The sequence below is a fragment of the Aeromonas sp. 159 genome, from assembly GCF_963862045.1.
GTDB lineage: Bacteria > Pseudomonadota > Gammaproteobacteria > Enterobacterales > Aeromonadaceae > Aeromonas > Aeromonas veronii.
In genome coordinates, this window is sequence record NZ_CAWLMI010000033.1 from 1 (window position 1) to 56,694 (window position 56,694).

Consider the following 56,694-nt stretch of genomic DNA (forward strand, 5'->3'; position numbering starts at 1 on the left):
GCTTCCGCCAGCGGCTTGCCCTGCTCGCAGGTCATGATGCGGGCCAGCTCGTCGCTGTGGGCTGTGATGGCGGCAAACCAGGCGTAGAGCTTGTTGCTGCGCTCCTTGGCGGTCAGCGCAGCCCAGGCGGGTTGCGCCGCGTGGGCGGCTGCGATGGCGCGGCGGGTATCCTCGGCATCCATGTCGGGCACCTGGGTAATGACGGCACCGCTGGCGGGGTTGGTGACCTCGAAGGTGCGGCCGCTGGCGGCCTCGCACCACTGTCCATCTATATAGGCGCGGGATGTGATCAAGCTGGAGTGGGATGTTGTTCCTGACATGAGAAGCCTCGAGTGTGGGTCAGAGCAGCTGGTTGCCGGAGTGAGCCGACCCTTCCTGCGCCGCTGCCGTATAAAATAATAAGCACAGGAAGACCATAATTTGAGCTGAAATGTTTTTCAAGTGTTAAATATATTTGAATTGCTGGGGGGCGCCATGCTAGAAAATGGGCTGTGTAGCGCGCTTTCTCCGGTTCGCTTGCAGGCTGTAAGTGGGCAGACGACCGGGAGATGGTAAATCAGGTGTGCAAAATAATGAACGGTTGTGCTGTGTAACATAGTGAACGGCAAGGGAAAGCTGGTCGGCTATTTTAACCAGCAGGGTAAACAGGCAGCGCCTGATCCGATGCGATCACGCGCAAGCAGGAGAGGCTGATGATGCAAGGATGCAGACATGGCGCAGCAGGGGGCCTTTCATGAGCGGGCCACAGAGCCGGGAGAGCGTGGCTCGACCGTTGAGTGTGGCTGACGCCGGGGCGCGCACCATGGGGGAACGGCTGGCGGCGGTGCGCCATCAGCTGGGGCTCTCCCAGCGGCGGGCGGCCGAGTTGAGCGGCCTGACTCATGGCGCCATCTGCATGATCGAGCAGGACAAGGTGAGCCCCTCGGTCGCCTCCCTGCAAAAGCTGCTCACCATCTACGGCCTGCCGCTGTCGCGCTTTTTCGCCGAGGAGGAGAGCCGCACTCCGGAAGTGGTGATCAAGGCTGATCAGCTGATCGAGCTGGGCAGTCAGGGGGTCTCCCTCAAGCTGGTGCACAACGGCAACAACCGCCGTCAGCTCGGCTTTATGCTGGAGACCTATCCCCCCGGCACCGACACCGGCGGTCAGGTGACCCATCAGGGGGAGGAGGTCGGCACCGTGCTGGAGGGGTCGGTGATCCTGACGGTGGCGGGCCAGAGTTATCAGCTGGAGGCGGGCGACAGCTATGTGATCGACACCGGCGAGCCCCACAGCTTCAGCAATCCGTCGGGGGAGACCTGTCGCATCGTCAGCGCCCACACCCCGGCGAGCTTTTAATCTAGGCAGTAGTTTGGCAACCGAACCGGTAAGGAAACAGGGATCATGACCGAACATGTAAACAGTTACTACGCAGCCAGCGCCAATAAACACGCACCCTATCCGACATTGACCGAGCAGCTGGAGTGCGATGTCTGTGTCATCGGGGCGGGTTATACCGGCCTCTCCAGCGCGCTGCATCTGGTAGAAAAGGGTTACAAGGTGGTGGTGCTGGAGGCCGCACGAGTCGGCTTTGGCGCCAGCGGCCGCAACGGTGGACAGATCGTCAACTCCTACAGCCGCGACATCGACACCATAGAAGCGAACTGCCCGCCGGATCAGGCCAGGCTGCTCGGTTCCATGTTGTTTGAGGGGGGCCAGATCATCCGCGAGCGGATCAAGCGCTACAACATCCAGTGCGATCTGCAGGAGGGGGGCGTCTTTGCCGCCGAGACCGAGAAGCAGCTGCACGAGCTCAAATCCCAATACGCCCGCTGGCAGAAGTGGGGCAACGACCAGCTGGAGCTGCTCGATGTCAAGGGGGTGCGCGAGGTGGTCGCGAGCGATCGCTACGTCGGCGCCCTGCTCGACAAGAGCGGCGGCCATATCCACCCCCTCAATCTGGCGTTGGGGGAGGCGGAAGCCATCCGCATCCAGGGGGGGCAGATCTTCGAACAATCCGCCGTCACCAGCATCACCCCGGGGCAGCCAGCCTTGGTCAAGACCGCCAAGGGGTCGGTGAAGGCGCGCTTTGTGGTGGTGGCCGGCAACGCATACCTCGGCAATCTGGTGCCGGAACTGGCCAGCAAAAGCATGCCTTGCGGCACCCAGGTGATCGCCACCGAAGTGCTGGGAGAGGAGCGGGCCCGTTCACTCCTGCCGCAAAACTACTGTCTGGAGGATTGCAACTACCTGCTCGACTACTACCGTACCTCCGGCGATCACCGGCTGCTCTATGGCGGTGGCGTGGTCTATGGCGCGCGGGATCCTGCGGACATCGAGCGGCTGATCATCCCCAAGATGCTCAAGACCTTCCCGCAACTGGCGGGGGTCAAGGTGGAGTACACCTGGACCGGTAACTTCCTGCTCACCCTGTCGCGGCTGCCGCAGTTTGGTCGCATCGGCCCCAACATCTACTACATGCAGGGCTACAGCGGCCACGGCGTCACCTGTACCCATCTGGCGGGCAAGCTGCTCTCCGAGGTGCTGAGCGGTCAGGCGGAGCGCTTCGATGCCTTTGCCAAACTGCCGCACTACCCCTTCCCGGGTGGCCGCCTGTTCCGCATCCCCTTCACCGCTGCGGGCGCCGCCTGGTACACCCTGCGCGACCGCTTGGGTGTATAAGAGCTGCCCAGCTAGAAATGTGGGCTGGTGGGTGCCGCTTAGATAACGCTGACGCCAGCACCAATACCAGAAACAACAAGGCCACCGCGAGGGTGGCCTTGTTTATCAAGCTGCAGAGCGTTGTTTAGCTGTAGAAGGCTTCAACGGTGCCCTTGAGTTTGATCAGGATGGGCTGACCACGGCGATCCAGCGCTTTGGGGGAGGGGATCTTCACCCAACCTTCGCTGATGCAGTACTCCTCGACATCGGTGCGCTCTTTGCCGTTCAGGCGAATACCGATCGGGTGCTCGAAGCAGGCGGCCACATAGTGAGGGCTGCGTGGATTGCAGGAGAGGTGATCCGGCAGAGCCGGTTTGGTGCTGGTATCGCTCATCGATATAACCCGAAATGAATAAAAAGTGGGTCATTGTAGAGAATGCTGTCATGGCATTCAAGGCGGCCCCAATACCGGCCAAGGCGGGCGGCCATCTATGTTGGCGACCCGCTTATCCCCGTTGCCAATCCATCACCAGCTCGGGACGGCCGCTATGCTTGCACAACTGCTGCTCACCCTCTTTGAAACCGTTGCGGGAGTAGAAGCGCCGGGCCTGCTCATTTTCGGCGTAGACCGTCAACTCGAGTCGATCATATTGGGCTTTGAGGTGTTCGAGCAGTTGGCGACCCAACCCGTGTGATTGGTGATCAGGGGAAATAAACAGCGCGGCAACAGACCCCTGATACCAGGAGATAAAGCCCAGTAGCTGTCCATCCTCCTCATAGACCCAGCTCTGGCTGGCGGGCAGATAGATGTCCCGCATCGCTGCCCGTTGCTCATGCCAAAAGGCGGCGGGAATAAAGTCGTGGGCTTGTACCGATGCCTGATACCAGAGCTCGACGGCGGCATCCAGATCGGTGGCGGATAATGGACGGATCATAGTGGCCTTAATAACAAAGAGTGGAAGTAACGCAGGCTCGATATAAGCGCAGCGTAATCGGGCATTCGCGGTAGCGAGAGTTCTGTGCCACTCCCGGTCGCCACCTTGGCCAAAATGGCAAGGCTGTGATTTATGCAATCCCTGTTACCGTATAGTGTCGCTCGACATTGACGGTTATTTCCCCCCAACGGGAGGATTTGACTCTGGCTTGGTGTGCTTGAAAAGCCGCATCATCAACAAACTCTTCATAGACATCGAATCGGCAGGGATTGACAGGATCTTGAGTCACCTTAAAGATCAGGCAGCCGGTTTCAGCGTGGGTTAAACAGATATGGGCATCAAGCTCGCTCTTGACTATCGCAAGCTCGGAGAGAGGCACAATAATAAATCCCTGTAAAATCACTTTGCCCATATTTTATCCCTGAGTTGTGGATATTTATAATAATTGAAAATTGGCTTTCGGCATGTTAACGAGATAATATACCTCACAATATTTTTATTAAATGCAAAGATTGCCTGAGTCGTAAATACTATATAAATATGTAACTAATGTTTATTGGTTATATGTTTAATTATCATGGATTTAAACGATTCGGCACAAATGAATTAATTTCATGGTTCTAAAATGAATACTTTAATTCGGTTTTACATGTGGAAAACATCTCATTTTAGCTCAGACTTAATATCCATCCATGCTTTTTCAAGCACCTTTTGTGATTGTTCTTCAAGTGCAATACGATAGACATTTAAATCTTTAGTTGTACCGTCTTTTTTTACTGATTCAGAATACACATCTTTAATTAAAGATTTTATTATCTTAGAGTATTCTTTATTGGGGTCAAGCATTAGATGTATCTTTGTTCTGACAGAAATTAATTGGGAGTGATATTGATAAAACGATTCATTGTTTTGAAAATCATCATCCAAATGTTTCCTAACGGCAATCATTGCTGCTATGCTAATAAGATCAGATATGTTTTGTCGTAACTCATTTATCCATGCCTGCCTTAATTCTGCTTTTTTTGCTAGGTTTTGAGCCTGCTGATTTTGTCGGCTTATTCGGCCGACTAAGATAGAAGTAAAAATACTACCAATACCAATTAAACCGGTAATGATAATCATTGGCCAATCAGGAGAAATAGATAATAATATTTCGTGGTCACCACTTGATAATATTATTTTTTCTGCGTCCATTACTTTCCTCATAAGCTAAAGATAGGAGCTTACATTAAGTTATCACTAATAAGTTGTATGTATTTCTAGTTTTCATTTGAGGTCGCTCATATTTTCTATTCGAAACGCTACCGCCCCCAAGTTACAGTTCCCGGTGTGCTGCTTTTAACCCATGTTCTGCGGATAACTCCCTTCTGACAGCGAATGCTCATGGTGTGGCTCCGGAAGCAGCTTTGTGCCGTGCCACCATGATACCGATTGAAGCCGGTGGTGGAAGGGCTGAGGGGCGATAATCAGTGCCGGATCAATAAATTAAAACAACTTGGGTGGCAAAAACCACAAGGCCCCCGAGGTCGGGGGCCTTGTGATAGGGCCATTACGGGCGAGGTTGAGCAGGGCAATGCCGATTAGGGCAGATCCAGGGTAAAGCGGGCGCCGCCGAGGGGGGATTCATCGACCCGGATCTGGCCGCCATAGCTGTGGACGATTTCGGTCACCACTGCCAGACCTATGCCCTGACCGGGTGAACTGTCTGCCCGCACGCCGCGCTGGAAGATCTGCTCCGATTTGGCCGGATCGATTCCCGGGCCATCATCTTCCACTTCGATACGCAGCCGCTCGAGATGGCGGCGCACCGTCACCTTCACTTCACTGATGGCAAATTTGCAGGCATTGTCGAGCAGGTTACCCATCAGCTCCATCAGGTCGCCCTGTTCGCCGTGGAAGAGGGCGTCATCGTCGAACTTGAAGTGGGTTTGCAGCTTTTTGTGGCGATAGACCTTGGTCAGGCTGGCCAGCAGTTTTTCAATCAGCGGTACCGGCTCGGTGCCCTTGCTGGCAAGGCGCTGGCGGCCGGTCACGGCCCGTCTGAGCTGATACTGGATCATCTGATCCATGGTGAGGATCTGCTCGTTGATGTTGTCGTGGATCTCCCGCCCCAGCTTCACTTCGCGGGTGGTGATCTGGATCAGCGCCAGCCGGGTTTTCAGGCTGTGAGCGAGATCGTTGAGGGCGTGCTGGTAGCGCTGGGTCTGCTGGCGTTCGTTCTCCAGCAGCTGGTTGATGGAGTCGGTCAGCGGGGCCAGCTCTCGCTCAAAATCGCTTGAGAGGTCATCGCGCTTGCCGGCCCGGATATCGTCGATCTGACGGGCGATGGTGCGCAGGGAGCTGAGGCTCCAGAAGGTGGTGAGCAGCAGCAGCCCGGCCAGCAGCATATAGGCGAGCAGTGCCTGTTTGGCGGTCTGGTAGAGGTAGGTGCGGGACTCTTCGTGGTAGCGTTTGGCCGAGTCGATCATCACCACGTAGTAGGCGGTGGTGCCGCTGCCGGGATTGCGGATAAACCGCAGGCTGTAGACGAAGTAGCTCTCGCCGTTCTTGATGGTGTGCTTCTTGAAGAAGTAGTCGAGATCCATCCCCCCCAGATACTTCATCAGATCGCCGCAGATGGTCTGTTTGGCCTTGATCACCTCCGGCATATGGAGGCTCGACCAGACCAGATCGCCATCGGCGCGGCAGATCAGGGTATCGAGGTTGCGATCCCCCGCACCACGGGATATCCGCCCCAGCTCGACGTTCGACCCCTTGTCATCCGGCTCGGTGGAGGAAAACAACTTGGCCAGGTTCTCCTGCATCCGGGCACTGGCCTTCTGGGTCTGCTCCTCGACGTGGCCGAGGTAGAGGGCGTAGACGGCAAACCCCATGATCAGCGCGATGACCAGCAGCGAGCTGAGCAGCAGTTTGATGTGCAGTGAGCTGCGGATCATCTTGATAGGGCGCGGCAGATGAAACTGCATCAGTTACAGGAGAGGTTGAAGATATAACCCTGACGCCGGATGGTGGAGATGGGTTGAATCGTCCCTTCCGGATCCAGCTTCTTGCGCAGGCGGCTCACCATCACTTCGATGGTGTTGGGGTCCCCTTCGCCATCGCCGTAGAGCTGGTCGAGCAGTTGCTGCTTGGAGACTACCTGACGGGCGTTGCGCATCAGGTACTCCAGAATGAGGTATTCAAAGCTGGTGAGCACCGCCACTTCACCGGCGATGGTCAGCTCCTTGCGGGAGAGATCCAGCTCGTAATCACCGGCTTTCACCCTGGGCGAGATAAAACCGGCGCTGCGGCGCACCAGCGCATTGAGTCGGGCCAGCAGCTCATCTTTCTGGAACGGTTTGACCAGATAGTCATCAGCACCCGCTTCCAGTCCTTCGACCTTGTCCTGCCAGTTGCCACGGGCGGTCAGCACAATGATGGGGAAGGGGATCTGCCGTTCGCGCAGTTGCCGGATCAGTTGCAGGCCGTCCATATCGGGCAGACCGAGGTCGATGATGGCCACATCAATGGGATAGTCGGCGGCGTAGTGCAGTGCAATCCCGGCCTGGTCGGTGCTGTAGACCTGATTGTCGGCTTCGGTCAGCAGAGAGGAGAGGTGGTGATTGAGCAGCTTGTCGTCTTCGACCAACAGAATTTTCATGATGTGAGCGGTCATAGGGATCCAGGCTGTCAATTAGAAAGTGTATGTCGCTTCGAGTCAATTCGAATCCTAATGCATCCCGGCTGTATCGGGACTGAATCAGCAGGACTTCAGAGTTCGCGCCAACTGGTCGTTTAACCATGGTCCGGGTTGTCGATGGCATGCTGGTCGGCAGTCATGTTGCGAAAGGTTTGATGTGATGAGAGAGATGGCCGGGAGGCTGCTGGCGCGACTGCAACAGCGTGAGCGCAGCGACCTCCTCTATATTGTCTGGCTCTGCTGGGGGGCAGCCTTGCTGCTCTACGTGCTGGGGTCGCCCTGTTTTCTGTGGCCAGTGGCGCCGATGCCGCTGGTTCTGCTTGTGTGGTTGGTGGAGAGAGTACGGATGTTTGGAAGAAACAAAGGTGGTGCGGCTACTGCGTCGGCGGGGGCCACCGTGATTGCAGCCGGTGCTTGCTTCAAGGGCGAGTTGCAGGTGGAGGGGGATCTGGAGGTGCGAGGTCAGGTCAATGGCACCATCCAGCTCATCGGTGGTGTGCTGCGCATCATGCAGGGCGGTAGCGTTGAGGGGGAGGTGAGTGCGCCCCACGTGATCATCAATGGTCTGCTGGAAGGCACCTGTACCTCCGCCGAGGTGGAGATCCTGGAGAGCGGCAAGATGCAGGGGATCTTCAAGGGGGGCAGTCTCTCCATCTGCAAGGGCGGCAACTTTGTTGGCCAGTCCCAGCCCACCGTGGCCGGCAAGGCCGATCCTGTGTTGCAAGCCTTGTCTGAAAACAGTGCGTCCGGGAGCAAGCAGCCGGAGAGCAAGAGCAATGTGAAAAAGCTGCCGCACGAGCCGAAAGGCAAGCCGACCGAGGAGCTGGCCAAGCAGGCGTGATGTCGTTTGCCAGCGGTGCAGATGACGGTTGTTCAGGAAAACAGAGAGGGGGCCACGATGGCCCCCTCTGCATTTCCCCGTTACCCGTTAGCTGCGGCGCGGCGGCAGCATATTGGTGAGGGTGTTGTCTTTGAGAATATGGTGGTGATAGAGGGCCGCCACCGTGTGCAGGCCGATCAGGGCGTAACCGATATTGCCCAGCGTCTCGTGCACCTCCTTGATCAGCCCCTTGAGATCCGGACTGGGGGAGAGCAGGGCAGGCAGCTCAAGCCCGAAGAAGGGGATGGGCTTGCCCGCGGCGCTCAGCAGCAGCCAGCCAAACAGCGGGGTCAGAATAAGAAAACCGTAGAGGGCGAGGTGGGCCAGTTTTGCCAGCTTGTGCATGAGCGGGGAGAGCTCGGGCACGATACGGGGCGTCGGGCTCATCCAGCGCAGTGCCAGTCTGACAAACACCAGGGCGAAGATGAGCAGCCCCAGCATAAAGTGCCACTCCTTCATCAGATCCCGACCCGGGTCCCCTTTGGGGAAAATATCGCGAAATTCGATCAGGGCGTAGACGGCGATCATGGCCCACAGGGTCAGCCAGTGCAGCCCGATATTCAGGGTGCCATAACGTTGTTCACTGTTCATCAGCATAGGTTTGTTCCTTCGAAGTGCTGTCACATCCGTGTGGCATCCCCGCACTCAAACGTGTCGGGGCCAGGCCAGATCCTTTGGTGGCAACAGCAGAGCTACCATGCTTGCCATACATCGATAGCCTGCCGCTGGCATCAGTCAGAGAGGAGATGCCCTCTGCTGTCTGCATGGTATCACTGGCAACCGGGTGGATAGTCTGATCAATGCCACACAATTTACAGGCTCATTAAGCCCCTTGTGACGTGAAGAAGGCGTGAAATAGCATCAGTGATGTCAGCCCGCCAAGGTTCAGGCGGGCTCGATGGCCAGCACCACGCAATCCGGCTCGCTGATGCGAAAACGGACGTTGCAGTCAAACAGCCGCACCCCGTACTCCTTCTCATCGGGCTTGCCCTTCTTGTAGGCGGGGCGCGGATCTTGTGCCAGCACTTCGCTCACCAGCTGGCGCAGCTCGGGGTGGGCCTTGAGCCAGGGTTGCAACTGCTGCTCGGCCTCGGCACTGAAGCTCACCGCCAGCGGCGGGGTGGGGGCGTCGGGGGCAAAACCACCACGGGCATCCGGCAGGCTGTCGGCATAGGGAATGTAGGGTTTGATATCGACGATGGGGGTGCCATCGAGCAGATCCACCGCCCCCAGCTCCAGCCACAGCTTGCCCCGCTCACGGCCGATCCCGTGCAGCTCGACCACCGAGAGACCTAGCGGATTGGGGCGGAAGGTGGAGCGAGTGGCAAAGACGCCGACCCGCTCGTTGCCGCCAAGGCGCGGCGGGCGCACCGTCGGGTGCCAGCCCTGCGCCATGGTCTGATGAAACACGAAGCTGAGCCACAGATGGGAGAACTGCTCGATGCCGCGCAGCACATCCGGCTGATCGTAAGGGGGGAGCAGCTCGAGGCGGGCGCGGGCCGATTTGACCAGACCGGGCTGGCGGGGGATGGCGAACTTCTCCTTGTAGGGAGAGCGGATGATCCCGAGGGTGTCGATTTCGAACTTCATGGCGGATCCTGACTGAAAACCCCGGCAATTTAGCACAGGCAGCCCCAAAACGCAGGCTTGGCCTCGATACGCCCTTTTCTGCGGCGCTGCCGTGATCCCTGTCCCATCCCGGCCTGTCGGGGGCTGTGCCCGCGCGCCAAGTTGCGTAGGGTGGAGGCAACTGGCGTGTCAGGATGAAATGTGTGCACTCGCGCCGAAGGGGGAGGGAGAGGGATGAAACTGCTGATTATCGGTGGCACCGGCTTTTTGGGGCGCCACCTCACCGCGCTGGCGCTGGATTGGGGCCATGAAGTGACGCTGTTCAACCGTGGCCTGCACCAGCATCCGGACTGGCGCGATCTGGTGCAGCTCACCGGCGACAGGGACAAGAGCCTGATCGCCCTGCAAGGGGCCAGTTTGCAGTGGGATCTCGTCATCGATACCTGCTGCTATCGCCCTGAGCAGGCGGCGAGCCTCTCGGCAGCTTTGCTCGGGCGCTGCGCGCGGCTGATCTTTATCTCCACCATCAGCGTCTATCGCGATTTCTCAATGCCCGGGATGGATGAGTCGGCGCCGCTGCATGCTATCCCCGAAGGTGAAATGCCCACTGACTATGGCCCCCTTAAGGTGTTGTGCGAGCAGGAGTATCGCGCCCGCTGGGGCGAGCGGCTTTGCATCCTGCGCCCGGGCGTACTGTGTGGCCCCCATGATCCTACCGGGCGCATGGCCTGGTGGATTAAGCGGGTGCAGCAGGGCGGGCCCTGGTTGTTGCCGGGCAGTGGTGAGGATCGCTTGCAGTATCTCGATGTGCGCGACTGTGTCGAGTTTGTGTTGCGCGCGGCCGAGCAGCAGTTGGGGGGCACATTCAACTTGCTCAAATCCGGTATTACCCTGAGTGACTGGCTGGAGCGGCTGAGCGCCCGGTTGCAGCCCGCCCGCCCCATCCAGCCCGAGTGGCTGCCCTGGTCCACCCTGATGGCAGCCGGAATCGAGCCCTGGCAGAGCTATCCCACCCTGCTGCCCTGCGCGCAGGCGGAGTTTGCCGGTTACGGCTCTATAAGCGCCGAGGCGGCCATCGTCCACGGGTTGAACTTCCGGCCGCTGGAAGAGACCGCCGCCGACCTTGCCCATTGGCTGGCCATCGAGCCTGCCGCCGGGGTGGCGGAACATGCCATGACTCAGGCCGAGGAGACTTCGCTGCGGCAGCAGTTGCTGGAACCCAGTCTGCAATAGGAGAGGTGCATCGAGCCGCTGCTACCGAGCGTGGCGCGGCAGGTGTGAATACAACGAGAGAGGGCATCCCGCGGGATGCCCTCTCTGTCTATCCATGCCTGATGGTTGCCGAATACAGGCTGACGCGATTCCCCATCACATCGCTGTCGCTCACCGAGTTAGCGAATGGCGGCCCCCGCGGCTACCAGCAGCTCTTTCAAAATGGTGCGATGGCAGCGGGACTCCTGCTCGCAGTAGCAACCGACCGAGAGGTTGGTGGTGTGGGAGAGGGCGGCCAGCAACGCCAGATCATGCCTGGCGGCAGGTTGCGCCATCTCGGCCTTGTACTGTTTGCCAAACGCTGCCCACTGGGCGGGCGTCTCGGCTGCCTGCCCCAACTTCATGGTCTCGCTGCTGGGGGCCAGGTTGGGGAACCAGACATCGTACCAATGCTGGCTGGCAAATTCGCTCTTGGGTATGCCGCGGGGCGGGCGGCGCACCGTGCCGATCCGCAGCCCCTCATCGGGCAGGCGCGGGCTGCCAAGGCGAACGATAGCGAGGGCCATGACAGTGAGTTACTTCTCTTCGGCCACTTTCAGCGCCTGCCCGTAGCAGATCACCTGTTTCAGGCAGCCCGGGGTGTCGCTGAACTCGGCACACTTGTCGATGGTGACGCCGTTGCCACCCATGTCGGCTGCGCGGCGGCGGGCCAGGGTGCGCGCTTCACCGGCGTTGGGTACCGGCTGGTTGGCATCGGCCTGGCAGGATTCACCCTCGATGGTGCCGAGGTAGAGGTAGTTGAGGTCAGCCAGCTCATCTTGTTCATAGATGCGCACGCTACCGGGTTTGAAGTATTCGTCGAAGTTCTCTTTATCCAGATTGCTGTTGAAGGCGTAGTTGGCACAGCCGGAGGCAATCAGGGGCATCATCAGGATCAGGCGTTTCATCGTCTCGTATCTTGTGTCGGTGATGAGGACAGTAGAAATGCGCAGGCGCTCCATGTCGGCATCTTGTTGAATAATGAGGGGGACATTATAGGGGCCAGCCGCCTGCGGCGACCAGCCCCGTTTTGCGCCCGGTTGTCAGGGTGTGACCCCCATCAGCCTGATATCAAACCGGAGCCAGTCGCTGATAGAGGCTGCGGTAGTAATCATCCGCCAGCAGCTCGTTGTGAGGGGCGCAGAGGCGGATCTGTCCCTCTTCCATCAGGGCAATCCGGTCCATCTGCTCCATCCCCAGCAGACGGTGGGAGATGAGCAGCAAGGTGCGATCAGCCCCGAGCCGGAACAGCAGATCCATGATCTCCCGCTCGGTCTGGCTGTCGAGCCCTTCGGTCGGTTCGTCCAGCAGCCAGAGCGGCGCATCGTGCAGCAGGGCGCGGGCGATGCCGATACGGCGACGCTCACCACCTGAGAGGGGGCGGCCGCCGTCACCGAGCCAGGCGTCAAGGCCCGCCTCATCTTCCAGCAGATTGGCCAGTCCGACCTGAGTCAGTACCGCAATCAGCTGCTCGTCAGTGGCGGTCGGGGCGGCCAGTTTGAGGTTGCCCCGCAAGGTATCGGCAAACAGATGCACCCGCTGGCTCACCACCGAGATGGAGGCGCGCAGCGCCCCTTCGCTGTAGTCGGTGAGCGGCTTGCCACCCAGCAGGATCTTGCCAGCCTGCGGGCTCCACTCACGGGTCAGCAGCCCCATCAGGGTCGATTTGCCGCAGCCGGTCTGGCCCAGCAGCGCCAGCTTCTCACCGGCGTGCAGCTGCAGGGTGCAGCCACGCAGCACCGGCTGGGGGTTGCCGGGGTAGCCAAAATAGAGGTCATTGATCTGCAGCGCGCCAGCGGTGGCGTGGGTCTGTTCGTCGCCCCACACGGGGGCTTTTGCCTCTTGCAGGATCTCGTTCAGGCGGCGTGCCGAGGTGAGGCTGGTGGAGAGGTGCTGGAAAGCACCCGCCAGTGGCATCAGTGCCTCGAAGCTTGCCAGGGTGGCAAAGACCATCAGTGCGGTAATGGGGTCGGGCGCAGCGCCCGCTACTCCATGACCGGCCAGCCAGAGCATCAGGGTCAGGGTCCAGCCGCTCAGCAGTTGCGCCGAGAAGTTGGCCAGCCCGCTTACCTTGGCCATGCGGGCCTGCGCGGCGAGCAGCGCCTGCTCGGCTTGTTGCAGCTCAACCAGCGCCTTGGGGGCGGCGGCAAACATCTGCAGTTCGGCCTGACCATCCAGATAGTCCACCATCCGGGTACGCAGGGTCGATTTTTCGGCAATCAGCGCCTGACCGGGGCGACGGCCGAGGAAGTAGAACACCAGCGGCAGGGCGATCATGCCAAACAGCAGAATGGCACCCAGGGTGAGGGCGAGGCGACTGTCGAAAAACGACAGGAAGAAGACCAGTCCGGCGGTGCTGAGCAGGGCCGCGCCTATGGGGGTGATCAGCCGCAGATAGACGTGGTCCATCGCATCGATGTCGGCCACCAGCCGGTTGAGCAGATCCGCCTGACGGAAACCGGCCAGAGTACCGGTGGAGAGCGGCGAGAGTTTCTGCCAGAACCAGACCCGTAGTCGGGTCAGTACCCTGAAGGTGGCGTCGTGGCTCACTACCCGCTCACCCCAGCGACCGGCTGTGCGGACGATGGAGAAGAAGCGCACCCCGCCCGCGGGGGTCATGTAGTTAAAGGCATGGGTCGTCGCAACGGTCATCCCCGCCACGGCGGCGGCGGAGAGGAACCAGCCGGAGAGGGAGAGCAGCCCCATGCCGGCGGCTAGGGTCACCAGCGCCAGCAGCAAACCAATGGTGAGGCTGAGCCAGTGTTGGCGATAGAGGCGCAGAAACGGCAACAGATCACTCATCGAGAGAACCTCCGGAACGTTGGGAGAGCAGGCGGGCAAAAAGCCCCTGCCCAGAACTAAGTTGCTGGAAGCTGCCTTGCTCCACCAGCTGGCCGCGGGCCAGCACCATTATCTTGTCCATCTTGGTAAGCTGGTCGAGGCGGTGGGTGATCATCAGCAGGGTCTGGCCAGCCATCGCCTGCTCAAGGGTGCTCATGATGGCGCGTTCGGAGTGGCGATCCAGACTGGCGGTCGGTTCATCGAGCACCATCAGCTGGGTTGATTTGAGCAGGGTGCGCGCCAGGGCGAGGCGCTGGGCCTGACCGACCGAGAGGCCGCCAGCCTGATCGCCGACCGGATAGTCGAGCCCCTTTTCCATGGCAAATTCCCACGCCTGCGCCTGTTTCAGGGCATCTTCCAGCTCGGCATCGCTGGCCGTTGGCTTGGCCAGCAGCAGGTTGTCGCGCAAGGAGGCGTGGAACAGCTGCGGGTTTTGCGAGAGCCAGCCCAGTTGCAGGCGCCATTGGCTCATGTCAAGGGTGGCAAGCTCCTGCCCGTTGACCTTGAGCTCGCCACGATAGGGAGCAAAGCCGAGCAGGGCGTTGACCAGCGAGCTCTTGCCTGCGCCGCTGACGCCGATGAGGGCGGTGCGCGAACCGGCTTCCAGGGTGAAGTCGATGGGGCCGACCAGCACCTTGCCTTCGGCGCTCAGCACTTCAAGGGCTTTGGCTTCTACCTTGACCGGGCTGTCGGCATGGAACGGCGCTGTGCCTGCGGCCGGCTCGCTCACCTCGGCTTCGAGGAATTCAAGCAGCTGCTCGGCAGCGCCGATAGCCTGCGCCTTGGCGTGGTAGTGGGCACCCAGTTCTCGCAGCGGGGCGTAGAACTCGGGAGCGAGAAACAGCACGAACAGGCCGGTAAAGAGGGTGACCTTGACCCCATAGCTACCAAAGTTCAGATGGTCGATATAAGAGAAGCCGAAGTAGACTGCGACCAGCGCTACCGAGATGGCGGCGAAGAACTCCAGCACGGCGGTGCTCAAAAACGCCAGGCGCAGCACCTCCATGGTGCGTTCGCGAAAATCTTCCGAGGCGTCGCGAATGGCGTCACCTTCTGCCTGGGTACGCATAAAGAGTTGCAGGGTACGCAGCCCCTTCAGGCGATCGAGGAAGTGGCCGGAGAGACGGGCCAGCGCCTGAAAATTGCGGCGGTTGGCATCGGCGGCGCCCACACCCACCAGGATCATAAAGATGGGGATGAGGGGGGCAGTGCCCAGCAGGATCAGACCAGCCGCCCAGTTGACCGGGAACACGGCCACCAGAATGACCACCGGAATAAAGACGGCGATGGCCATCTGCGGCAGATAGCGGGAGAAGAAATCCTGCATGTTTTCAATCTGTTCCAGCAACAGGCTGGCCCAGCTACCGGCCGGACGGCGCTGGATATAGGCAGGGCCGAGGCGACTCAAGCGAGTGAGCACCAGCTGGCGGATGGTCTGGCGCACCGCGCTGCCCGCCTTGAAACTGGCCACTTCGCGGCCATAGGCCAGCGCCGCCTTGCCAAGCGTCACCAGCAGCAGGGTAATAAAGAGCGTGATGGATTGCTCAGGCGTTGAGCCTTCGATGATAAAGCCGTGCAACAGGGTCGCCAGCAGCCAGGCTTGCGCCACCATCAGAATGCCCTGGCCAAGGCCAAAAGCGATGGATATCGTGATCCAGCGGCGACCGTGACTCGATTGCTTGCGCAACCAGCCATAGAGACGTTTTTGCGTTTTTTTATCCATTACCACCATCCTCGCGTCGAGTGGCGCAAGACTATCCTTGCCGTTTGGCCTTGGCAACCTTGTAAATTATCTGTGTTGAAAATGTTTGATGGAAAAAGCAACCGTCTGTTCAATCCTTGTCCGAACAGATTGATTTATTGAAAAAAGTGGCAAAGGCGCCATTGCGCTCGGCGGCAAAATGCATATAGTAGGAGCCCTGACGCGGGTGTAGTTCAATGGTAGAACGGTAGCTTCCCAAGCTGCATACGTGGGTTCGATTCCCATCACCCGCTCCAAATTTCAGATGCCAGCGGGCATCGTATAATGGCTATTACCTCAGCCTTCCAAGCTGATGATGCGGGTTCGATTCCCGCTGCCCGCTCCAGCTTCAAAACAAAAAGCCCACTCCTGCGAGTGGGCTTTTTGTTTTTCATCTGTCTTGTGCGCCGTTCGACGTCACGCTCACGGTTTCTCAGCTTTTAAGGCAAATTGCAGAGACAGAAAAGGCGCCCGAGGCGCCTTTTCAGATCAACAGCGTAGCGGGAGCTTATTCCTGTTCCAGCTCACCACAGAAACGGTAGCCTTCGCCGTGGATGGTGGCGATGATCTCCGGAGTATCGTTAACGCTTTCGAAGTGTTTGCGAATGCGACGGATGGTCACATCGACGGTACGGTCGTGTGGCTTGAGCTCACGGCCGGTCATCTTCTTCAGCAGCTCGGCACGGGTCTGGATCTGGCCCGGGTTTTCGCAGAAGTGCAGCATGGCGCGGAACTCGGAGCGCGGCAGCTTGAACATGTCGCCAGTCGGGCTGACCAGTGCGCGGCTGTTGATATCCAGCGCCCAGCCGTTGAAGAGGTAGCGCTCAACCAGCTTCTTCTCTTCGCCACCGGCAGCCACGTTCATGGTGCGGCTCAGCAGGTTGCGGGCACGGATAGTCAGCTCGCGCGGGTTGAACGGCTTGGTGATGTAATCATCGGCGCCGATCTCCAGACCCAGGATCTTGTCCACTTCGTTGTCACGACCGGTCAGGAACATCAGGGCGATGTTGTCGTTCTCACGCAGCTCACGGGCCAGCAGCAGGCCGTTCTTGCCCGGCAGGTTGATGTCCATGATCACCAGATTGATGGTGTGGGAAGTGAGGGCCTGGTGCATTTCGTCGCCGTTGTTGGCTTCGAGCACGATGTAGCCTTCGGCTTCAAAAATGCTTTTCAGGGTATTGCGTGTGACCAGCTCGTCTTCGACGATCAGAATGTGTGGTGTTTGCATGAGTATTCCCAGATTCTTATCAGTTAATTATCTTAAATTTAACACTCTTTGGCGTTTCAAACCGATTTCCTGACTGATCCTGAAAATTTATTACGTCATCCTGGGTATGAGAGTCAGGTCGGAATATCGCGAATTAGGCATCAGTACCGGCAAGTATCCCTGTGCCACTTATAGGTTCCCGACAAGTCTGGTCGAGCAGAGCCTGGAAAGGTCGTCCATTACGAAAGTGGCCGCATTTTATCAGTTAACAGGAGCATAACAACACTCTTTGCCATCAGATAGCAACTTTTTAACTCTGATTTGATATAGGTCAAACCCTGGTACAGCTGCATCATACTTGGCCTGAACCGGGTTTTCGCCCCTACAAAATGTAATGGAATGTAACATGTGATTGACATGAATTTGTGGGAAAACTACAAGAAAATCTGCTTTATCGCGCCATTTGAGCCACCAGACTGGTCTGCTTTTGCCATCATCACAGCCTGGAATCCGGCCAGCCAGTGGGTCACAGAACGACGCAATATGCGGCGGGAACGGGCGATGTGGCGCCATCTGACCGTGGGTTTGCAGGTGCCCGTGGTGGGGCCGTTTTGGGGATCTGACCTGGACGAACGCTGGCAGGAGTCATCGCTGGCGGTGGCGTTATCCCTGCCACAAGCCCGTCAGCTGGCTGTTCGTTTTGGCCAGAACGCCATCTACTGGGTGGAGGATGGCCAGCTCTGGCTGACACCAGTATTGACGGATAAATCAGCAGTTTATCTGGGCAATATTGAATCCTTCTGGATTGCCAGAAACCTTGCCTGATGAAAGAATGAACACCTTCATGCATCTGAAAGGAATCAAATCATGCTGGATCTCCTGCCCGACCTCTGCGATCAACACGGCGACTTGCTGCAAGTGGCCGACCCGGTGTTTCAGGATTTTGGCGGCAAGGCCCTCTTTTATGGTCGCGCCGTAACGCTCTCCTGTTATGAAGACAACAGTCTGGTGCGGGATCTGGTGACCCGCCCCGGTCACGGCAAGGTGATGGTGATCGACGGCGGCGGTTCGCTGCGCCGTGCGCTGCTTGGCGATCAACTGGCGATCAAGGCGGTGGAGCAGGGGTGGGAGGGGATCCTGATCCACGGCGCGGCGCGGGATGTGGGCACCCTGGCGACACTGGCACTCGGGGTCAAGGCGCTGGCGGCCTGTCCGGTCAAGACCGAGAAGCGGGGATTGGGAGAGCTGGGGGCCGTGGTCAGCTTTGCCGGGGTGACCATCCACGAAGGGGATTACGTCTATGCGGATCGCAACGGTGTGGTGGTGAGTGCCACGCCGCTGATCTGATTCAGAAGTTGAAACCGACCCCCAGGCTCAGCGCCTGATCGGCTGTGATGGCGCTGACCCCGTAGTTGGCGGTGAGGGAGAGTCTGGGGGTCAGCAGCAGGCTGGAGTTGAGCTCCAGCAGGGTGCTGGCCTTGTTGAGATCGAGATGTTTGATCTGGCTGCCGATATTGAATGCCGGAGAGAGCTGGTAGCGTACCCCCGAACTCATATTGAAACCGGATGTGCGATTCTGATCCGCCACTGCCGGGCCCGCTTCCATAAAGAGGGTTACATCATCCACCACCGGATATTGATAGCCGCTATTGACCAGCCAGAGATCAAAACTGTCGCTGTGATGGCTATGGCCATTGAGCAACACACCCGAGTAACTTTTGACATAGAGAGACGGGTTGGATTGCGGCTGAACCACTGCCCAGTCGGCGGCCTGAACAGCCATGCTGGCGCAGGTTGCAAGCAGTGTGATGATGAGTGATTTGACCATTCGTTTCCCCTCCCTGGGTCCGGAACTGAGCCTAAGCATGGCACATGCCAGCTGGTAGTAAAGTGAAGGGAGATCACAATAAAATCCTTTGGCATGGGCGCCAGCCATGTTAAACAGGCTGCCGTATTGATGGCTCTAATCATTAAGAGGTGAATCCATGAACAAGAAACTGACTCTGCTGGCCGCGCTGGCACTGGGAGGCTGCGCAATGGCAACAGGTTCCAGCATGGCTCAACTGCAAGCATCCAGCTGGCAGCTGCAAGGCGCCACCGGCGATACCTTCACCCTGCAAGTGGTCGACGGCAAGGTGGCGGGCAAGGGCGGCTGCAACCGCTATTTTGGCGGCATCACCAAGCAGGGTGACGGTGTCTTGACGCTGGGCGCCATGGGCTCCACTCGCATGATGTGCATCGGCGACGCCATGAACAAAGAGACCGAGTTCCTGCAAAAGCTGGAGAAGGTGGCAACCTACTCCATCAACGGCAACCAGCTGACTCTGAGCGATGCCAACAAGGCAGCCCTGCTCACCTTTCACGCTGTGCCTGCTGCCAAATAAGGCACGCGTTCGTCTGATTGCCCCGACAGCTCTGACTGTCTGATACGCCCTCCGTCTGGAGGGCGTCTGTTTATCTGCGGCGAGCCCTGTTTGCTCGTCCGCGACTGTTGTTCACTCGTCGATTCTCCAGTCAGCCTGGTTTGATGCCAGAACCTCGTATCTTCGCTTCGGTACGTATCTTGATCATTTCAATGATTCTTGTATAGTTGAAGTGAAAGGTCACACCAAGGGGAATGAAGATGAACAAAGAGATGGCCACCAAGGTCTTTGAATCGCTGGCATCCGGCATCCGGCTCGATGTATGGCGGCTGCTGGTGAAGGCCGGGCTGGAGGGGCGGGTCGCCGGTGAACTGGCCAGCGAGCTCGATATTGCCCCCAATACCCTCTCGTTTCACCTCAAGGCGATGCTCAACACCGGTCTGCTGTCGGTGGAGCAGGAGGGGCGCTTTCTGCGCTACCGCGCCAATATTCCCCTGATGCTGGATGTGATCGCCTACCTTACCGAGGAGTGCTGCGCCGGTCATCCCGAGGCCTGCGGTGTGATGCGTGCCGAGTCAGCCTGCTCCCCCCATGTTCTGCCTGCGCAGCCCTGCTGCAACAAGGAGTAATGTCATGTCCTCCATTCAGATTTTTGATCCCGCCCTCTGCTGTTCCAGCGGTGTCTGCGGTACCGAGGTTGATCAGGCACTGGTCACCTTCGCAGCCGACCTTGCCTGGGCCAAGGAGCAGGGAGTGGCCATCGAGCGTTTCAATCTGGCCCAGCAGCCGATGCAATTTGCCGAGACACCTGCCGTCAGCGCTTTTCTGACCCATGCCGGGGAGGAGGGGTTGCCGCTGGTGCTGGTGGAGGGACAGGTGGTGTTGACCGGCCGTTATCCGAGCCGCAGCGAGCTGGCCCGTTATGCCGGGCTACCTGCGCCGCAAGCGGCTATCAAGGGGATCGTCAAGGGTGGCTGCTGCTCTGGCAGCGGTTGCTGCTGAGTCGCGACGCACCATTCGGGAGAGGCTATGTATCATTTTCTGACCAATCCACCGCCGTTTCTCTTTTTCACCGGCAAGGGCGGGGTGGGCAAGACCTCGCTGGCCTGCGCCAGTGCGGTGGCGCTCTGTGATATTGGCAAGCGGGTGCTGCTGGTGAGCACAGATCCTGCCTCCAACGTGGGGCAGGTGTTTGCCACCGAGATCGGCAATCGCGTCACCGCCATCGCCCCTGTGCCCGGTTTGTCGGCGCTAGAGATAGATCCCCCCGCGGCGGCCAAAGCCTATCGGGAGCGGATCGTCGGGCCGGTGCGCGGCAAGTTGCCCGAGAGCGTAGTGCGCAGCATCGAGGAGCAGCTCTCCGGCGCCTGCACCACCGAGATCGCCGCCTTTGACGAATTCACCGCCCTGCTGACCGACCAAACACTGCTGGCCGAGTATGACCACATCGTCTTTGATACGGCTCCAACCGGTCACACCATCCGGCTGCTGCAACTGCCGGGCGCCTGGAGCGAATTTCTGGAGCAAGGCAAGGGGGATGCCTCCTGCCTTGGCCCGCTGGCGGGGCTGGAGAAGCAGCGCAGCCAGTATGCCGACGCGGTCGCCGCCCTGGCTGATGCCACTCGCACCCGCTTGGTGCTGGTGGCGCGCGCCCAGCAATCCACTCTGCGGGAAGTGGCCCGCACCCACGAGGAGCTGGCCGCCATCGGCTTGTTGAATCAGCAACTGGTGATCAATGGCCTCTTCCCCGAAGGCGCCATTGCCGGAGATCCGCTGGCAATGGCGCTCTGGCAGCGTGAGCAACAGGCTCTTGTAAAGATGCCGCAGGGGATAAAGGGGCTGGCGCAGGATCATATCCCGCTGCTGGCCACCAATCTGGTGGGGGTCGACAGTTTGCGGCTGTTGCTGCAAGCAGAGGGAACAGCCGCCGAATCCCCGACAGTACAGTCCACTGTCAAGCAAGCCCAGCCCGAGTTGAGTTCGCTGGTAGACAAGCTGGCCGCCGACGGTCACGGCCTCATCATGCTGATGGGCAAGGGCGGGGTGGGCAAAACCACGCTGGCGGCCGCCGTGGCGGTGGAGCTGGCTAGCCGCGGCCTGCCGGTGCACCTCACCACCTCGGATCCTGCCGCGCACCTGAGCGAGACGCTGGCAGGTAGCTTGCCCCATCTTGAGGTGAGTCGCATCGACCCCCACGCCGAGACCGAGCGGTACCGCGCCCAGGTGCTGGCCACCAAGGGGGCTGCGCTGGACGAGCAGGGGCGGGCACTGCTGGAGGAGGACTTGCGCTCCCCTTGTACCGAGGAGATCGCTGTGTTTCAGGCCTTCTCGCGCATCATTCGCGAGGCGGGCAAGCGCTTCGTGGTGATGGATACCGCCCCCACCGGCCACACCCTGCTGCTGCTTGACGCCACCGGCGCCTACCACAGGGAGATCGCTCGCCAGATGGGAAACAAGGGGCTGCACTTCACCACCCCCATGATGCAGTTGCAGGATCCCAAGCAGACCAAGGTACTGATTGTGACGTTGCCCGAGCCGACGCCGGTACAGGAGGCGGCCAATCTGCAGGCCGATCTGCGCCGGGCTGGTATCGAGCCCTGGGGCTGGCTCATCAACCACAGCTTGCAGCAAGCCGCGGTCAGCTCACCGCTGCTGCAACTGCGGGCCGAGCGCCAGTTGCCCCATATCGAGGCGGTCGAGCAGCAACATGCCAGCCGCTACGCCGTGGTGCCGCTGCTCGCCGAGGAGCCGGTGGGGCCCGATGCCCTGCGCCGTCTCTGCCAGCACCATTGAGTCGCCGCCCCGGCCTGCTGCCGGGGCGGCTTGAATATGCCGTTACTTGTTATAAACCCGTGTTTTGAACCAATAGAAGATGCGAAATTGCGTCGCATCGGGAGCTGTGATGTCTGCAACATGTGATGCCAAGGCCGTGCCTGCCATCGGCTTTTTTGAACGTTATCTGACCGCCTGGGTCGCCCTCTGCATTCTGGTGGGTATTGGGCTTGGGCAGGGGTTGCCGGATCTCTTCAAGGCGATCGGTGCCATGGAGGTGGCCAAGGTCAACCTGCCGGTGGGGCTGCTGATCTGGGTGATGATCATCCCCATGCTGCTCAAGATCGATTTTGGCGCCCTGCATCAGGTGAAGGGCCACATGAAGGGTATTGGGGTCACCCTCTTTATCAACTGGCTGGTCAAACCCTTCTCCATGGCCTTCCTCGGCTGGCTCTTTATCCGCGTGCTGTTTGCTGACTGGCTGCCGGCGGATCAACTCGACAGCTATGTGGCGGGGCTGATCCTGCTGGCGGCGGCCCCCTGCACCGCCATGGTGTTTGTCTGGAGTCGCCTCACCAACGGCGATCCCTACTTCACCCTGTCGCAGGTGGCGGTGAACGACCTCATCATGGTGTTTGCCTTCGCACCGCTGGTGGCGCTGCTGCTCGGGGTCTCCAGCATCATAGTGCCGTGGGATACCCTGCTCACCTCTGTGGTGCTCTATATCGTCATCCCGGTCATCATCGCCCAGCTGCTGCGCAAGGCCTTGCTCAAAAAGGGGGAGGCCCATTTTGACGGCGTCATGACCCGCATCCAGCCCTGGTCGGTGGCGGCCCTGCTGCTCACTCTGGTGCTGCTGTTCGCCTTCCAGGGCAACGCCATTATCGAGCAGCCGCTGGTCATCGCCCTGTTGGCGGTGCCGATCCTGATCCAGGTGCTGTTCAACTCCGGGCTGGCTTACTGGCTCAACCGCAAGGTGGGGGAGAAGCACTCGGTTGCCTGTCCTTCCGCCCTGATCGGCGCCTCCAACTTCTTTGAGCTGGCGGTGGCCGCCGCCATCAGCCTGTTCGGCTTTCACTCCGGCGCGGCGCTCGCCACCGTGGTCGGGGTGCTGATCGAGGTGCCGGTCATGCTGCTGGTGGTGCGGGTGGTTAACGCCAGCAAACCCTGGTACGAAGCGGGGCTGGGCCGTTAACTGATGGCCGCTAACAGCTGGCCGCGAACTGATGCTATCGATTTTCTATTCACTTGATTAATGAGAGACACGCAAATGAGTGCAATCACCATCTATCACAACCCGGAATGTGGTACCTCCCGCAACACCCTGGAGCTGATCCGCAACAGCGGCGTGGAGCCCACAGTCATCCACTATCTGGAGACGCCCCCCTCCCGTGACCAGCTGGTGGCGCTGATTGCCGCCATGGCCATGCCGGTACGCGATCTGCTGCGCAAGAACGTGCCCCCCTACGAGGCGCTCGGGCTGGCGGAAGATCGTTTCAGCGATGATGAACTGATCGATGCCATGCTGGCCCACCCCATCCTCATCAACCGCCCCATCGTGGTCACGCCGCTTGGCACCAAACTGTGCCGTCCGTCGGAAGTGGTGCTCGATATACTGCCCGATCAGCAAAAAGGGGCCTTCGCCAAGGAGGATGGCGAGCAGGTGGTGGACGCGAGCGGCAAGCGCCTCAAGTAATCATCTGAACGCTCAAGTACGGATTGAAACAGGGCCAGCGTCACGCTGGCCCTGTTTCGTTGTGTGAACAAGTTGAAAAAGTTACTCCGGCCAATCGTTTTACCGCTTTTTCTGTGACGATGATCACTGTACCATCGCCGCCCGACCTGCCACCCGGCCGCATCTCCCCCTGCGACGGCGCTGGCGTCACCCGATACATGCTGTCACCCGGAACGTGAATGACCCCAGGATGGGACCCGCCACTAACCTGTAGGTTTGTGGTCTGCGTGTCGCGTGGGTCGGCACCTCTTCCGCCGGATCGCCCGCGACGCCTGTCTGCAGACTTGCCATATGAAACTCCTCTCTTCATAGGTGCAAGATGACACTGTTATTGAGTCTGGTCGGTATGCTGGCCCTGATGTTTATCGCCTGGCTGGCGAGTGAAAACCGCCGAGCCATCCGCTGGCGAACCGTGCTGGGTGCGCTCACCCTGCAAACCGGTTTTGCTGCCCTGGTGCTCTATTTCCCCCCCGGACAAATCATGCTCGGTGCCATGAGCAATGGCGTCTCCGCCCTGCTCGGCTTTGCCGACAGCGGCATCCGTTTCGTGTTTGGCGATCTCGCCAGCAACGGCTTTATCTTCGCCGTGCGGGTGCTGCCGCTGGTGATCTTTATCAGCGCGCTGATCGCCGTGCTCTACCACTTCGGCATCATGCAGTGGGTGATCCGGGTGCTGGGCGGCGCCATTCACCGCCTGCTCGGCACCAGCCGCGCCGAGTCGCTGGTGGCCACCGGCAATATCTTCCTGTCGCAAGGGGAGTCGCCGCTGCTTATTCGTCCCTTCCTCGCCGGTATGACCCGCTCCGAACTCTTTGCGGTGATGACCTGCGGTATGGCCTCGGTGGCGGGCTCGGTGCTGGGCGGTTACGCCGGTCTGGGTGTGGATCTGAAATACCTCATCGCCGCCTCCTTTATGGCGGCGCCGGGTGGCCTCTTGATGGCCAAACTGCTGGTGCCGGAGCAGCAGCAGGTGAGCGATCAGACCGAGATCACCCTCGACAAGAGCGACTACAGCAACGCCATCGATGCGCTGGCGGGCGGTGCCATGGGCGGCATGAAGATTGCCGTGGCCATCGGCACCATCCTGCTCGCCTTCGTCAGCGTCATCACTATGATCAACGCCGGTCTCACCACCGTCGGCGAGTGGTTCGGTGTGGCCGGACTCTCCTTGCAGCAACTGCTGGGTTATCTGTTTGCCCCGGTGGCCTGGCTGATTGGCGTGCCCGCCAGCGAGATGATGGCGGCAGGATCCCTGATTGGTCAGAAGGTGATCATGAACGAGTTCGTTGCCTATCTGGATTTTGCCAATATCAAGGCCGATCTGAGCGCCCACACCCAGATCATCGTCACCTTCGCCCTCTGTGGTTTCGCCAATCTGGGCTCCATTGCGGTGCAGCTTGGTTCCATCGGCACCATGGCGCCGGAGCGCCGTCACGATGTGGCCAATATGGGCTTCAAGGCGGTGCTGGCGGCGACCCTCGCCAACCTGATGAGCGCCACCCTGGCCGGGATCTTTGTCTCCCTCTGATGAGATAAAACGAGGCTGCGCCAGTAAAAAAGCGCCCGCCCCATCTGGGGCGGGCGCTTTGCTTTATGGGCAGGGTGCTAGCGAGCGTTCGCTTCCCCCAGTCGTGGGTTGAGGGAGAGGATCCGGGTCTTGCTGACCCGGTGGCGATAGATCTCCCGCAGATAGAGCAGCGCCTTTTTCACCGATTCGCGGCTGAGGCGAATATCGTTGATGGAGACGAACTTCTCTTTCTCGCGGATAAGCTCCCGATATTTCTTCTCATACATGGGCTTGATGGCGTACCAGTTGGTATCGAGGATCTTGGCCGGGTTCTCGAACTCGTTGAGCATGCTGTCGAGCAGCGCATCGTTCCACTCCTCATTGCAGATCATCTCGATCACCGCCTTGTCCAGATGCTCATCGAAGCGATAGTGATCCTTGGCAAAGCAGCGCTTGATAAAGGCCACTATCAGGGTCAGGAAGTCATCGCTCAGGCAGGGGCTCTTGACGATCAGGGTGGTGAGGGAGATGTTGGCCGACGCCCCGATGACCAGCGCATACCGCTTGAGGGTGGTATTGGGGAAGAGCCCGTTGAGGTGAGACTTGAGCCGGTTGAGATCCATATAGGAGAGCTTGTACTCCTTGGGCAGGGAGATGATCGACACCACCGATGAGCAGTTCTTGAAGAAGTGCAGCTCGTTGAGGTGGGCCGGGTCATGGCCACTTTTCACATAGTCGTCCAGATACTCCCGATAGTTGCCCGCCTCGATGGGCAGCAGGCTGATCCCCTCGATGGCCTGAGTCATCTTGTTGAAATGGGGCAGCTCGATGGAGCGAGTGAAGAGATCGTCCACATTGAGCCCGTCCTCCTTGTCAAACAGGCCGCCGGGGGGCGAGATGGACTCGGCATACGCCACCGCCACCGGCCCCGCCAGACTCATAAAGAGGTCGTTGGCATCGAGCCGAATGGTCTCGCTGATATCGATGCCCGCCCGGCGAAAGTAGTTCTCGTCGTAGTCGGTGGTGACAGCCTGGGCGGTAAGAATGTTGAAGATCTGCTGGGAGATGTACTGATTGGCGTACTTCTCCATGGTGTTGACGTCAACATGCTGGATCTCGCCATCGTCGCTCTCTTCGGCGTAGCGCATGATGTCGTTGGAGATCAGCATCATGGCATTCCAGGGTCTGATCCGCTTGAGCATGCTGGCATCGCACGCCTGCTCGTTGTCGAAGTGATAGGAGAAGTCCCACTCCTCGGCCAGATACTTGCACAGCAAACGCCCCGCGTTGATGTGCAGCGCTTCCGAGATCTCGATACCCCGATCACAGATATTGGGCAGGATGCAGATGCCGCTGGTGAAGATGGGATCGAACATGAAGTGCTCCCCGAGGGAGAGGTGCTCCTCCTCTTCTGACGGGGGTGAAAAGGTCTTGCTCATGTAGGAGTACTGCTGGGCCAGCCCGAACTCGGAGGCCATGCCGGAGCCGGTACCGCCCCCGGCACTGAAGATGTAGAAATAGAGGCGGGACTGGTTGGCCTTGATGCCGCAGGAGTCCACCAGATAGGTATGAATGGCCTGCCACTCGGAGTTGGCGAAGTAGTGGGGGCTCTTGTTGAGGATGATCTTGGCCAGATACTGACCCAGGATGGGGGCGTTACCCGCGCCTCCCGCGTGGATCTCCGACAAGTCCATCACCCGCATCTTGGCGTAGTCACGCAAGGAGCCACCTTCGCCGCTGCGATTGGAGTGGCGGATGCGGCCATCGATGTCCTTGTCCAGATCCCCCAGCATCACCATGGGCTCGATCAGAAAGACCGGCTGGGCCCCGTTGTTTGGCAGTCGCAGGTTGCGCCGGATCCAGCTTACCGGACCAAACTCCTTCTCCCGCTTGCGTTGCTCTTCACTGTTGAACTCATTGAGATAAAAGCTGCGGGCGTTGTAGACCAGCGAGGCCACATCCTGCGCGATGTTGGAGCCGCAGCGCCCCAGCCCCACCAGACAGACGGACGGAAAATTGTGGGGCACTGTTGCGCCCGTTTCACTCTCTCCGATGGCGGCGGGAAACACCGCATGGCGCAACTGTTCCAGATTGGCAAGAATGCGGGCCAGATCCCCTTCGGTGTAGTAGAGGTAACGGTTGCCTGCGTCCTGCTCATCATCCGTGTTGATAGGTAGCAGATCGATATGCTCGGTCATGAAAAAAGATCCCTCTTGGCGGCGAATGTATATAAATCAGCAGCTTTGGACTGCCCGCTAACTCTAGATGATAAAAAGCGGGGGCGCGGTGAGAGGAGGGTGAGAGTTGTGACTGTGTGATCATGGGCACAGCAACGCACCGTAAATCTGCCGGGACTCCTCAACGGACGGATGGGGCAACGGCACCCCATTCCCCTGAAGAGGGGGACGACCACACTCAACAACGTGTTGACCCCGTGCCGGATGATCCCGCTCTGAGCGGCCTGTTTCCCTTGCGCTGGCGTGGTGGAATAAACACGGAAAAGAATTTTTAGATTGGTTTTGGCATTTCCAATCGATTATTTGATTGGGCAGTAACGGCATTAGCGGTGTCAGATTAGGGGAGCAGGTTGGCCAACGCGCCGTCAGCCAGTCTTTACGCGGTCACACAAGGAGACACTCTGATGGAAACACTTGACCAGAAAATCGACACCATGCGAGAAGCATTTATGCAGCAGGAGCGCAAACAGGCCCACGACAAGTGGCAAGCCAGGGTCGAAGAGCTGCTACAGATACGGGGTGAGGAGAGACAACCGGAGGAGCAGGAAGAGTAGTGCTCGTTCCCGGGCGAAAGTTGAGGTAGCGAACCCTTTGTATCGGCTACCCGTTATCTACCACCGATAAAAAAACCACCGACCTTTTGCAGGTCGGTGGTTTTTTTTATGAATTGCGGCCGATTGGATGGCCTGACTTCCGGGCCGAGCAATGGGGTCACATCCAGGGGCGTAGGGGCGCGACTACTTCGCATCGGTGACGGGCTCTTTGGAGAGCAACTCGTTAACGAGTCCAACTGCTAGATGAATATTCGACTCCATCTTGTCGCCGTTCACCGCGTTCGCTTTCCACGATTCAGGGGCTTCGGGATGTGGCCCGGAAACGGCCACCTTGCCTTTGCCGTATGAGCTGATCAGCGCGGCTATATGATGGTTTTGAAAATGGGCGATAACCTTGACCTGCTCTGGGCTTGGCGCCGGCGTAAATTGCGGGCCGGCCTGGTAATACATCTGGCGCTCTTCACCAAGCCAGCTGATAGGGAAGATCCTGGCGCTAAAGTCGCCGTCATAATCATCGGATGTGGCAGGAACAAGGCCCAGCGCCGGCACAAAGCCCTCTTCTTCAGACCAGCCGGCGGATGCCACAAAGGCACCCCCACAGATCCCGAGGTAGCGGCCACCATTCTGCAAATAGGTTTTTAACGCCGAACGAGCGTCCACGGTGAAGGCGTTGAGGAGCGGCTCAACATCGTCCTCAGTGCCGCCAACGATAAACACCCTGGCATGGTCGAGCTCTGCAGGCAGCGCCTCGATATTGGAGAGATACCTGACCGGCAAGCCCACCTGCCTGACCACATCCGCAATCGCCTTCGTGCTATCCCCATCAGAAACAGGCCCGTTATAGATCAGCGCGTACGGCTCTTGCTGCGGCTGTGCAGAAGCTGCCTCTGCCATGCATCCTGTCATTAACCAAAGGCTGATAACGCTCGCAATCCGCATGACGCTTTTTGATACATTCATCGCTGCCACTATCCCTGTGATGTGAACCGAAGAGACTACTTATCACGATCCCGTTCTGCATGTCAGCCGCAGTTAAATGAACATTTCAAGTTAACGTGCCAACGCTGATTGGCGATGCATTGAGCTAATAGCGAACCAATACAGTGGGCACACTTCACCTTCACTTCACCGAGCGGGGATAAAGTAGGTCCACGTTTTCAGTTGGAGCTTCACCCTATGCCCACCATAGTCACTCACGCCGCCGTTCCTCTCTGCCTTGGGCTCGGGCTTGGCAGCCGGATTATCCCGCCCCACCTGCTGTTGGCTGGGGTTGCCATCGCCATGCTGCCCGATGCCGATGTGCTCGCCTTCAAACTGGGGGTCGCCTACGGCCATGTCTTTGGCCACCGCGGCTTTACCCACTCCCTTTTGTTCGCCTTTGCTCTACCCACACTGGCCATGCTGTTTCAGCGCCAATTTCGGGCCAGTGCCGCCACCGTCTGGTCGTTTCTGCTGGTCTCGCTACTCTCCCATAGCCTGCTCGATTCCCTCACCACCGGTGGTAAGGGGGTGGGTTGGCTCTGGCCGTGGCGTGACGAGCGTTTCTTTGCCCCCTGGCAGGTGATCCGGGTCGCCCCCTTCAAGCTGGAGGCCTATCTCACTGCCCGAGGTGAAGCGGTGATCCTCTCCGAGCTCTACTGGGTCTGGCTGCCGGGGGTTGTGTTGATGCTGGTGTTGATTTTGTTGCGACTTATTGTGGCAAATCGATATCTGCAGCATCAATCCAGCCGGTAGTAACGATTTTGCCGTGAAACGCAACCTTGTAGCGGGCATGCGAAAAACTGAAATCAAGCAGGTGTACCCGATCGCCCTTGATGAGGTAACTCTTTTGTGGTTTTTCGCTCTCGGCGTTGGCATAAAAAGAGGCTCGTGCCACACCGACTGTCAGGTAGATATCAGGGAGTTTGCTATCGCAGCCGATAGCGGCAATTTTGGCAGGATGTAGAGTTTCGATACAGAAATAGGCGTAATTCTCTCGCTCGCTGATAAGTGTCAGCTTGCCGTCAGCGTTGAGCTGATAGGTACGATCAGTATATCTGGGGCCGGATTTCATCGAACTCTCGATCTTGTCTGACATCAGCTCGGGATTGGCAATTTCATCATTGGTCGCGAGTGAACAATCGTTACCCACCAACTTCACCAGACGATGGAATATATTTACACCACCATAACCAGAGCTTACCGGGAGTGTCAGCAAACTAAAGTGTGGATAGTCGTAGCGTTCCACGGGGCTTTTGATATCCCCCATACCATCTTGCTCAAACGTAAGAATTTGATTGGCGCAGCGTAATGTTATCTTGTTATCTTGCTGGCTAAGTTGCACCTGCTGAGTGAGTAAAATGCTATGGTCATGTTCAAGCGAAATGGCTACCGGTGCCGGTTCAATCGCCATCGTATGGGGTGAAAATAGAAGTAGTGAGAGTAGGAACAGGATCATCATTGGCGCCACCGTAATAAAATGGTTTTGTTATAAATAAACTTTCTTTAGATACTGAATACGCTCTTGTAGCATATCTATTTGGCACTCCATCTTCGCTTCATTTCTCTGTGCTCCACCACTATTTAATGTGTAATAGGCTTTGCAGTTTTCATCCCAAAATAAAAGCCAGGCCCGTTGACTCTGGATGAGCGTTTTCCGTATTTCTCCTTTGCTTACGTAACTGTCGTCAAAACCGCCAGATGCATTTTTTTGTAATATGGATTGATAAGTTTTGTTTAACTCCTTATCTGCTGCCAATAGGTCTGCTTCCAGCTTGCACATAGCAGAAGGAAGATTGCAGATAGCATTATCATTGACTGTCATTCCAAAAGCAGTCATGGTCGCGAACATTGTGGTGAGGATGATAAAAATAATCTTTGCTATGAGTGAATTATTCTTTGATAAGATTGATGTAAAGTAACTTATTCTATAATTGTACATGGTGTGACCAATATGCTTGAGTTGATATTGTATTTTTGAGAGCGAATGTTCGCAAATAATTGTCGCTCGTTTATTATAACGCTATTTCCTGGAAAATGGAGACGCAGCTCTACCATATAATCAGTTAGATATTTTATATAACTTGTCATAATAAAAGTTGTCAAAATCAGTGATCGTTTTAAGGGTGAATGGTGCCGGGAGTTTGAAGCGCTTCCAAGTTTCCTTGAAGATCTCGTCACCATCTTCTTGAGCATCCTGATTGATGTTCTCCTTTATTAATATTTTCTTGGTCGAGAAGTTAATGCTCGTCATCCGCTCAACGAGGGGGCCGCGGTTTTCACTCATGTCGTAGCCAATCAATTCGAAACCGGCGTTCTGATATCTGAATTTGTAAGACCAGTAACCATAACGTCCATGGCCATAGTGGATTTGCAAGATCCCTTTTTCTACGGAGACCCAAAGCTCAGGGGCAAAATAGACACCACCATCTTCATTCTCCGAGGAGAAACAGTTTGGATTTTCGAGAGCCAGCTCATAGTGATCCCCCTTCTTGAACGCGATGATAAGTCCTCGTCGATTACGATCCAGCTCACCACGGTATTCATCAACGATGACATTACGCTTGTCAGTGCCTTTGACAACGATGACCATATCACTCTGACCGTCTTTATTTAAATCCCCCTCGATTTTCTCAAAGACGACATATCCCTTGGGGACAAAATCGAGTGGATCTTTAGTGTTCAGGGTTGCACCTTCGGCTAAAACTTGTGCTTGCAACAGCATTAAAAGCAGTAATAACCCTTTTTTCATAACCATTCCGTTTTCGTATGACTCTATAGGTTGTGAATGATGCGTAAGATGGATACCCATGGCAAGCGCTTTGAGCTACGAATGGAGATGAGTCTGCCTGCTCATAGGAATACCCCAAGCATTCCGCCACCTGCTGGTCTCTCTGCTTTCCCAGAGCCTGCTCGATTCCCTCACTACCGGCGGCAAGGGGGTTGGCTGGCTCTGGCCGTGGCGTGACGAGCGTTTCTTTGCCCCCTGGCAGGTGATCCGAGTCGCCTCGTTCAAGCTGGAGGCCTATCTCACCGCCCGAGGCGAAGCGGTGATCCTCTCCGAGCTCTACTGGGTCTGGCTGCCGGGGGTTGTGTTGATGCTGGTGTTGATGGGGTGGCGGGTGTGGGGGAGGTAGGAGTGAGATTGAAAGGGGGGAATATATCGTAATCAAAACAGGGCTCCCACCTTTGTGTTTTGGCTATATAGTTTTTTGCCAGAAAGCTGGGGCCCTGACTTTTAAAATTACCGTCGAATAAAAATCAACGATTTAATAAAAAGAACCAAGAGGCATAAGTCACTTTTAAATAATGCTCATGCCACATTAGCCCACAAGCATATCTCGTCCGCTAAGCCATTAATAGATGTGTGCCCTCCAACTGAAATACCTTGCTTGTTCATGTGCCAATTGAATTTATCAAGTGTGTTTTCGATTGATATCACTTGCTCTTTATTTAAGTTTTCGACCTCATCGCCAGGAATTAATATGAATACTGATGCTTTATTTCCTTTCCCTAACTTAACCGCTGCTTCTACATCTCTAGCCGCTTTTAATAGGTTAAGTTCTATTCTTTGGACATTTGAATAAACAGTTGAAGCAAGTCCACCAACAAGACTTTTATTGTCTCGGAAGGGTACAAACAATTCATGGGAACCCAGTGAATCATTAATTAGTATGGAGCTATCAGCGGGAACAAACTGTTCAAACTGTAAGCCTGCTTTTATTTTTAATGCATCAACCAAACAGGTGTAAAGTTTTTCTGTATTCACAGAATTAAATCGTGCCTCACTGTTTGGAACGCGAATTTTTTTCTGCAAAGGAACCGTTTGTTCAAAAAGACTAGTTAGGATTTCGTCAACAGAAAAGCCTTGAGCATAACCTGAGTGATCATAGGTAATCTGAGGGATTGGTGAGGATTTTTTATTTTGACGTAAGCTCTCACCTACGATAGATGTGACAAGTTCTGCATGGTAAATGCCTCGTTCACCATATAAACACTTTAATCTTTCAAAATAGCTTAATAATCGGCTATGCACTCGCCCCTGTTCGACAAAACCAACGCCAATATTTAGTTTTTCACCTGTAGCTAAATCAGGTGTCCATCTGATATTAAACCACTCACCTTTTACTAGATTGGCATCTGTACTTTGCCCCAATAATTTTTCAAGATTATTCATTTAGGCCACCAATAACCCTGTTTTGTTCTTAATCCTAGAAACACTAAGGTTTGCGCGTGCTTCAAGAAAGTGCCGAAGGTGTGATGAACAATCTTCATCAAGTAACACGTCACACCATTTAATTAACTCTTGATGTGCTTTTTTAAAAGCCTCAGGGTGGAGTTTGCTTGATTCAACTAATGCAACAGATAAAGGTAATGGAAAGTTGTTTTGATATAAACCATCAAGCAGCTTATTTTTGTACACCTTTTCAATAACTAAGTTTTCATTAGTCCACATCTCAGAAACAGGCACATTGCCATGATCAATTACATAAAAGTCATTGTACCCTTTTATCGTTATGTTTCCTGTATTTCTATCTTGATTGGCAACCCAGTCATCAAAGGCTAGCATACTTGGAAAAGATTTCCATTTCTGCAGTATCTCTATACATCGGTTATACGCAACCATGTCACTCATTTTTAGATATGTATTAGGAGTCGTACCAGACTCTTCACTTGCCCACCCCCAATAGTAGTCACCTGAACATTCAAAGTCACCTTTGAAATTGCTCTCTATAACTTCTTTAGGAATTTGTATAATGGCCACTCTTTTCGGTTGCGGTATATCGGTTGCGTGAGCAACTAGGTAGCCAGTAATTTCATTGATCAAGCCTTTGGGGTGACACTTTGGGTATACTTTTACATAGAAACGCCCAGGGGTGTTGTCAATCCACTTAACATTGGCTAAGTGTGTTGCTGCCATTATTCCATCAGACGTCCGTTCCAATGGTGCTATATACTTGTCAAACGAGAGGATTTTCACTATATCGCTCATGTATAATTTCCTTTTCGAGTATTATGTAGCGAATTTTAGTTATGTGAATTCTGTATGATTTTGGCGGCAACTTACGGTGTTTTATAGCTAACAGCTGAAATTTGCAAGATGAGTAGATATGTGTCTAATAAAGGTTTGCTCTACGTTGTTGCAATGCCTAAATAACAAATCCATAAATGCGTTATTGTACGGATTTAATTAGTGATAATTAAATTCAAATTTCATCGAATCGGTCGTCTTCAGGCAGGTTCAAATCAAATACAATAGTGTTATTGATTATCTTAAATGACCATTCATCTTCGATACGGTCGCCTCCGCACATATCTTTGCAGCCGTAATATGCATCCCAATCATATTCAACACATGCAGTGCCAACATTATCATCAAAATTTATTGCAACTTCTGTAACTGCAAATGTATCAGTTAAAACCTCTGCACGCATATCATATTGGATGCTTACTCTTGACATTCGTTCATTAAATGCGTTGGCATTTTCCTCGATAATGTTTTTAACAACATATTCTAGTTGCTCTTCTCGGTTCTCATGTGCAATTTCAAATGAAAACTCCAAGTGCAAATTATTTTTAATGGACATGTTTATACATCTCTTACTAAAAAGTTAAGTATTCTCTTGAGCTGAAATGCTCTAATAGTGTTTATATGAATGTTAGTATTAATCCGATAATCTAGCATTCCAGATGACTACTTATAGTTATACTTAGTACCACAAATAACTTAAAGTCATACTATGGCCTGCATGCCCCTAATTTTCGGAGTATATTTTCTTGGCACCTTCTTTTGGAACCATTACCGCCATTTTACTAAATGCCATCAAGAGTTGTTCATCAACAGTCATATCTATCGATGATATTTTGAGCAGGCAAAGCTACCGCCCCTGAATTACAGCCTCCAGTTCGCTGCTGTTAACCTGCGAGATAACAACCATCGCTGTCATGGCGTCCTTCCGAGAGGTTGATTGTCATTCGGATATCTTAAGGGAGCGGGTGGCGTGTTGAGAAGCGTGGTTTGGCGGGAATCTGTGTTGGATCAATAAATTAGTCATTGAGGCGTGGGCTGTGTGAACAACTCATTTGGCAGGGAATGCAAAGCCGCCCTCACCCCAGCCCTCTCCCGGAGGGAGAGGGGGCAACACGCCGAGAGCTGCAAGCGGGTGCAAGCGAGATAAAAAGAAAGGGAGCCGGTCAGGCTCCCTTTGATCTGGTGATGCAACGATGGCTGCTATGCGTAATGTGGATACGCAGCCGGATCACTCACGGCCAGTGGCATTTGACCCATGCCGCCCCTTATCGATTGGTCGCGGCCTTCATCCCTTCCACAAACTCCTTCAGACGAGTGAGCATATGCTCCGGGTTCTGGTGGTGGGTCTCGATGATCTTCACCACGGCGGAGCCGGAGATGGCACCGGCGGCGCCGGCGGCGATGGCTTCACGCACCTGGGCCGGTTCGCTGATGCCAAAGCCGAGCAGGGCGGGGGGGGCGTTGAACTCGCGCAATGTGTTGATCAACCCCTCCACCGGCATGCCAGCCTTGGTCTCGGCACCGGTGACGCCAGCACGGCTCACCAGATAGGTGTAACCATTGCCAAGCTCCGCCACCTGTTTCAGGGTCTCGGCGTCGCCATTAGGCGGGGCGATAAAGATGCTGTCGATACCGAACTTGTCGGCGGCCGCCTTGTAGGGGGCGCACATCTGTACCGGCACGTCGGCGACCAGCACAGAATCCACGCCCGCCTGCTGGCACTTCTCGTAGAAGCCGTCGATTTTGCGCACATAGACCAGGTTGGCGTAGACCAGCAGGCCAATGGGCAGCTGCGGGTACTTGGCGCGGATGCGGCCAAGCAGCTCGAAGCAGTCGTCCGGGGTGGTGTGGCTGGCAAACGCCCGCAGGGCGGCGCCTTGAATGGTGGGGCCGTCCGCCACCGGATCGGAGAAGGGAATGCCGAGTTCGAGGGCATCGGCGCCCCCTGCGACCAGCGCATCAATGATGGCCAGCGAGAGTTCAGGAGTGGGGTCACCCAGCATCACGAACGGCACAAAGGCGCCCTGATTGGCTTCATCCAGACGGGAGAAGAGTTGTGCGTAACGGTTCATGACAAGGTTCCTTCTTTTTCAAAGATGTCGGCAACGGTGAAGATATCTTTGTCGCCACGGCCGGAGAGGTTGACGATGAGCACCTGCTCTTTTTCCGGTTCACTGCGGGCCATCTTGAGGGCGTGGGCCAGCGCGTGGGAGGACTCCAGCGCCGGGATGATGCCTTCGGATTTGGCCAGCTCCTGGAAGGCGTCCAGCGCCTCCTTGTCGGTCACCGAGGGGTACTCGGCGCGGCCGATGGCGGCCAGATGGGCGTGCTGTGGGCCAACGGAGGGGAAGTCCAGCCCCGCCGAGACGGAGTAGGACTCCTGAATTTGCCCCTGATTGTCCTGCATCAGGTAGGAGTGCATGCCAAAGAAGACTCCCTTGCTGCCGTGACCGAGCGGCGCACCGTGCTCGCCACTCTCGATGCCGTGACCACCCGGCTCGACGCCGATAAGGCGCACCGACGGCTCATCGATAAAGTCGGCAAACATGCCGATGGCGTTCGACCCGCCGCCGACACAGGCGATCACCGCATCGGGCAGCCGCTCCTCCTTCTCGAAGCACTGGGCCTTGGCCTCTTCGCCGATCATCTTCTGGAACTCCCGCACGATAGTGGGGAAGGGGTGGGGGCCAGCGGCGGTGCCGAGCAGGTAGTGGGCCGACTCGTAGTTGGCAGCCCAGTCGCGCAGCGCCTCGTTGCAGGCATCTTTCAGGGTGCTGGAGCCGGAGTGCACTGGAATAACGGTGGCGCCCATCAGCTTCATGCGAAAGACGTTGGGCTTCTGGCGCTCGCAATCCTTGGCACCCATATAGACCCGGCACTTGAGGCCGAGCAGGGCGCAAGCCAGCGCAGTCGCCACGCCATGCTGACCGGCGCCGGTCTCGGCGATGATCTCGTTCTTGCCCATCCGCTTGGCCAGCAGCGCCTGACCCAGCACCTGGTTGGTCTTGTGGGCACCGCCGTGCAGCAGGTCTTCACGCTTGAGGTAGAGGCGGGTCTTGGTGCCCTTGGTCAGATTGCGGGTCAGGGTGAGCGGGGTCGGGCGACCGGCATACTCGGTCAGCAGGGTCTGAAACTCGGCGATAAAGGCCGGATCATCCTTGGCATCGACAAAGGCCTTCTCCAGCTGGAGCAGGGCGGGGATAAGGATTTGGGGTACATACATACCGCCAAATTCACCAAAAAACGGGTTGAGCAGGGTCATGGCTTCTTCCTTGTATTAGCTAAATCGAAACATCAAAAAGGGTTGCGTTACAGGTTGCGCAGTGCGCCGAAGGCGGCTGCAATCTTGTGCGCATCCTTCTGGCCCGGGGCACTCTCCACCCCGGAGTTGAAATCAAGGCCGAGGCAGCCCACTTGCGCCGCCTGCAGGGCGTTGTCGGGATTAAGGCCCCCCGCCAGCATCAGCTTGGCTTTATCGAGCGTGGCCAGCAGGGCCCAGTCGAACGCCTGACCGGTACCGCCGCTCTGGCTGCCGACCGCAGTTTTCACGACAGTATCCAGCAGCAGGCGATCCGCCGGGTAGTCGAGGGCGGGCAGCGGCTCGCCGCTTTCTTTGCCGAGAGAGACGCCTACGGCCTTCCAGATCTGGCAGCCAGCGGGCAGCAGCGGCCGCAGTTCCTCGATATAGGCTGCATCCTCATCTCCGTGCAGTTGCACCGCGGCGAGTCCCAGCGCATCCACCGTCTTGGCGATGGTGGCGGGCTGGGCGTTGCGAAATACCCCGACGTAGGAGAGCGGTGCGCCCGCCATCACGGCGCGGGCGGCGGGAATATCCACATAGCGCGGGCTTTTGGCCACAAAGATAAGACCCCCGAACACCGCGCCCGCCTGATGGGCGGCGGCGGCATCCTCGGCGCGGGTGAGACCGCACACCTTGTTCTGGCCCAGTACCAGCTTGCGCACTGCGGCTTCCAGATCCGGCTCGGCCATCAGGGATGAGCCCACCAGAAAGCCTTTGGCGTGGTGGCGCAGATCCGCTACCTGAGCGCGGTGGTTGATGCCGGACTCGCTGATCACCACCCGATCGCTCGGAATATCTTTAGCCAGCTGTTTGGTGCGGTTCAGATCGACGCTCAAGTCGCGCAGATCCCGGTTGTTGATACCAATCACCGGCGCGCCAAGGGCGATGGCGCGGGCCAGCTCCTCTTCGTTGCTCACTTCTGTGAGCACGCCAAGGCCCAGCTCCTTGGCCACCGCGAACAGGGCGCGATAGCCCTCGTCGGTGAGCACCGAGAGCATCAGCAGGATGGCGTCCGCCTGATAGTGGCGGGCCAGATAGACCTGATAGGGGTCAATCATGAAATCCTTGCAGAGCACCGGCTGCGATACGCGACCTCGCACCCGCGGCAAAAAGGCGAAATCCCCCTGAAAGAACTTCTCGTCGGTCAGCACCGAGATGGCGGTGGCGTATTTGCCATAGATGTCGGCGATGGCCTCCGGGCTGAAGTCGTCGCGGATCAAGCCCTTGGAGGGGGAGGCCTTCTTGCACTCCAGAATAAAGCGGGTGGAGCCTGCCTTGAGCGCCCCGACGAAATCCCGATCGCTGGGGGTCAGCTCGCTCTGGAAGCTCTCCAGCGGTTGGGCCAGCTTGCGGGCGGCAACCCACTCCTGTTTGGCCGCCACGATCTTGCCGAGAATGGTCTGGCTGATGGAGGCCATGTTCAGAAATGCATGGGGGGCAATAAGGTCTGACATCTCGTTATCCTTGCGAAACTGGCTCTTGCCCTGTGGGCGTTCTGAATGACTGCTGTGCAATGTGGTGGCTGACATCATGCCTCCTGATGGCCCGCTTCCTGATGGCTTAAAGTGGCGAGCCGAGCGGCGAGATCCGCTGCCTTGCCGCTCGCCAGCACCGCCAGCACCTCGGCCGCCGCGCTCTTGAGATCGGTCGCCTTGCCCGCCATCAGCAGCAGCGGCGCCACATTGGCGGCGATGGCGGCGTTGTGGGCCGGGGTGCCACGCCCTTCCAGGATGGCGGCGGTGATGGCGCGGTTCTCTTCAGGCTCACCACCCTGAATGGCGCTGACCGGGTAGGTCTCGAGGCCAAAGTCAGCCGGGGTGAGCAGAAATTCGCGGATCTCGCCGTCACGGATCTGGGCCACCTGGGTCGGGCCGTGAATGGCTATTTCATCCAGCCCGGCGCCGTGCACCACCATACCGGTTTTCAGCCCCAGTGCCAGCAGGGTTTCGGCGATGGGACGCACCAGCTCGGGGGCATAGACCCCCATCAGCTGATAGGTGGGGCGAGCGGGGTTGATGAGCGGCCCCAGCACATTGAACAGGGTGCGGGTTTTGAGGGCCTGACGCACCGGCATGGCGTGGCGTACGCCAGCGTGATACTGGGGGGCGAACAAAAAGCAGATGCCAAGCTCGTCCAGACAGCGGCGCGCCTGCGCCGGGCTCATGTCGAGCTTGATGCCCATTTTATCGAGCAGATCGCTCGAACCCGACTTGCTCGAGACCGAGCGGTTGCCGTGCTTGGCCACTTTCAGGCCGCAGGCGGCGGCGACCAGCGCCGAGGTGGTGGAGACGTTGATGGTGTTGAGACCATCGCCACCGGTGCCGACGATGTCGCAAAACTCATAATCCGGACGCGGGAAGTCGCGTGCTTCTGCCAAGAGGGCCTCGGCGGCGCCGGCGATCTCCTCCGGGGTCTCCCCCTTGATCTTGAGGGCGGTCAAGAGGCTGGCGAGCACGATGGGATCCACTTCGCCACGTACCACCTGGCCGAAGGCGTCACGGGTACTTTCACGGCTCAGAGACTGACCCTGATAGAGGGTGTTGAGATGATGATGCATGTTGGTCTCCTTACCGCACGCTGCTTTCTGGACGGGTGATATGGGCGAGCGCCTGAGTCAGCAGGCGGGCCCCTTCCGAGGTCATGATGGATTCCGGGTGGAACTGGAAACCCAGCACCCGCTCATCCTGCTGCTCGATGGCCATGGGCATGCCCTGATAGTGGGCAATCACCGTCAGCTCTTCCGGTACATAGGTGGCAACCAGCGAGTGGTAGCGGGCCACCGGCAAGGGGCTTTGCAGCCCCGCGAAGGCGCCGTGGCCGTTGTGCTCAATGAGAGAACGCTTGCCGTGGACGATCTCGCCCGCCGCCCCGACAGTGCCGCCGTAGGCTTCGCACAGGGCCTGATGGCCGAGGCAGATACCGAGGATGGGCACCTGACCGCGGGCCAGTTTGATCAGATCAATCAGGCAGCCCGCCTCATGGGGGGCACCCGGGCCCGGTGAGAGCACCAGCACGGCGTCCCCTTCACAGGCAGCGATTTCGCTCATGATGCGGCTGGCCGGCAGGCTGTTGCGGTAGATCCGCACCGGATAACCGAGGGAGCGGAACTGGTCGACGAGGTTGTAGGTAAACGAGTCGAAGTTGTCGAGCAGGAAGATATTAGTGGCTGTTGATCCGGTACTCATTGGCTCACGTCCTTATGTTGCTCCTGCTGGGCGCTCAGGGCTTGCAGAGAGGTGCCATGGCTGGCGGCGATGGCGGCCAGCACGGCGGCCGCCTTGGCGCGGGTTTCGTCCGCTTCAGCTTGCGGCTTGGAGTCATAGACCACACCGGCACCGGCTTGCACGTGGGCCACGCCATCTTTGACAAAGGCGGAGCGGATGACGATGCAGGTATCCATCTCGCCAGCGCCGTTGATGTAGCCGACCGCACCGCCGTAGCTGCCACGGCGCTTGCCTTCCACCATGCGAATAAGCTCGCTGGCGCGGATCTTGGGGGCGCCGGTGAGGGTGCCCATGTTCATGCAGGCCTGATAGGCGTGCAGGGCGTCAAGGTCAGAGCGCAGGGTGCCGACCACCTTGGAGACCAGATGCATCACGTGGCTGTAGCGATCCACTTTCAGCAGCTCCTTGACGTAGCGGGTGCCGGGCTCCGAGATGCGGGCGATGTCGTTGCGGCCCAGATCTACCAGCATCAGGTGCTCGGCCACCTCTTTTTCGTCCTGACGCAGCTCCAGCTCGATGCGGCCGTCGAGATCGCGGTTGATGCTGCCATCCGGGTTGAAGCCGCGGCGGCGGGTACCGGCGATGGGGTACATCTCCACGTCGCGGCTGGCGGCGCAGAATTTCACCGCGCTCTCCGGCGAGGCGCCAAACAGGGTGAAGCCCTCATCCTGCACGTAGAACATGTAGGGGCTGGGGTTGGTCTGCTTGAGGCGGCGATAGGCGGCCAGGGGGCTCGGGCAGGGCAGGGAGAAGCAGCGGGACGGCACCACCTGAAAGATGTCGCCACGGCGGATAAAGCCCTTGAGCTTCTCTACCTCGGCGCAGAACTGTTTGTCGCTCTTGTCCACGCTCATGCCGCCGGTCAGGGGTTGGGTGGTCAGCTCGGCGCAGAGGGGTTGCTGGCAAATCTGTTTGAAGTCGGTGAGTCGCTCGGTCAGGCGGGTGTATCTGTCTTCCACCTGGCTCTCGTCGCTGTCGCCGCCGAAGATGCAGGCCAGCAGTTGAGTGGTGCGCTCGATATGGTCGATGGTGATGAGGGTTTCGGCCACATAGAAGCAGTAGTCGGGGCAGCTGTTGCTCCCCTGTGGCACTTCAGGCAGATCTTCAAATGAGGCGATCAGGTCGTAGGCAAAGCTGCCCGCCATAAAGAGCGCCTCTTTACCCAACTGGCAATCGAGCTCCCGCTGCAGGGTGCGCAGCACGTCCAGCACGCTGCTCCCCTTGAGGCGGGAGTCTTCGTCCTGCTCCCGATCGGAGGCCGGGAAGTCGAGCTGCAGCTCGCCATCGACCAGCGAGCGGGCAACCACCGCAGGCAGCCGCTCGGCCAGCAGGCTTTGCAACTGGGCGCCGTTGTCGTTCAGGCTGCGCACCCGCACGGTGCGACCACGGCACTCGATGCGCAGGCAGGCATCGACCAGCAGCAGGCTCTGTTTGCCTGCCTTGGAGTCGATCTCCACCGATTCCAGCAGCAGGTTGTTGGGGCGACCCTGACAGAGGCGGGTATAGAGCGCCAGCGGATCGGCCACATAGGGGGCGTTGAGTTTGAGGGTATCGAATTCACCCAGAGGAAGGCGATGTGTGGCTGTCATAGTGCGTTCCCTTGCGTGTGATGCGTGTTACCGATGTTCATGACGTTGAATTCCTTAGAAATTTAATTGGTCCGGGGTGGCTGGTTCAGGGGCGCCATCGCCAGGTCAGCTTGCTTGTCTGAATTCTCGGTTTCATCACAGGTCCATTTGCCGGATAATAAAAAAGCCCGCTGGGGTCAGCGGGCTTTTTCTTTGGGTTCTTAATTTGCTGTCAGATTACAGGTACAGCAACGACCACACGCCCGCATGTCAGGGAGTGTGCCACCACCAGATGGTCAGGATGGAAGTCGTTTGCATGATAAAGTCCTGTAAAAAGATGTTTGCAATGAAGTGCCTACAGAAAACGATAAAGCCGCGGCCAAGTCAAGTCGCTTTTAGCCTTCTTTCACCGATTTGCCATGAATGGTGACCTGACCACGAGAGCGGAACAACCTGATGAGATTCGATCTTCACTGCCATACCACTGCCTCCGACGGAGTGCTGAGCCCAGCCGAACTGGTGCGCCGCGCCGCCGAAAAACAGGTCGAAGTGTTAGCAGTTACTGACCACGACACCCTCGCCGGGCTTGATGAAGTACGCCGCACCATCGAAGCCGAGCAACTGCCGCTGCGACTGGTGAGCGGGGTCGAGATCTCCACCGGCTGGGAGCATCACGAGATCCATATCGTGGCGCTGGGGGTGGATGAAAAAAATCCGCAGTTGACCGACTTTCTGGCCGGTCAGCTGGCCCGCCGTGAGGCGCGCGCGCTGGAAATCGGGCGTCGCCTGGAGAAGTGCCTCATCCCCGGCACCTATGAAGAGGCCAAGGCGCTCGCCGGTGACGCCGCCGTGACCCGCGCCCACTTTGCCCGGGTGCTGGTGGCGCGCGGGGTGGCCGACAACATGCAGAAGGTATTCAAAAAGTACCTGAGCCGTGGCAATAAAGGGTATGCCCCGGCCGAGTGGCCCGAGATGAGCGAAGCTATCGCGGCCATTCACGCTGCGGGCGGGTTGGCGGTGCTGGCTCACCCCAGCCGTTACGATCTCACCGCCAAGTGGATCAAGCGGCTGCTGGTGGCCTTCAAGGCGGCCGGTGGCGATGCCATGGAAGTCTCATTGCCCCAGCAGAGCCCGCAGGAGCGGGCCAATCTGGGCCAGTGGGCCAAGGATCACGACCTCTATATCTCGGTGGGATCGGATTTTCACTTCCCCTCCAACTGGACCGAGCTGGGCCGCCACCTCTGGCTGCCCAAAGAGGGGATGCCCGTCTGGCTTGCCTATCCCGGTCACTTTGGGCTCACCACCGAGCAACATGCCGAGCTGCTGGCGAGCCGGTAACGGCGCCAGCGAAATAGGGAACAAACCGGGCAAGAGGGGATTCCCATAGTGTGGCTGGCCTATCCCGGTCACTTTGGGCTCACCACCAAACAGCATGCCGAGCTGCTGGCGAGCCGCTAACGGCGCCAGCGAAGTGGTCACAAACAGGTTAAGGTAGTGTCATGGGTCTTTGACCCGTGACCATACGAGCGGGCAGGTATTGCTGCCCCCATTGCGAGAACAAGCTATGAGTCAGCATTTTTACGTACATCCTGAAAACCCCCAGGCCCGACTGATCGGTCAGGCAGTACAGATCATCCAGAACGGCGGCGTGATCGTCTATCCGACCGACTCCGGTTATGCGCTGGGTTGCCAGATGGGTGACAAGGGCGCGCTGGAGCGCATCTGCCGCATCCGTCGCCTCGACGCCAACCACGACTTCACCCTGGTGTGTCGCGATCTCTCCGAGATCTCCACCTACGCCAAGGTCGACAACAGCGCGTTTCGCCTGATCAAGAACAACACCCCGGGCGCCTACACCTTCATCTTCAAGGCGACCAAAGAGGTGCCGCGCCGTCTGATGAACGAGAAGAAGAAGAGCATCGGCATCCGGGTACCGGACAACAAGATTGCTCAGGCGCTCTTGGAAGCACTCGGCGAGCCGCTGCTCTCCACCACATTGATCCTGCCGGACTCCGAGATGGCCGAGTTCGATCCGGAAGAGATCTTCGACAAGCTGGGCAAGCAGATCGATCTGGTGGTCAACGGGGGTTATCTGGGCGAGCAGCCCACGACTGTGGTCGATTTCTCTGACGACGAGCCGGTATTGCGTCGTCGCGGTGCCGGAGACCCGACCCCGTTTGAGTGATGTCGCTGAACCGGTGACAGTCCCTTCCGCCGAGACGGGGGCTGGCACCGCACTACCCATCGCGAAAGTCCTTGGGCAGCCCTATCACGAGCTGCCCCAGGACCTGTTCATCCCGCCCGATGCGCTGGAGGTGTTCCTCGATACCTTCGAGGGGCCGCTCGATCTGCTGCTCTATCTGATCCGGCGCCAGCAGCTCGATATCCTCAACCTGCCGATCCTTCAGATCACCGCCCAGTACATGGAGTACGTGGAGCTGATGCAGGGGCTCAACCTTGAGCTGGCGGCTGAATATCTGCTGATGGCAGCCTGGCTGGCGGAGATCAAATCCCGCCTGCTGCTGCCCAAGGCGCCGGAGCTGGAGGATGAAGAGGAGGGGGAAGACCCGCGGGTGACCCTGATCCGCCGCCTGCAGGAGTACGAGCGTTATAAGGTAGGTGCAGAGAAGGTCAATGAGCTGCCACGGGTGGAGCGAGAGATTTATATCGCAGCCGCCTTGCCCCCCGATTTTGGTGCCCTCAAGCCACTTGCGCCCGATGTTTCGCTGGTTGAGCTCGCCCTTTACATGCAAAGTGTGGTAAAACGCGCGACTCATTTCGAACATCACCAGATCCGCCGCGAACAGATCCCGACCCGGGTGCGCATGGCGGAGATCCTTGCCATGCTCACGCTGGGGCAGACCCTGCGCCTGGAGCAGGTGCTGCGCGCCGAAGAGGGGCGCATGGGGGTACTGGTGACGTTTCTGGCCCTGCTGGAGCTTTGCAAGGAGCAACTGATCTGGATCCTGCAGGCAGAACCACTCGGCCCAATTCATTTCGCATTGGCCGAGCAGAGCGAGGAGGGCAACCGTGGCGCTGCCCACTGAACGACTCAAGACCCTGATCGAAGCTGCGCTGTTTGTGGCCGGTCGTCCGCTCAATGTCAGTGAGCTGAAAAGCAGCGTGCTGGCCGATTATCCGGTGACCAGTCGCTATGTTCAGCTGCTGTTGGCCGAGATCAGGCAAGATTACAGCTCGCGAGGCGTCGAACTCAAAGAGGTCGCCTCCGGCTGGCGCTTTCAGGCGCGTCAGGAGTATGCCGAGGAGCTATCAAGGCTATGGAGCGAGCGAGCGCCGCGTTATTCGCGCGCCGTGATGGAGACGCTGACCCTGATCGCCTATCGCCAACCCATCACCCGGGCCGAGATCGAAGCGATCCGCGGGGTGGCGGTGTCGAGCCAGATAGTGAATACCCTGAAAGAGCGTGGCTGGGTGCGCAGCATCGGCCACAAAGAGGTGGCCGGTCGCCCCGAGCTGCTCGCCACCACCAAAGAGTTTCTGGATTACTTTAATCTGCAGAGTCTGGAGCAGCTCCCCGAGCTGGATCCGGAGCTGCAACCCCTGTTGCCCTCTGCGGTGGACGGGGAGAGCGATGCCCGGTGAATGGTGCCCAAGTGTGCCGATGTCACCGAGATATACATTTTTCAACTGTGGCAAAGGCTCCAACCGGCGTTTGTTACAGTTAACCCCGTTGCCCCTATTACCTGTGGGCAGCGATCAACAATCAGGTAACCCCGATGAGTGAAAAACTGCAAAAAGTGTTGGCCCGCGCGGGTCACGGCTCCCGTCGTGAGATGGAGGCCCTGATCACCGCAGGTCGGGTCAGTGTGGATGGCAAGGTCGCCACACTGGGGGATCGCGTCGAAGTGAACGCCGTGATCCGGGTGGATGGTCACCAGGTCAAGACCCGTGCCGCAGAGGAAGTGATCTGCCGCGTACTGGCTTACCACAAGCCGGAAGGGGAGATGTGTACCCGTCACGATCCGGAAGGTCGTCCCACCGTGTTTGATCGTCTGCCCAAGATGGAAGGTGCCCGCTGGATTGCGGTCGGCCGCCTCGACGTCAACACCTCAGGTCTGTTGTTGTTCACCACCGACGGTGAGCTGGCCAACCGTCTGATGCACCCGAGCCACGAAGTGGAACGGGAATACGCGGTACGTGTCTTTGGCGAAATCACCGAAGCCATGCTGCAGCGTCTGCGCAAGGGCGTGCAGCTGGAAGATGGCACCGCCAAGTTCAACAAGATCAAACCGGCTGGCGGTGAGGGTCTGAACCAGTGGTTCAACGTCACCCTGACCGAAGGTCGCAATCGTGAAGTGCGCCGCCTGTGGGAATCCCAGGAAGTGCAGGTGAGCCGCCTGATGCGTATCCGCTACGGCGACGTCAAGCTGGACCGCGGCATCCCGCGCGGCGGCTGGCAAGAGCTGAAACTGCCGGAAGTGAACTACCTGCGCGGTCTGGTCAACCTGCCGCCGGAGACCGAATCCAAAGTCGACCTGCAGCAGGATGGCAAAACCAGCCGTCACAAGCAGGCCGCCCAGATCCGTCGCGCCGTGCAGCGTCACAAAGAGATGCAGGGCAAAGAGCCGCGCGCTCGCGCCACCACCGCCCGTCGCAAGCCGCAAGCCTCTACCCGCAACTCCGGTACCGGCAGCAAGTAAGCGCCGTTTGCCAGTGACGCACACTGATAGACGTGCAAACTTGCCCAAAAGCCCGTACCAACTGGTGCGGGCTTTTTTATATCCTTAACAATATAACTACCTGGCCAAATAAATATTTATTTGGGTTTTTATCAATAAGGCCGCTTATTTGTTGACCCAAACAGGAAAACGTTTTTCTTGTTTCGTGGTTATTTTTTGTGGCTCAGTTAACAGATAAACGATTCTTTTTTATTCACAACTCCGGATGGATTGGTGAATAATAGGTCAGGGTTCCAAGCGCAGCTTTTCATGCCGGATGCATGCGTTGCTTACGCTGGCAAATAAATCAATATAACTATTTCGGGTTGTTCAGGCTGATGATCTCTTTTCAATTGCGCCCTGTATTGGCAGGGGGCATGTTTTTATTATCACTTTTTTTTACTCTCTATCATTCTCCCTTATTGGCGGTATCACCTGCAGAGCAGCAAGAGATTCAGCAGCGCCAGCGCGCCTTGTTGGAAGAGGCGGCTCGTCAGCGCGAGGAGGTTGCTCGACCTCTGTCACTGCCAACTGAATCTACCGAACAAGTGCCACAAGCCCAAGGCCCCTGTTTCCAAGTGAGCAAGATTCACTTTGAGGGGGCGTCGCAGTTGTCTGCCAGCCAGCAAACCCGATTGGCGTCTCCTTACCTCAATAGCTGCATGGGGCTCATCCACATCAATGCCCTTATTCGCGATGTCAGTCAGTGGTATCTGGCGGCCGGCTTCGTCACCAGCCGAGCCTTTCTGCCTGAGCAGGATTTGGCGAAGGGGACGCTCACCATTGCGGTGCTCGAAGGGCGCATCGAAGCCATTGTGGTTAATGGCGAGCCGGATCCCATCACTCGTACCCTCTTCCCAGGCCTGGTCGGGCAGGTGCTCAATCTGCGTGATCTGGAGCAGGGGGTAGACCATCTTTCTCGCCTGCATTCGCTCTCTTATCAGCTTGATATCCAGCCGGGTCGTGCGCCTGGTCAATCCATCGTCAATTTGAAGGGCACCAAGGGTGTACCGCTACAAGGTGCGCTGGAGTTCGACAACAGTGGTCAGCAGAGCACAGGGGAGGAGCAGGGGAGAATTTCGTTGACTGCCGACAACCTGTTGTCACTGGCCGAGCAATGGACCCTGATGGCTGGCAGTAGCACTGATGGGCGAGCCAGCCACAACGCCACCAACTGGCAAGCCGGTTTCAGTTTGCCCTATGGCTACTGGTTGTTTGATGTCGGTTATCAATTTGGCGATTACCGCAACGATATCGACTCTCGCGGCTATGTCTATGAAAGCCGCGGTGATACCCGTACCACTACTGGCTCTGCCACGCGCACCCTCTATCGAGATGGGCAGAGCAAGATATCCGGTGTGCTGGGCGTGACTCATCGTCAGAGCCGCAACTTCATCATGGAACAGTTACTGGAAACCAGCAGCTACCAGCTCTCGTCCCTGCGGCTTGGCCTTAATCTGGCGACGCGAGTAGACCGTCATTTCTTCACCTTAAACCCTACCTTGACGCTCGGTACCGACTGGTTCGGAGCGGACCGCGACCGTGGCCGCTCGGCTTTGTGGCCGCAGGCCCAGTTTGAGAAATGGGGGCTGTTTGGCAGCTACAGCACGGCAGGTGGTCAGTGGGGATGGCTCTCGACCTTCAATGCCCAATGGACGCCTGACCGGCTCTATAGCGTGGAGCGTTTGTCGCTGGGCGGCGAGGCATCGGTGCGCGGGTTCAAAGAGCAGAGTATCAGCGGGGATGTGGGCGGATACCTTCGAAACGAGCTGAGTTGGCAAGGAACTACCCCGACCTGGCTCGGTCAATGGCGTACCTGGCTGGCGCTGGATATGGGGCAAGTGGACATGGGCAATCAGGGGGATGAGTGGCGTGGCATGGTGGGCACCGCCGTGGGGTGGGAGCAACGCTATCGCCACTTTACCGGCAACGTCAGCGTGGGCTTTCCGTTAAGCGCCCCCGCCTGGCTCAATGCAGATCCCTGGGTGCTCTACTACCGGGCGAGTGTGGCGTTCTAGCAATAGGATGGCGATGCGTCGAGCGTCGCGAGATGGCAATCAAGACGTGAATGGACGATTGAAGATGGTTGAGATGGATGCAAGCGCAATGAAGAAGCAAGGTGAACCGCGGTTTTCTCTGGTATGTCGGGCCGTGGTGTATCAGCTATGTGCATTGTTGGCACTGCAACCTGCCCACCCGGCATTTGCTGAAGGCATTGCGGTGGCGACCGGTAATACCACCCTCAATCAGGCCGGTAACGGAGTGCCCATCGTCGACATTGCCACCCCCAACGGCGCCGGGTTATCGCACAACCTCTATCAGGATTTCAACGTTGGCCAGGCGGGCGTCATCCTCAATAATGCCACCGGACAGCTGACCCAAACCCAGCTGGGTGGGCTTATTCAAAACAACCCCCACCTCAATGGTCAAGCGGCCAATCTCATCATCAACGAAGTGGTGGGTGCCAACCCGTCGCAGTTGCAAGGCTATCTGGAAGTGGCTGGTCCGCAGGCTGGTGTGGTGGTGGCCAACCCCAATGGCCTCACCTGTGATGGCTGCGGTTTCATCAATACCCCCAATGTGACGCTCTCGACCGGCAAGCCGGTGCTGGATGCACAAGGCCAGTTGCAGGCCCTCGATGTGAAACAGGGGACCCTGACCGTAGGTGGCAAGGGACTGGATGCGACCAGACAGGCATCGGTCGACTTGGTGGCGCGCGCCGTCCAGCTTAATGGCGCACTGCATGGCCAGACCGTCAATGTGGTGGCGGGGGCCAACAAGGTTGACCGCCAGACTGGGGAAATCGTTGCTCAGGCTGGCAATGGCCCAGCTCCAGAAGTGGCCATCGACACAGCCGCGCTGGGCGGCATGTACGCGGGCAAAATCCGGCTGGTCTCGACCGAACAAGGTGTGGGGGTCAATCTGGCCAACGTGGTGGCCAAACAAGGGGATTTGACCCTTGATGCCAATGGCCGCGTGCGGCTGCGTGACAGCAGCAGTGCCGGCAACCTGCAGGTCAGCAGTCAGGGTGATCTGGCGGTAACGGGGGCTATCCACAGCGGTGGTGCAGCGAAGCTGGCTGCTGGCGATGAGTTGACGGCGCAAGATGCCGATATCGCGGCAAAAGGCGATGCCACGTTGAAGGCGCGTGCACAACAGTTGCGGCGAACCAAGGTCAGCAGCGGTGGCACCTTGGCGCTGCAGGCGAACGATGCTCTGGTGGTACGAGAAGGCGAGTTGCAGGGTGAGATACTCCATGTCACGGCGCAACAGTTGGATACCCAGTCGGCATTGACTGCAAAGGAAGTAACTCTACAGGCGGAGCAGCTGCGCCAAGCGGGCAATGTTCAAGGAACCTCAGTGCGGTTGGCAGCGGGCGCGCTGCGTCATGAGGGTACGACCCAGGCAGCGCAGAACCTGACTATCGATACGACGACGTTGGATAACCAGGGAGCGTTGAAGAGTGGGCAAGCGATGAGCGTCGTGCTCAGGGAGCGAGGCCATAACTCCGGCGAGCTGAGTGCGGGCAACAACCTGGCGATACAAGCCGGTACGCGCTGGGAGCAGGGAGATCAGGGTAAAAGTCACGCAGGTCAGCGCATGCAGCTGCAGGCTCAGCAGGTGAGCCTTGGGGGGGGCGTTGGTGCTCCGACGCTGGATGTTAACGCTAATGAGCTGACCGTGGCGGGCAAGGTGAAGGGCAACGCAGTGCAGTTGCAGGCGGGTGTGCTGACCAACCGGGGCGAGGTGCAGGCAGGGCAGACCCTGAACTGGCAGGGTAGCCGACTGACCAACAGCGGCACCCTGCAAGGGGACAAACAACTGGTGCTCAAGGGGGATGCCTTGCAGAACCAAGGCTCTCTGGCGGGAGGCGACAGCCTGACGTTGCAGGCCGATACCCTCGACAACGAGGGGCGTATCGCCAGTCAGCTGGCGACGCTGGCCGGTCGTCAGCTGCGCAGCAGTGGCACCTTGCTTGGGGTCTCCCGGCTGATTCTCAAAGGGGATGAACTGGCCCTGACAGGGCAGCAGCTGACCGACGGTGAACTGGAGCTGGGCAGCCGGTTGCTGCAGTTGAGCGGCCAAAGTCTGGTCGGTGGCCAGGCCCGGGTGACGGCCGAGACAGGTAACTTCGATGGTGTACTGAAGGCGCAGTCGTTGGTGCTGGCAGTCAAGGAGGCTACGAGCGAGGGCAAGCTGCACAGTCGGGAAGGTATTGCGTGGGGAGGGCAACGGTTTGCGACGGGGAGTGCGAGCGAGCTGCTGGCCAACCAGGGCGTGAGTCTGAGCGGCGACCAGCTGGCACTGGGTGGTACGGTTGGTGCGGGCCAGGATATGGCCATCAAGGGCAAGCAGGTCACGCAACATGGTCAGCTTGCCAGTGGCCAGGGGATGAAGGTCGATGCCGATGAGCTGGCGTTGGCCGGGCTGGTGCAAGGGCGTGCAATTACCCTGACCAGTGAGCGTGCTACCCAGCAGGGGCGCATCTTGGCCACCGATGCGCTGAACTGGCACAGCAAGCAGCTGGATGGCAATGGCTGGCTGCAGGCCGGTCAGGCCCTGAATTTGAACGGGGAGCGGCTGACCCACAGCGGTACGGCAGTGACGGCTGGCAAGCTGGCGCTCACATTTGCCGAACTGAACAGCACGGGTGGCCTGTTTGCCGATGAAGTGGCGGTGACGGGGTCCCGCCTGCTGTTGAAGGGGGCGCTGGAAAGCAAGTCATCCGCGCAGATAACGGCCGACGAATTACAACTGGGTGGGGAGCTGCGCACCGGGGCTGACCTGGCACTGGGGGTGACCTTGTTGACTCTGTCCGGGAGTCAGCATGTTGGTGGCAACCTGCAACTGCAGGCCGAGCAGGCCGATGTGAGCGGAGAGCTGGAAGTCGGCAAGCAGCTCAAGCTGGATGCCAAGACGCTTGCCAGCAGTGGCAAGCTGCTGGCAAGCCAGGCTGATATTGCGGCGGTCAACTGGCAACAGCGTGGAGAATTGACCACCGACAATGCGCTGGTCTGGCGTGGCGACAAGCTGACTCAGGAGGCTGGCGGCGCCCTGCGCGCCGGTGGCGTGCTGAACCTGAGCGGTGATGACATCACCCTGGCCGGGGATGTGGCTGCCAAAGGTGATGTGGCAGTGGTGGCCAATGCGTACCAGCAACAGGGGGCCATGAATGCGGCCCAGGGGCTGCGTATCGATGCGACCAGGCTACAACTGGATGGCACTACCCAGGCGAAGGCGGCGCAGTTGCATAGCCAGGTGGGAAGCAGTCGTGGTCAGCATTTGATAGGTCAGCAGCTCAACTGGCTGAGCGACACTCTGGTCAACCAGGGGTGGCTGCAAGCAGGGGAGAGTCTCGCGCTGGCAGGGCGTACGCTTGATAACGAAGGCACGGTCATCGCTGGTGGCGACCACCAACTCAACGCCACGGAGCGCCTCACCAATCAGGGCAACCTGGCAGGCAAGACACTTTCTCTGACAACCAAAGAGCTGCAAAACGGCGGGCTGTTGCAGGGTAAACAGGGTATTACGCTGCAGGCGGCAGAGGCCACCTTGACTGGCCGCTTGGCCAGTCAGGGGGCGGTCCAGCTAGGGGCAAAACTGCTGGCGCTGGGTGGCAATGCAAACATCGGTGGTGCCCTTACCCTGCTGGGGGATACGCAGCAGCTTGCTGGCGTCTGGCGGGTTGGCGGGTTGCTGCAAAGTACCGGTAAACAACTGACGTTGGCTGGTGACTGGCAAGCGGGGCAATGGCAATTGCAAGCTGATGCGCTCACCAACAAGGGGCGGCTGGCCAGCGAACAGGCAGCCAATTTTAAGGTGACAGAGTGGCACAACGAGCAGGGTGCCACCCTGGTTGCCGCGGGACCGTTGAACCTGACTGGCCAGCGCTTGTTGCAACAAGGGCGCTGGCTGGGTAATGGCAGCCAAACCCTGATGGTTGACGAGATAACCCAGCAAGGTCAGTGGCTGGGTGACGGTGCCTTGCAGGTGAAAGGGAGTAAGCTGGTTAACAGCGGCACCTTGCGGGCCGCCGGTCTTGATTTGACCGTGAATGAGCTTGAAAACCGAAGCCGGATGGAGAGCAGCGGTGAGTTTAACTGGCTGGGGGGGCAGTGGCGCAATCTGGGCGCGCTGTTGGCCGGGCATGCCACGCTGACGGGCGATACCTTGCTCAACAGCGGGGATGTGGGTACCCGTCAATTGACCATGAAGGCGGCCACCCGTCTGGACAACCGCGGTGTATTGGTTGGCAAGGAGGGGATAAACCTAGCGGCGGCGACCCTGAACTCGCAGGGTGACATGCTGAGTAATGGTCCCATGCAGTTGGGGGCCTCACTTCTGAATCTGAATGGCCTGACCCAGGCCGACGGTGAGCTCGTTGTGACGGCGGAGCAGGCAGCGCTGGCCGGCAACCTGGCTGCCGACCAACTGCAGTGGCGCGGCAAAACGCTGGTGATGTCGGGCACGGTGGCCGCGCGAGATGTCACCTTGAGTGGTGAACAAGTGACGCTGGATGGCACCCTCAAAGGGGACCATCAGCAGGTGACGGCGACCACCCTCACTACCGGCCAGCAGAGTCAATTGTTGGCCAAAACAGGGCAACAGCTGACGGCTGGCCAGATGACGCTGCAGGGCAGTGCGGTAGCGGGAGGGGCCCAGCGCATCGAAGCCACCCTGTTGTCACAACAGGGGATATTGGCCAGCGGTGGCTCACTGTCACTGCAGGTCGCCGATACCCTGCGCAATGATGGTAAGGTGTCGGCGCAAGCGATAACGTTGACGGCGGCACACATTGACAACGGTGGTGCGCTGGTCAGCAAGGACGCACTGAACCTGAAGACTGGCACCCTGACGAACCGGGGCCACTGGCAATCGGACCAGGGCATCACCTTGACGGCCAACCGGCTGCTCAACAGCGGTCAGTGGGTCAGCGGCCTGGGCCAGACATTGACACTGGATGCACTGGATAACAGCGGAACGTTGCTTGCCGGTGCTGACCTTACCATCAACGCTCCCCAGCTGAGCAGCAGCGGCAAGCTGTTGGCCAATAAAGACCTTGTTCTGAATACCAACGAAGCCACGCTGGGCAGTGGCAGCACCACAGCCAGCAATGGCCAGTTGCAACTCCATGCGGGCACATTGACCAGCCAGGGGACACTCTCATCGGCGGGGGATCTGAGCTGGCAAGGCGCGAATTTGGCGCACAGCGGCAGTGCCGTGACCAATGGCGCGCTGACGCTGCAGGGTGAGTCCGTCACCCTGGACGGTGACCTGCAAGGGGAGCGGGTGTTGCTGGACTCCGGCACACTGACCAGTCGCGGCAAGCTGACCAGCCGTGGCGACCTGGCGGTCAATGCCCGTGATGCGGTGCAGCACCATGGCCAACTGCAAGGCAATCAGGTTGTGCTGCGCAGTGCCAGCTGGCAGGGAAGCGGTGGCGTCGGCAGTGGCGGCGCACTTGAGCTACGTACCGGGCAGCTGCAACTGGCCGGTCCGTGGCGAATTCGTGGTGAGGCAGACATTCAGGCCGATACCATGACGCTGGGGGGCTCGCTGGTGAGTGGCGGCAACCTGACGCTTACCAGTCGGGGGGCATTGACCAGTCAGGCGGACAGCCAGCTAGTGTCTGGCGGAGCACTGTCCCTTGATGGCGCTATCCTGACGCAACAAGGGTTGTGGCAGTCGGCGCGTGGCATGAACCTCAAGGGCTCACGGTTCGAGCAGCAGGGTGACTTGCTGGCTGGCGGTGACCTGCGCTTGCGCAGCGGCTATTGGCAACAAGGTGGCAAGACCCGGGCAAACGGGGGACTGAACGCCGAGCTGACCGAGGGGGCGACCCTTGCAGGCACAGTACAGGCCGATGGCAATGCAACCCTCTCGGCGCCCGCGCTCACCCTCAAGGGGACCCTGGCCGCCAAAGGCAACGTGGCGCTTAGTGCCAATACCCTGATAAGCCAGCTCGGCAACTTGCTGAGCGGCGGCGAACTGGCCATGAATACCGCTCTCATCGAGCAGCAGGGCCGTGTTGAAACGACTCGTCTGCAAAGCGGCGGTGCGCTGCAAAATGATGGGGTGATCTTGGTTACCGGCCAGGGCAGCATCAGCGGTGCGCGGCTGGATAACCGGGGCACCCTGCAGGGGGATGGCCTCACCATCAGCAGTCGCCAGCTCGACAATCGTGGTGCCTTGCTGGGCAATACCCTGACACTGACCCATGACACCCTGCTCAACCGGGGGCGGGTACAGGGCGGCACGCTGAACCTGACGACTCGGCAACTGGATAACAGCCAGGGGGCCGTTCTGCGCGGCCAGCATGTGGGGGACATCACTGCCACAACGCTGACCAACGCTGGTGAGCTCTCCTCGGCCGGCCAACTTTTACTCAAGGGCAGCCAGCTCGACAACAGTGGTCTCATCAGTGCCAATTTACTGGAGGCCTCGCCACTGGCGCGGCTGGCCAACAGCGGCACCCTGTTTGGACAACAGCTGACCCTGCGCAGCGGCGAACTATATGCACCGGGCAAGATACTGGCGGGGCAGAAGGCGACGCTGGATGCGGGTCGGGTAACGGGCATCGGTGAATGGCTCTCTGGCGGGGACCTGGCACTCAAGGTGGGTTCATCGATGACCAGCCAGGGCATCCTCAGCGCCAAGGGGTCGTTGGACCTGCAGGTGCAGGGGGACTGGCAACATCAGGGGCAGTGGGGGGCAGGCCAGCGTTTCAATGCGGGCGTCACCGGTCAGCTTAATAACCGCGGTGCGTTGGTGAGCAATGGTGTCATGCAACTGGGTGCCCAGCGGTTGGAGAACAGCGGCAGTGTGCAGAGTGGGCAAGGGCTGACGCTCAATACGCAGGGTGATCTGCGCAACACCGGTATGCTGGCCAGCCTAGGCGACCTGGGGTGGCAGGGTGAGTCGCTGTTTAATGGCGGGACTGTATATAGCGGTGGCAACCAGAAATTGACGGCAAATAGCAATCTGACCAATGAGGGCGGCACGCTATTTGCTGAGCATAATATCACCTTGAGGCAGGGCACTACGGGAGGGCATTTAAATAACGAGGGAGGTACGATAGAGGCTGCAACGGGGGACTTAATCGTTGATATAACCAACGTGACCAATAAAGCTACGTCGGTGAATGTGACCCAGTCAACAGTAGACTATCGAGAACATATCCCGGGGCAAGGTGCGAGAGTCATATACGTACCAACACATACAAGTCAGCTTTCGGCTCGTCAGCCTTGCAGTGGAGCCCAGGGTGGATCCTGCGTGTACTTTATACCCCGCGATTGGGGAAACAAAACGTTCGTTATTAAAGAGGATAAGCTAAATGCAGAGGTGATGGGCCGAGGTCGCATGCTCGCTGGTCGTGATATCGCAATTAATGCCACGCAATTAACAAATGATGCGGGAACCATTGCAGCAACAAAAAATATAAGTTTGATAGCCAATACTCTTGTCAACCGCAGTTATCAAACAGGGACAGTCAAAGAGATATATGAATACGAATTTATAGGCGATGACAATCCTTATCGAGTGTATGCGTACTCGTCAGGTTTACGCCCAGGTGAGTCAGGTTTCGTGTCACTTGCATATGGATTTAAAGGTGCTCGTTCCGAGAGGGGTGATGGTGTATCTCATTCATCCCTTATATCGGCAGGCGATAACCTAACCGGCACCGTTGCCGGGATGATCGATAACGTCACGATCAAAGCCCATGCTGGACCGGTCAGCAGCACCACCGAACGCCCCTCCATCTCCTTGCCGCAAGCACAGGGTGCGGGTACCGCCCCCGGTTTACAGGGCGATGCCCAATACTTGGCGCAGAAGCTAAAACCCGTCGGCCCGGACAACGGCGTGCCCTTGCCTGACTTTCAGTTGCCCAATGGCGACAAGGGGCTCTTTACCATTAACGGCAATAGCGACAGTCCCTACCTGATTGAAGTCAACCCGCTGCTGGCCAATCTGGGTCAGGCCGGTAACGGTATGATGGATCGCA

General features: G+C 58.1%; 51 protein-coding genes, 2 tRNA genes and 1 pseudogene (1 of these 54 only partly in view). 25 read left to right on the forward strand and 29 right to left on the reverse strand.

Going from position 1 to position 56,694, the window contains the following annotated elements:
- Positions 1-320: aldehyde dehydrogenase family protein (locus tag AACR14_RS06835; RefSeq protein WP_156808784.1), on the reverse strand; the 320-nt coding region annotated here is incomplete at its 3' end.
- Positions 321-733: 413 nt separating this feature from the next.
- Here AACR14_RS06835 and puuR point away from each other — a divergent pair.
- Together puuR and AACR14_RS06845 are read left to right on the forward strand one after the other, a co-directional pair.
- On the forward strand, positions 734-1,336 hold the full coding sequence (puuR, locus tag AACR14_RS06840; protein WP_019445616.1) for an HTH-type transcriptional regulator PuuR: 603 nt from the start codon (positions 734-736) through the stop codon (positions 1,334-1,336).
- Positions 1,337-1,381: 45 nt separating this feature from the next.
- A complete protein-coding gene (locus tag AACR14_RS06845; protein WP_019445617.1) occupies positions 1,382-2,659 on the forward strand; it encodes an NAD(P)/FAD-dependent oxidoreductase in 1,278 nt (425 codons plus the stop codon).
- A gap of 124 nt (positions 2,660-2,783) precedes the next feature.
- Here the strand turns inward: AACR14_RS06845 and AACR14_RS06850 are convergent, their stop codons facing one another.
- The 6 genes from AACR14_RS06850 to AACR14_RS06875 form a co-directional block, all read right to left on the reverse strand.
- A complete protein-coding gene (locus AACR14_RS06850) occupies positions 2,784-3,032 on the reverse strand; it encodes a DUF3297 family protein (protein WP_005338226.1) in 249 nt (82 codons plus the stop codon).
- Positions 3,033-3,144: 112 nt separating this feature from the next.
- Positions 3,145-3,573: an N-acetyltransferase gene (locus tag AACR14_RS06855; RefSeq protein ID WP_019445618.1), complete on the reverse strand. Its 429-nt coding sequence runs from the start codon at positions 3,571-3,573 to the stop codon at positions 3,145-3,147.
- Positions 3,574-3,703: 130 nt separating this feature from the next.
- Positions 3,704-3,985 carry a putative quinol monooxygenase gene (locus AACR14_RS06860; RefSeq protein WP_019445619.1) on the reverse strand — a complete coding sequence of 94 codons (282 nt, stop codon included), beginning with the start codon at positions 3,983-3,985 and terminating at the stop codon, positions 3,704-3,706.
- 251 nt (positions 3,986-4,236) lie between these two features.
- Positions 4,237-4,767, reverse strand: a complete 531-nt coding sequence (locus AACR14_RS06865; protein WP_019445620.1) for a hypothetical protein — start codon at positions 4,765-4,767, stop codon at positions 4,237-4,239.
- 386 nt (positions 4,768-5,153) lie between these two features.
- Positions 5,154-6,539 (reverse strand): ATP-binding protein, encoded by a 1,386-nt coding sequence (locus AACR14_RS06870; RefSeq protein WP_005338217.1) that lies wholly within the window; start codon positions 6,537-6,539, stop codon positions 5,154-5,156.
- A complete protein-coding gene (locus AACR14_RS06875) occupies positions 6,539-7,213 on the reverse strand; it encodes a response regulator transcription factor (protein WP_041201856.1) in 675 nt (224 codons plus the stop codon). Before AACR14_RS06875 ends, AACR14_RS06870 begins: the two co-directional genes overlap by 1 nt.
- A gap of 199 nt (positions 7,214-7,412) precedes the next feature.
- Here AACR14_RS06875 and AACR14_RS06880 point away from each other — a divergent pair, with 199 nt between their 5' ends.
- Positions 7,413-8,093, forward strand: coding sequence for a bactofilin family protein (locus AACR14_RS06880; protein ID WP_019445622.1), 681 nt, complete (start codon positions 7,413-7,415; stop codon positions 8,091-8,093).
- Positions 8,094-8,180: 87 nt separating this feature from the next.
- On the opposite strand, the gene AACR14_RS06885 is transcribed toward AACR14_RS06880, so the two are convergent.
- Positions 8,181-8,729 carry a cytochrome b gene (locus AACR14_RS06885; protein ID WP_019445623.1) on the reverse strand — a complete coding sequence of 183 codons (549 nt, stop codon included), beginning with the start codon at positions 8,727-8,729 and terminating at the stop codon, positions 8,181-8,183.
- Positions 8,730-9,017: 288 nt separating this feature from the next.
- On the reverse strand, positions 9,018-9,722 hold the full coding sequence (tsaA, locus tag AACR14_RS06890) for a tRNA (N6-threonylcarbamoyladenosine(37)-N6)-methyltransferase TrmO (protein ID WP_019445624.1): 705 nt from the start codon (positions 9,720-9,722) through the stop codon (positions 9,018-9,020).
- 213 nt (positions 9,723-9,935) lie between these two features.
- Here tsaA and AACR14_RS06895 point away from each other — a divergent pair, with 213 nt between their 5' ends.
- A complete protein-coding gene (locus AACR14_RS06895; RefSeq protein WP_019445625.1) occupies positions 9,936-10,934 on the forward strand; it encodes an NAD-dependent epimerase/dehydratase family protein in 999 nt (332 codons plus the stop codon).
- Between the two features lie 158 nt (positions 10,935-11,092).
- Here AACR14_RS06895 and AACR14_RS06900 read toward each other — a convergent pair whose 3' ends face one another.
- The 4 genes from AACR14_RS06900 to cydD all read right to left on the reverse strand — a co-directional run bounded on the left by AACR14_RS06900 (position 11,093) and on the right by cydD (position 15,516).
- A complete protein-coding gene (locus AACR14_RS06900) occupies positions 11,093-11,479 on the reverse strand; it encodes a DUF488 domain-containing protein (RefSeq protein WP_019445626.1) in 387 nt (128 codons plus the stop codon).
- Between the two features lie 9 nt (positions 11,480-11,488).
- Entirely contained in the window at positions 11,489-11,860 is a 372-nt protein-coding gene (gene rcsF / locus AACR14_RS06905) for an Rcs stress response system protein RcsF (RefSeq protein WP_013723982.1), read from the reverse strand.
- A gap of 163 nt (positions 11,861-12,023) precedes the next feature.
- On the reverse strand, positions 12,024-13,754 hold the full coding sequence (cydC, locus tag AACR14_RS06910; protein WP_019445627.1) for a heme ABC transporter ATP-binding protein/permease CydC: 1,731 nt from the start codon (positions 13,752-13,754) through the stop codon (positions 12,024-12,026).
- On the reverse strand, positions 13,747-15,516 hold the full coding sequence (cydD, locus tag AACR14_RS06915; RefSeq protein WP_019445628.1) for a heme ABC transporter permease/ATP-binding protein CydD: 1,770 nt from the start codon (positions 15,514-15,516) through the stop codon (positions 13,747-13,749). The genes cydC and cydD overlap by 8 nt, the downstream gene beginning before the upstream one ends.
- 201 nt (positions 15,517-15,717) lie before the next feature.
- On the opposite strand from cydD, the gene AACR14_RS06920 reads away from it, so the two are divergent.
- Both AACR14_RS06920 and AACR14_RS06925 read left to right on the forward strand, forming a co-directional pair.
- Positions 15,718-15,791 (forward strand) — tRNA-Gly (locus AACR14_RS06920).
- Positions 15,792-15,805: 14 nt separating this feature from the next.
- Positions 15,806-15,880, forward strand: a tRNA-Gly gene (locus tag AACR14_RS06925).
- A gap of 162 nt (positions 15,881-16,042) precedes the next feature.
- On the opposite strand, the gene arcA is transcribed toward AACR14_RS06925, so the two are convergent.
- The gene (arcA, locus tag AACR14_RS06930; RefSeq protein ID WP_005338193.1) at positions 16,043-16,762 is read right to left on the reverse strand and encodes a two-component system response regulator ArcA; all 720 of its coding nucleotides are present in this window, start codon (positions 16,760-16,762) and stop codon (positions 16,043-16,045) included.
- 396 nt (positions 16,763-17,158) lie between these two features.
- On the opposite strand from arcA, the gene AACR14_RS06935 reads away from it, so the two are divergent.
- Both AACR14_RS06935 and AACR14_RS06940 read left to right on the forward strand, forming a co-directional pair.
- On the forward strand, positions 17,159-17,566 hold the full coding sequence (locus AACR14_RS06935; RefSeq protein ID WP_019445629.1) for a DUF3293 domain-containing protein: 408 nt from the start codon (positions 17,159-17,161) through the stop codon (positions 17,564-17,566).
- Between the two features lie 42 nt (positions 17,567-17,608).
- Complete coding sequence (locus AACR14_RS06940; protein ID WP_019445630.1) at positions 17,609-18,088, forward strand: putative 4-hydroxy-4-methyl-2-oxoglutarate aldolase; 480 nt, start codon at positions 17,609-17,611, stop codon at positions 18,086-18,088.
- A 1-nt stretch (position 18,089) separates the two neighbouring features.
- On the opposite strand, the gene AACR14_RS06945 is transcribed toward AACR14_RS06940, so the two are convergent.
- The gene (locus AACR14_RS06945) at positions 18,090-18,569 is read right to left on the reverse strand and encodes a hypothetical protein (protein WP_005350173.1); all 480 of its coding nucleotides are present in this window, start codon (positions 18,567-18,569) and stop codon (positions 18,090-18,092) included.
- A gap of 157 nt (positions 18,570-18,726) precedes the next feature.
- Between AACR14_RS06945 and AACR14_RS06950 the strand changes: the two genes are divergently transcribed.
- The 7 genes from AACR14_RS06950 to AACR14_RS06980 all read left to right on the forward strand — a co-directional run bounded on the left by AACR14_RS06950 (position 18,727) and on the right by AACR14_RS06980 (position 25,139).
- On the forward strand, positions 18,727-19,125 hold the full coding sequence (locus AACR14_RS06950) for an META domain-containing protein (RefSeq protein ID WP_019445631.1): 399 nt from the start codon (positions 18,727-18,729) through the stop codon (positions 19,123-19,125).
- A gap of 239 nt (positions 19,126-19,364) precedes the next feature.
- On the forward strand, positions 19,365-19,733 hold the full coding sequence (locus AACR14_RS06955) for an ArsR/SmtB family transcription factor (protein ID WP_005338181.1): 369 nt from the start codon (positions 19,365-19,367) through the stop codon (positions 19,731-19,733).
- A gap of 4 nt (positions 19,734-19,737) precedes the next feature.
- Complete coding sequence (arsD, locus tag AACR14_RS06960) at positions 19,738-20,106, forward strand: arsenite efflux transporter metallochaperone ArsD (protein ID WP_005347398.1); 369 nt, start codon at positions 19,738-19,740, stop codon at positions 20,104-20,106.
- Positions 20,107-20,133: 27 nt separating this feature from the next.
- Complete coding sequence (gene arsA, locus AACR14_RS06965; RefSeq protein ID WP_019445632.1) at positions 20,134-21,897, forward strand: arsenical pump-driving ATPase; 1,764 nt, start codon at positions 20,134-20,136, stop codon at positions 21,895-21,897.
- Between the two features lie 109 nt (positions 21,898-22,006).
- A complete protein-coding gene (arsB, locus tag AACR14_RS06970; protein WP_019445633.1) occupies positions 22,007-23,071 on the forward strand; it encodes an ACR3 family arsenite efflux transporter in 1,065 nt (354 codons plus the stop codon).
- A gap of 75 nt (positions 23,072-23,146) precedes the next feature.
- On the forward strand, positions 23,147-23,572 hold the full coding sequence (arsC, locus tag AACR14_RS06975; protein ID WP_005338171.1) for a glutaredoxin-dependent arsenate reductase: 426 nt from the start codon (positions 23,147-23,149) through the stop codon (positions 23,570-23,572).
- Positions 23,573-23,930: 358 nt separating this feature from the next.
- The gene (locus tag AACR14_RS06980) at positions 23,931-25,139 is read left to right on the forward strand and encodes a NupC/NupG family nucleoside CNT transporter (RefSeq protein WP_019445634.1); all 1,209 of its coding nucleotides are present in this window, start codon (positions 23,931-23,933) and stop codon (positions 25,137-25,139) included.
- A 77-nt stretch (positions 25,140-25,216) separates the two neighbouring features.
- On the opposite strand, the gene AACR14_RS06985 is transcribed toward AACR14_RS06980, so the two are convergent.
- Positions 25,217-27,316: a hypothetical protein gene (locus AACR14_RS06985; RefSeq protein ID WP_019445635.1), complete on the reverse strand. Its 2,100-nt coding sequence runs from the start codon at positions 27,314-27,316 to the stop codon at positions 25,217-25,219.
- A gap of 443 nt (positions 27,317-27,759) precedes the next feature.
- Between AACR14_RS06985 and AACR14_RS06990 the strand changes: the two genes are divergently transcribed.
- Positions 27,760-27,909, forward strand: a complete 150-nt coding sequence (locus tag AACR14_RS06990) for a hypothetical protein (protein ID WP_005338159.1) — start codon at positions 27,760-27,762, stop codon at positions 27,907-27,909.
- 183 nt (positions 27,910-28,092) lie between these two features.
- Here the strand turns inward: AACR14_RS06990 and AACR14_RS06995 are convergent, their stop codons facing one another.
- Positions 28,093-28,869: a BPL-N domain-containing protein gene (locus AACR14_RS06995; protein ID WP_019445636.1), complete on the reverse strand. Its 777-nt coding sequence runs from the start codon at positions 28,867-28,869 to the stop codon at positions 28,093-28,095.
- Positions 28,870-29,085: 216 nt separating this feature from the next.
- Here AACR14_RS06995 and AACR14_RS07000 point away from each other — a divergent pair, with 216 nt between their 5' ends.
- The gene (locus AACR14_RS07000; RefSeq protein WP_019445637.1) at positions 29,086-29,643 is read left to right on the forward strand and encodes a metal-dependent hydrolase; all 558 of its coding nucleotides are present in this window, start codon (positions 29,086-29,088) and stop codon (positions 29,641-29,643) included.
- On the opposite strand, the gene AACR14_RS07005 is transcribed toward AACR14_RS07000, so the two are convergent.
- The 3 genes from AACR14_RS07005 to AACR14_RS07015 all read right to left on the reverse strand — a co-directional run bounded on the left by AACR14_RS07005 (position 29,600) and on the right by AACR14_RS07015 (position 31,639).
- Positions 29,600-30,349 (reverse strand): hypothetical protein, encoded by a 750-nt coding sequence (locus tag AACR14_RS07005; RefSeq protein WP_156808785.1) that lies wholly within the window; start codon positions 30,347-30,349, stop codon positions 29,600-29,602. The two genes, AACR14_RS07000 and AACR14_RS07005, sit on opposite strands and share 44 nt — an antisense overlap.
- A gap of 27 nt (positions 30,350-30,376) precedes the next feature.
- Positions 30,377-30,727, reverse strand: coding sequence for a lysozyme inhibitor LprI family protein (locus AACR14_RS07010; protein ID WP_192811947.1), 351 nt, complete (start codon positions 30,725-30,727; stop codon positions 30,377-30,379).
- A gap of 222 nt (positions 30,728-30,949) precedes the next feature.
- The gene (locus AACR14_RS07015) at positions 30,950-31,639 is read right to left on the reverse strand and encodes a hypothetical protein (protein WP_019445641.1); all 690 of its coding nucleotides are present in this window, start codon (positions 31,637-31,639) and stop codon (positions 30,950-30,952) included.
- A gap of 130 nt (positions 31,640-31,769) precedes the next feature.
- Here AACR14_RS07015 and AACR14_RS07020 point away from each other — a divergent pair.
- Positions 31,770-32,024 (forward strand): annotated as a pseudogene (locus AACR14_RS07020) (metal-dependent hydrolase); the annotation flags it as partial.
- A 176-nt stretch (positions 32,025-32,200) separates the two neighbouring features.
- Here the strand turns inward: AACR14_RS07020 and AACR14_RS07025 are convergent.
- The 9 genes from AACR14_RS07025 to AACR14_RS07065 all read right to left on the reverse strand — a co-directional run bounded on the left by AACR14_RS07025 (position 32,201) and on the right by AACR14_RS07065 (position 42,033).
- Positions 32,201-33,064, reverse strand: coding sequence for a hypothetical protein (locus tag AACR14_RS07025; protein WP_156808786.1), 864 nt, complete (start codon positions 33,062-33,064; stop codon positions 32,201-32,203).
- Positions 33,065-33,880, reverse strand: a complete 816-nt coding sequence (locus AACR14_RS07030) for a HipA family kinase (RefSeq protein WP_019445643.1) — start codon at positions 33,878-33,880, stop codon at positions 33,065-33,067. It lies immediately after the preceding gene.
- A gap of 214 nt (positions 33,881-34,094) precedes the next feature.
- Positions 34,095-34,475 carry a hypothetical protein gene (locus tag AACR14_RS07035; protein ID WP_019445644.1) on the reverse strand — a complete coding sequence of 127 codons (381 nt, stop codon included), beginning with the start codon at positions 34,473-34,475 and terminating at the stop codon, positions 34,095-34,097.
- A 709-nt stretch (positions 34,476-35,184) separates the two neighbouring features.
- Positions 35,185-35,991: a tryptophan synthase subunit alpha gene (gene trpA, locus AACR14_RS07040; RefSeq protein WP_019445645.1), complete on the reverse strand. Its 807-nt coding sequence runs from the start codon at positions 35,989-35,991 to the stop codon at positions 35,185-35,187.
- Positions 35,988-37,181: a tryptophan synthase subunit beta gene (trpB, locus tag AACR14_RS07045; RefSeq protein WP_019445646.1), complete on the reverse strand. Its 1,194-nt coding sequence runs from the start codon at positions 37,179-37,181 to the stop codon at positions 35,988-35,990. The genes trpA and trpB overlap by 4 nt, the downstream gene beginning before the upstream one ends.
- A 47-nt stretch (positions 37,182-37,228) precedes the next feature.
- Positions 37,229-38,749, reverse strand: a complete 1,521-nt coding sequence (trpCF, locus tag AACR14_RS07050; protein ID WP_019445647.1) for a bifunctional indole-3-glycerol-phosphate synthase TrpC/phosphoribosylanthranilate isomerase TrpF — start codon at positions 38,747-38,749, stop codon at positions 37,229-37,231.
- Positions 38,749-39,777 carry an anthranilate phosphoribosyltransferase gene (gene trpD, locus AACR14_RS07055; RefSeq protein WP_019445648.1) on the reverse strand — a complete coding sequence of 343 codons (1,029 nt, stop codon included), beginning with the start codon at positions 39,775-39,777 and terminating at the stop codon, positions 38,749-38,751. Before trpD ends, trpCF begins: the two co-directional genes overlap by 1 nt.
- 10 nt (positions 39,778-39,787) lie before the next feature.
- A complete protein-coding gene (locus AACR14_RS07060; protein ID WP_005350219.1) occupies positions 39,788-40,405 on the reverse strand; it encodes an aminodeoxychorismate/anthranilate synthase component II in 618 nt (205 codons plus the stop codon).
- Positions 40,402-42,033, reverse strand: coding sequence for an anthranilate synthase component 1 (locus tag AACR14_RS07065; RefSeq protein WP_019445649.1), 1,632 nt, complete (start codon positions 42,031-42,033; stop codon positions 40,402-40,404). The genes AACR14_RS07060 and AACR14_RS07065 overlap by 4 nt, the downstream gene beginning before the upstream one ends.
- A gap of 435 nt (positions 42,034-42,468) precedes the next feature.
- On the opposite strand from AACR14_RS07065, the gene rnm reads away from it, so the two are divergent.
- From rnm to AACR14_RS07100, 7 genes are all read left to right on the forward strand, one after another.
- On the forward strand, positions 42,469-43,350 hold the full coding sequence (gene rnm, locus AACR14_RS07070) for an RNase RNM (RefSeq protein ID WP_019445650.1): 882 nt from the start codon (positions 42,469-42,471) through the stop codon (positions 43,348-43,350).
- 226 nt (positions 43,351-43,576) lie between these two features.
- The gene (locus tag AACR14_RS07075; protein WP_005338129.1) at positions 43,577-44,197 is read left to right on the forward strand and encodes an L-threonylcarbamoyladenylate synthase; all 621 of its coding nucleotides are present in this window, start codon (positions 43,577-43,579) and stop codon (positions 44,195-44,197) included.
- Complete coding sequence (locus AACR14_RS07080) at positions 44,190-45,059, forward strand: segregation and condensation protein A (RefSeq protein ID WP_019445651.1); 870 nt, start codon at positions 44,190-44,192, stop codon at positions 45,057-45,059. The genes AACR14_RS07075 and AACR14_RS07080 overlap by 8 nt, the downstream gene beginning before the upstream one ends.
- On the forward strand, positions 45,043-45,615 hold the full coding sequence (gene scpB / locus AACR14_RS07085) for an SMC-Scp complex subunit ScpB (protein ID WP_019445652.1): 573 nt from the start codon (positions 45,043-45,045) through the stop codon (positions 45,613-45,615). Before AACR14_RS07080 ends, scpB begins: the two co-directional genes overlap by 17 nt.
- A 134-nt stretch (positions 45,616-45,749) precedes the next feature.
- Complete coding sequence (gene rluB, locus AACR14_RS07090) at positions 45,750-46,673, forward strand: 23S rRNA pseudouridine(2605) synthase RluB (RefSeq protein ID WP_005347347.1); 924 nt, start codon at positions 45,750-45,752, stop codon at positions 46,671-46,673.
- Between the two features lie 596 nt (positions 46,674-47,269).
- Positions 47,270-48,709 carry a ShlB/FhaC/HecB family hemolysin secretion/activation protein gene (locus AACR14_RS07095; protein WP_192811948.1) on the forward strand — a complete coding sequence of 480 codons (1,440 nt, stop codon included), beginning with the start codon at positions 47,270-47,272 and terminating at the stop codon, positions 48,707-48,709.
- 88 nt (positions 48,710-48,797) lie between these two features.
- Positions 48,798-56,694 carry the 5' portion of a two-partner secretion domain-containing protein gene (locus tag AACR14_RS07100; RefSeq protein WP_019445654.1) on the forward strand. The gene runs 3,494 nt beyond the window's last position, so 7,897 of the gene's 11,391 nt are visible here — the first part of the coding sequence; its start codon is at positions 48,798-48,800; its stop codon lies off the right edge, out of view.

Excerpts from the sequence above, each read along its gene's own strand:
- AACR14_RS07065 (WP_019445649.1), bottom strand. The coding sequence starts at position 42,033 with ATGACAGCCACACATCGCCTTCCTCTGGGTGAATTCGATACCCTCAAA.
- AACR14_RS06865 (WP_019445620.1), bottom strand. The coding sequence starts at position 4,767 with ATGGACGCAGAAAAAATAATATTATCAAGTGGTGACCACGAAATATTA.
- AACR14_RS06955 (WP_005338181.1), top strand. The coding sequence starts at position 19,365 with ATGAACAAAGAGATGGCCACCAAGGTCTTTGAATCGCTGGCATCCGGC.
- trpCF (WP_019445647.1), bottom strand. The coding sequence starts at position 38,749 with ATGTCAGCCACCACATTGCACAGCAGTCATTCAGAACGCCCACAGGGC.
- cydC (WP_019445627.1), bottom strand. The coding sequence starts at position 13,754 with ATGAGTGATCTGTTGCCGTTTCTGCGCCTCTATCGCCAACACTGGCTC.
- tsaA (WP_019445624.1), bottom strand. The coding sequence starts at position 9,722 with ATGAAGTTCGAAATCGACACCCTCGGGATCATCCGCTCTCCCTACAAG.
- AACR14_RS07075 (WP_005338129.1), top strand. The coding sequence starts at position 43,577 with ATGAGTCAGCATTTTTACGTACATCCTGAAAACCCCCAGGCCCGACTG.
- AACR14_RS06950 (WP_019445631.1), top strand. The coding sequence starts at position 18,727 with ATGAACAAGAAACTGACTCTGCTGGCCGCGCTGGCACTGGGAGGCTGC.
- puuR (WP_019445616.1), top strand. The coding sequence starts at position 734 with ATGAGCGGGCCACAGAGCCGGGAGAGCGTGGCTCGACCGTTGAGTGTG.
- AACR14_RS07025 (WP_156808786.1), bottom strand. The coding sequence starts at position 33,064 with ATGAATAATCTTGAAAAATTATTGGGGCAAAGTACAGATGCCAATCTA.
- AACR14_RS06860 (WP_019445619.1), bottom strand. The coding sequence starts at position 3,985 with ATGGGCAAAGTGATTTTACAGGGATTTATTATTGTGCCTCTCTCCGAG.
- arsB (WP_019445633.1), top strand. The coding sequence starts at position 22,007 with ATGTCTGCAACATGTGATGCCAAGGCCGTGCCTGCCATCGGCTTTTTT.
- arsC (WP_005338171.1), top strand. The coding sequence starts at position 23,147 with ATGAGTGCAATCACCATCTATCACAACCCGGAATGTGGTACCTCCCGC.
- AACR14_RS06985 (WP_019445635.1), bottom strand. The coding sequence starts at position 27,316 with ATGACCGAGCATATCGATCTGCTACCTATCAACACGGATGATGAGCAG.
- AACR14_RS07030 (WP_019445643.1), bottom strand. The coding sequence starts at position 33,880 with ATGAGCGATATAGTGAAAATCCTCTCGTTTGACAAGTATATAGCACCA.
- AACR14_RS06980 (WP_019445634.1), top strand. The coding sequence starts at position 23,931 with ATGACACTGTTATTGAGTCTGGTCGGTATGCTGGCCCTGATGTTTATC.
- AACR14_RS06900 (WP_019445626.1), bottom strand. The coding sequence starts at position 11,479 with ATGGCCCTCGCTATCGTTCGCCTTGGCAGCCCGCGCCTGCCCGATGAG.
- arcA (WP_005338193.1), bottom strand. The coding sequence starts at position 16,762 with ATGCAAACACCACACATTCTGATCGTCGAAGACGAGCTGGTCACACGC.
- AACR14_RS06945 (WP_005350173.1), bottom strand. The coding sequence starts at position 18,569 with ATGGTCAAATCACTCATCATCACACTGCTTGCAACCTGCGCCAGCATG.
- AACR14_RS06885 (WP_019445623.1), bottom strand. The coding sequence starts at position 8,729 with ATGCTGATGAACAGTGAACAACGTTATGGCACCCTGAATATCGGGCTG.
- AACR14_RS06850 (WP_005338226.1), bottom strand. The coding sequence starts at position 3,032 with ATGAGCGATACCAGCACCAAACCGGCTCTGCCGGATCACCTCTCCTGC.
- rluB (WP_005347347.1), top strand. The coding sequence starts at position 45,750 with ATGAGTGAAAAACTGCAAAAAGTGTTGGCCCGCGCGGGTCACGGCTCC.
- arsD (WP_005347398.1), top strand. The coding sequence starts at position 19,738 with ATGTCCTCCATTCAGATTTTTGATCCCGCCCTCTGCTGTTCCAGCGGT.
- rcsF (WP_013723982.1), bottom strand. The coding sequence starts at position 11,860 with ATGAAACGCCTGATCCTGATGATGCCCCTGATTGCCTCCGGCTGTGCC.
- AACR14_RS07010 (WP_192811947.1), bottom strand. The coding sequence starts at position 30,727 with ATGACTGCTTTTGGAATGACAGTCAATGATAATGCTATCTGCAATCTT.
- AACR14_RS06870 (WP_005338217.1), bottom strand. The coding sequence starts at position 6,539 with ATGCAGTTTCATCTGCCGCGCCCTATCAAGATGATCCGCAGCTCACTG.
- AACR14_RS07035 (WP_019445644.1), bottom strand. The coding sequence starts at position 34,475 with ATGTCCATTAAAAATAATTTGCACTTGGAGTTTTCATTTGAAATTGCA.
- AACR14_RS06995 (WP_019445636.1), bottom strand. The coding sequence starts at position 28,869 with ATGAATGTATCAAAAAGCGTCATGCGGATTGCGAGCGTTATCAGCCTT.
- AACR14_RS06895 (WP_019445625.1), top strand. The coding sequence starts at position 9,936 with ATGAAACTGCTGATTATCGGTGGCACCGGCTTTTTGGGGCGCCACCTC.
- AACR14_RS06935 (WP_019445629.1), top strand. The coding sequence starts at position 17,159 with ATGAATTTGTGGGAAAACTACAAGAAAATCTGCTTTATCGCGCCATTT.
- AACR14_RS07060 (WP_005350219.1), bottom strand. The coding sequence starts at position 40,405 with ATGAGTACCGGATCAACAGCCACTAATATCTTCCTGCTCGACAACTTC.
- cydD (WP_019445628.1), bottom strand. The coding sequence starts at position 15,516 with ATGGATAAAAAAACGCAAAAACGTCTCTATGGCTGGTTGCGCAAGCAA.
- trpA (WP_019445645.1), bottom strand. The coding sequence starts at position 35,991 with ATGAACCGTTACGCACAACTCTTCTCCCGTCTGGATGAAGCCAATCAG.
- arsA (WP_019445632.1), top strand. The coding sequence starts at position 20,134 with ATGTATCATTTTCTGACCAATCCACCGCCGTTTCTCTTTTTCACCGGC.
- AACR14_RS06855 (WP_019445618.1), bottom strand. The coding sequence starts at position 3,573 with ATGATCCGTCCATTATCCGCCACCGATCTGGATGCCGCCGTCGAGCTC.
- trpB (WP_019445646.1), bottom strand. The coding sequence starts at position 37,181 with ATGACCCTGCTCAACCCGTTTTTTGGTGAATTTGGCGGTATGTATGTA.
- AACR14_RS07015 (WP_019445641.1), bottom strand. The coding sequence starts at position 31,639 with ATGAAAAAAGGGTTATTACTGCTTTTAATGCTGTTGCAAGCACAAGTT.
- trpD (WP_019445648.1), bottom strand. The coding sequence starts at position 39,777 with ATGCATCATCATCTCAACACCCTCTATCAGGGTCAGTCTCTGAGCCGT.
- AACR14_RS06845 (WP_019445617.1), top strand. The coding sequence starts at position 1,382 with ATGACCGAACATGTAAACAGTTACTACGCAGCCAGCGCCAATAAACAC.
- AACR14_RS06880 (WP_019445622.1), top strand. The coding sequence starts at position 7,413 with ATGAGAGAGATGGCCGGGAGGCTGCTGGCGCGACTGCAACAGCGTGAG.
- AACR14_RS06940 (WP_019445630.1), top strand. The coding sequence starts at position 17,609 with ATGCTGGATCTCCTGCCCGACCTCTGCGATCAACACGGCGACTTGCTG.
- AACR14_RS07000 (WP_019445637.1), top strand. The coding sequence starts at position 29,086 with ATGCCCACCATAGTCACTCACGCCGCCGTTCCTCTCTGCCTTGGGCTC.
- AACR14_RS06990 (WP_005338159.1), top strand. The coding sequence starts at position 27,760 with ATGGAAACACTTGACCAGAAAATCGACACCATGCGAGAAGCATTTATG.
- AACR14_RS06875 (WP_041201856.1), bottom strand. The coding sequence starts at position 7,213 with ATGAAAATTCTGTTGGTCGAAGACGACAAGCTGCTCAATCACCACCTC.
- rnm (WP_019445650.1), top strand. The coding sequence starts at position 42,469 with ATGAGATTCGATCTTCACTGCCATACCACTGCCTCCGACGGAGTGCTG.
- AACR14_RS07005 (WP_156808785.1), bottom strand. The coding sequence starts at position 30,349 with ATGATGATCCTGTTCCTACTCTCACTACTTCTATTTTCACCCCATACG.